Origin of the sequence: Faecalicatena contorta, assembly GCF_021531995.1 — a bacterium.
GTDB classification, from domain to species: domain Bacteria; phylum Bacillota; class Clostridia; order Lachnospirales; family Lachnospiraceae; genus Dorea_A; species Dorea_A contorta_A.
This window is the reverse complement of sequence record NZ_JAFBIZ010000001.1, coordinates 1-57,671: the sequence shown is the minus strand read 5'-3', so window position 1 is coordinate 57,671 and position 57,671 is coordinate 1. Positions and strand designations below refer to the sequence as shown.

The following is a 57,671-nucleotide window of genomic DNA, read 5'->3' as shown; positions in this document are numbered from 1 at the left end:
CCATACCGGTAGCGGCAGAAGACTTTATATTTTCTGCGATTTCGGAAGAGATGGGGTTGATATTTGCTCTGTGTCTGATATTGATCTGTGTCAGCTGCTATGTAATGTTCCTGAATATTGCCATGCAGCTTCATAATATGTTCTATAAAATGGTTGCACTTGGGCTTGGAACCTGCTATATATTCCAGGTTTTTTTGACCATTGGCGGTGCCGTGAAGTTCATTCCTTCTACAGGTGTGACGCTGCCGCTTGTAAGTTATGGAGGAAGTTCTCTGATCAGTACACTGATCATGTTTGCGATTATACAGGGATTGTATATATTAAGGGAAGACGAGGAAGACGATATTGAAAGAAAGAAAAAAGAAAGGTTACGAGCAAAGAGAAGCGGACAAGAGGAAAAAGCGCAAAGAAGAAGTGGAAGCAATGCCGCGAAGAGAGCGAAAGGAAGCCAGACGTCAGGACAAGAAAAAAGCCAGAGCAAAGCGGGAAAGAAACAAAGAGTTCGCTAGGGTGACATATATCTTTGTAGCGTTATTCCTGGTGCTGATGGGGTATATTACTTATTTTCAGGTGGAGAAAAGTGCCGACATAATCCGAAGTCCATATAATGCAAGACAGGATTCGAATGCAGACCGGGTAGCACGGGGAAAAATCGTTGATAAAAACGGGAACATACTGGCTCAGACCAGTGTGGCTGAAGATGGTTCGGAGATCAGAGAATATCCATTTGGCAATATGTTTGCTCATGTTGTAGGATACAGCACGCATGGAAAATCCGGGATTGAATCTGTTGCAAATTATGATCTTCTGACATCCAATGCATTTTTTCTGGAAAAATTAAAGAATGAATTTCAGGATCAGAAAAATACGGGAGATACGGTAGTGACAACACTGGATCTGACACTTCAGCAGGCAGCGTATAATGCACTTGGCAGCTATAAGGGTGCAGTTGTTGTTATGGATCCGAAAACCGGTAAGATTCTGGCTATGGTATCAAAGCCTGATTATGATCCCAATACGGTCGATGTGAACTGGGACAGCCTGAATACGGATGAAAACAGTGCGCTTCTGAATCGTGCGACGCAGGGGCAATATGCACCGGGATCGACTTTCAAAGTGGTTACAGCACTTGAATATATGAGAGAATATTCGGATTATTCTTCTTACACCTATAATTGTACAGGGGCGATCGAACAGGATGGGATTACGATTCACTGTTATAACGGAAATGTGCATGGACAGCTGAACCTTCAGGATAGTCTTGCATATTCCTGTAATGCTTCATTCTCTAATATCGGACTGTTGCTGGATTCGGATTCCTTCAAAAAAACGGCGAAGGAAGTTCTGTTTGATTCAAAGCTTCCATGTGATCTGCCTTATAGTAAGAGCAGTTTTACGCTGGATTCATCCGCAGGAAACGGGACAAAGATGATGACTGCCATGGGACAGGGAGAGACACAGGTGAGTCCGTATCATATGGCGTTGATTACGTCTGCAATCGCCAATGGCGGAACATTGATGAAACCATATCTGATCGATAAAGTAACCAATTATTCTGGAACGACCGTAAAAGAAACGGAACCGGAAGAGTACAGACAGTTAATGACGACAGAAGAAGCAGCGCAGCTGAAGGAGTATATGAAGAGTGTTGTGGATTATGGAACTGCATCCGTGCTTGCGGGTCAGAGCTATACAGCTGCAGGTAAGACGGGAACTGCTGAGTACAGTTCTGACAAGGAAAAAGACCATTCATGGTTCATCGGAATGAGCAATGTAGATAATCCGGAGCTTGTAGTCAGCATCATCATTGAATCTTCCGATGGAACTGCAAAGGCTGTGAATATTGCAAAACAGATTTTTGATGCATATTATTATTAATCTGATACCGACTGAAAATCTGAAAAACGGGTATGCTATAAGAGACACAAAAAGGAGCAGAAAAGATGAGATATTACAGACATCTGTATCTGATGGAAGGACTGAAAAAAAAGGAAGAGAAGATCATTCGCAAGCTGGAGGAAGATAAATTTCAGCCCAATATCCATATTATTACACTGGCGCAAAATGAGGCGAATCATCTGGAGATTTATAATTCCATCGTATTATTACAGCCCGGTTTTCCTAAAGATGATTTTCTGGTGGTCGGAATAGCAAAAGGATATGATGACGCTGTAGAATTAGTGGAACTTATTACGCAGGAAGTGTATAATGAGACCAGAGGAACGGATATCCGGGCTTATATATTAAAAAAAGAACAGGAAGAATAAGATGCTACATATTCTATTATTAATCTTAAAAATCATAGGGATTATCATTGCGGTAGTGCTGGGAATACTGGTATTACTGGTTTGTATTGTTCTTTTTGTACCGGTCCGATATCGTGCTGATGCCTCATGTGAAGGCAATCCGGATACAATCAGGGCTGTCGGAAAGGTGACATGGCTTTTGCATCTGATAAGAGCGGATGTTTCTTATAGTGAGAAAAAGCTGAGCTGGCGGATCAGGATCGCCTGGAAGGTGTTGAAAAATGAACAGGAGGATTCCGTGACCGTTGAAGAAGAGGTGGAAGAGGATGAAGAAGAACTGGCAAAAGAACTTGCAGAAAAAATTGAAAAAGAAATGGAAGAAGAATCTGAAGAAATATTGGAAACAGATCAAAAGAGTCTGGAAGAAAAAAAAGAAGAGCCTGCGGAAGAAAAACGGCTGGAAAAAAGTGATGGGTGTGACAAAAGCATTCCGCAAAAAGCTGAAGAAAAATCCGGATTATCTGAAAGAACTGAAAGAAAAGGCCGCACTTCTGATCCGAAAAAGAAAACGTTGATTCAGAAGTTGGGAGATAAGATCCGAGGAATATTCCAGAAGATCAAATGTACAATTCAAAAGATCTGTGATAAAATGAAGCTATTATCAGAGAAAAAGAACAAGATTACAGAGGCCCTGACGGATGAAGTACATCAGAAGGCATTTTGCAAAGTGAAAAAGGAAGTTTTTAAACTTTTGAGAAGATGGAAACCGAAACGGGTACATGCGGATATTCATTATGGATTTGAGGATCCATGCATGACCGGGCAGGTGTTGGCTGCTTTGAGTGTCATCTATCCTTTTATCGGTGATCATCTGCATGTGCAGCCGGATTTTGAACAGAAGATTCTGGAAGGCTCTGCGGAGGTGAGCAGTGGTATCAGACTGATTTCGGCAGTATGCCTGCTCTGGAATCTGTTATGGTGTAAGGAAGTCCGGAAAACCTATCATGATATCAGGAGTTTTGAATTATAAGATAAAACAGGAGGAAAGAATATGGCAGATAATAATTTTAAGGGAACAGTAGAAGCCCTGTTTCATGGAATGGATGGGGTCGTATCTACGAAAACGGTAGTCGGAGATGCAATTCATATTGAGGATACGATCATCCTTCCGCTGGTAGATGTGTCGTTTGCAGTCGGAGCCGGAGCATTCAGTGACGACAAAAAGGAGAAAGGAGCCGGTGGAATAGGAGGAAAGATGACACCTAGCGCAGTTCTTGTGATTCAGAACGGTCATACCAGGCTTGTCAATATCAAGAATCAGGATACCATGACCAAGATCCTTGATATGATACCGGATGTTATGGATCGCTTTACTTCCAAAAAGGAAGATAAGATGACAGAAGAGGATGTGAACAGTATCCTGGATGAGGCTTCCGGGGAATAATAGTGTACTGCAGTGCATAAGATAGAGAAAAAGGCAGGGGTGGCATGCGTGAAACGAGTTGTCGGGTTTGCCCTGTTCTGGGTGGCAGTCGGTATCGTACTGACATTTGTTCTGCCCAATACATTTTTAGAAGTTTTATGTATTGTGTTTTGCGTAGCCGCAGGGTATTGTCTGTTCTGTGGTTAAAAAAGTTGTCAGGTTTCTATAAAAATATGAAATAATACTTGCAATTCGTGAATTGTTCTGTTAAAATAACTATTGTTGCGAGTTTGTATTAAGAACTTATTATGAGCGTTAGGAGGTGCAGTCATGGCAAAATGTGCTATTTGTGAAAAGGGTGCTCACTTTGGAAATAATGTAAGCCACTCTAATAGAAAAACACCAAAGATGTGGAAGTCTAATGTAAAGTCTGTTCGTGTTAAAACAGAAAACGGAGCTACAAAGAAGATGTATGTTTGTACTTCTTGTTTAAAATCAGGAAAAGTTGAGCGTGCATAGGAGAAATTAAAACTCAGATTTCGCTTTGGAATCTGGGTTTTTTATTGCCCTTGTTGAACGGATCCATGGTTTTCGTGTTGTAATATAAAGAAAAGCAGAGTATAATATTCTTAATATTATGTCTGTATGAGATAGATTAGAATCGGAGGTTGTAGATATGAAAGGATGTATGAGTACAGATCTGGGAATCGTAACGATTGATCCGGAAGTGATTGCAAAATACGCAGGAACGGTAGCTGTTGAATGCTTTGGTATTGTTGGTATGGCTGCTGTGAATATGAAAGACGGGCTTGTTCATCTGCTTAAGAAGGAAAGCCTTACAAGAGGAATTCAGGTAAACATTGATGAGGAAAATCATATCAGTATTAACTTCCATATTATTGTGGCGTATGGCGTAAGTATTTCTGCTGTTACTGAAAATCTGATCAGTGATGTAAAATACAGAGTTGAAGAATTCTCCGGAATGCCGGTTGATAAGATTAATGTCTATATTGAAGGCGTCAGAGTCATCGATTAGTATTTAGGTTAAGGAGGAACAAAGGAAGTGGCTACGAAAACAATAAATGTGGACATGCTTGCAAAGATGTTTTTAGCAGGTGCCCAGAATATTGAAGCTAAGAAAGAATATATTAACGAATTAAACGTATTTCCGGTACCGGACGGGGATACCGGAACCAATATGTCTCTTACGATTATGGCTGCTGCAAAAGAGGTAACAGCTCTTGAATGTCCGGATATGAAAGATCTTGCCAAAGCGATTTCATCAGGATCTTTGCGCGGAGCAAGAGGTAATTCCGGTGTTATATTGTCACAACTTTTGAGAGGATTTACAAAATCCATCCGTGAAGAAAAAGAAATCGATGTACTGGGGCTTGCTGCGGCATGTTCCAGAGCAAGAGATACTGCATACAAAGCAGTTATGAAGCCCAAAGAGGGAACGATTCTTACCGTTGCAAGCGGAATTGCAGAAAAGGCTGCTGAGATGGCAAATGAGACGGATGATCTGGAAGTCTTTTTGCCAAAAGTGTTGGAATATGCAGAGGAAGTACTCGCAAAGACTCCGGAGATGCTGCCGGTTTTGAAGGAGGCAGGAGTGGTAGATTCCGGTGGACGGGGGCTTCTTGAAGTCCTTAAGGGGGCATATGATGCATTCCAGGGAAAAGAAGTTGATTACAGTGCAATAAAACCGAGTGCGGGTGTGACCGTCACAAAAGTAAATGCAGAGGATACTGCAGATATTAAGTTTGGTTACTGTACAGAATTTATCATTTTGACAGAAAAAGAATTTACCGAAGAGGACGAACGTGATTTTAAAGGATATTTAAGTTCTATCGGTGATTCTATTGTATGTGTGGCAGATGATGATGTTGTAAAGATTCACGTTCATACGAATGATCCGGGACTTGCAATCCAGAGAGCGCTGACTTATGGACAGCTGTCACGTATGAAGATTGATAATATGCGTGAAGAGCATCAGGAGAAGCTGATTCGTGATGCGGAAAAGCTGTCAGCTCAGCAGGCTCAGGAGGATGCAAAAAAGAAAGAAGCAGAGCCAAGAAAACCAATGGGATTCATTGCTGTATCCATAGGGGAAGGATTGAATGATATTTTCAGAGAACTGGGTGCAGACTATATCATTGAAGGCGGACAGACGATGAATCCAAGTACTGAGGACATGCTCAATGCGATTGATCAGGTGAATGCTGACACGATCTTTATCCTTCCGAATAACAAGAATATCGTTCTTGCTGCTAACCAGGCAAAAGCGCTGGTAGAAGACAAAGAGATCGTAGTGATTCCTACAAAAACTGTACCGCAGGGAATTACTGCAATTATCAATTATATGCCGGACGAAGATGCTTCAGCAAATGAAGAGACGATGCTGGAAGAGATTCAGAATGTAAAGACCGGACAGGTGACGTACGCAGTCAGAGACACGCATATCGATGATAAAGAGATCCATGAAGGTGATATCATGGGTATTGGAGATCACGGAATCCTGTCTGTAGGCAAAGATATTGAGGCAACAACAAAGGATATGCTTGCTCAGCTGGTTGATGAGGATTCAGAACTGATTAGCCTGTATTACGGAGAGGATGTAACAGAAGAGGATGCTGAGAGGTTTTCCGGCGAGATTGAAGCATTATATCCGGATGTTGATATTGATGTGCATTCCGGTGGACAGCCGATCTATTATTATGTTCTTGCTGTAGAATAATTTTAAAATGATGTAATATAACAGAAGATGACCAGCTCTGAAAGAGTTCCGGGATATCCCGGGAGAATCGGAGTCTGGTTTTCTGTATTTTTTGGATATATCGGAGATAATATGATTGAAAAAACGGATATTGGGGAATTAAAAGGAATCGGAGAAAAGACAAAAAAGCTTTTCCAGAAGATTCACATAGAGACGGTTGGGGATCTGATTCATTATTATCCAAGAGGTTATGACATATACGAGAAGGCTGTTCCAATTAACGAACTGGAAGAAGAGAAGACACAGACAGTAGCCGGTGCCATATATGGAAGGGTACAGGTGTCTGGAAACCGTAATATGCAGATCACGACGATCCATGTAAAAGACCTTACCGGTACATTGAAAGTCGTCTGGTTTCGCATGCCATTTCTCAGAAACACACTCTCGAACGGAGGATCGATTACTCTGCGGGGGAGAATTGTGAATAAAAAAGGAACTCTGGTGATGGAACATCCTGAGATATTTTATCCGGCTGATAAATATGCAGAAAAGCTTGATGCCATGCAGCCAATCTACAGTCTTACGGCGGGGCTGACGAATCATATGGTGATGAAGGCTATGAAACAGGCTCTGGACGGTCTGGATTTGACCAGAGATATCTTTCCGAAAGAGTTGCGGATAAAGTATGGTCTTGCGGAATATAATTATGCGATACGCGGGATTCATTTTCCGGAAGACAAGGAAGTATTTTACCATGCCAGAGAGCGATTGGTGTTCGAGGAATTTCTGGGATTTATCCTGTCTCTTCGAAAACTGAAAGAAAAAAATGAAAAGCTTGCCAATGAATATGTGATCGAGCCGAAGCCTGAAGTTGATCTGCTGATTCAGAATCTTCCGTATGAGTTGACGGGGGCTCAGAAGAAGGTCTGGAAAGAAATATCCTCTGACATGGCATCGGATACGGTCATGTCCAGGCTTATACAGGGAGATGTGGGATCGGGTAAGACGATCGTGGCAGTACTGGCGCTCCTTGCGGTTGCGTTGAACGGATATCAGGGAGCGATGATGGCACCGACAGAAGTGCTTGCAAGGCAACATTATGAATCGATTACCAGAATGTTTGAAACCTATCACATCCCTGTTAAAATTGTATTATTAACAGGTTCTATGACAGCCAGAGAAAAGAGAAAAGCATATGACAGGATTGAATGTGGACTTGCCAGAATTATAATCGGAACGCATGCGCTGATTCAGGGGGCAGTCAGTTACGATAACCTTGCACTTGTAGTCACCGATGAGCAACACAGGTTTGGAGTCAAGCAGAGAGAAACGTTTGCCAGAAAAGGCGGGGAGCCACATGTCCTGGTTATGAGTGCGACTCCGATACCGCGTACACTGGCAATCATCCTGTATGGTGATCTTGATATCTCGGTGATGGACGAACTGCCGGCAAACCGCCTTCCAATCAAGAATTGTGTGGTTGATACGGGATACCGGAAGACAGCATATGCATTTATGAAAAAGCAGATTGCAGAGGGCAGACAATGTTATATTATCTGTCCGATGGTGGAAGAAAGCGAAAATCTTGAAGCTGAAAATGTAATCGATTATACACAGAGACTGCAGCAGGAGATGGGAGATGCAGTCAGAGTTTCATATCTGCATGGGAAGATGAAGCAGCCGGAAAAAGATGATATTATGGATCGTTTTGGGAAAAATGAAATACAGATTCTGGTATCTACAACGGTAATTGAGGTTGGAATTGATGTTCCGAATGCGACCGTCATGATGATTGAAAATGCAGAAAGATTCGGTCTGGCACAGCTCCATCAACTGCGGGGACGTGTTGGAAGAGGAAAATACCAGTCTTATTGCATCTTCATGAGTGCGTCTAAATCAAAAGAGACAAAAGAAAGACTGGATATTCTGAATCATTCCAATGATGGATTTAAAATTGCAAGTGAAGATCTGCGCCTTCGGGGACCGGGCGATTTGTTCGGAATCCGTCAGAGCGGACTTATGAACTTCAGGATCGGCGATGTGTATCAGGATGCAGGAATTCTTCAGATGGCCAGTGAAGCTGCAGAAGAGATTGAAAGAACGGATCAGCAATGGCTGAAAAATCTGCCAGATTATGAAAACACTTCTAGTGTAATAATCTGATTCCTCCATATACTATGGATGTAACAACAAAGAAAAAGTTACAAGAAGGAGGAGTATAACAATGGCAAATCGTTCATCAAACAGAGCAGCCGTACCTGAAGCAAAGGGCGCATTAGACAAATTTAAATATGAGGTTGCAAGTGAACTGGGAGTACCGTTATCTGATGGATATAACGGAGACCTGACATCCAGACAGAATGGTTCTGTTGGCGGTTATATGGTGAAGAAAATGATCGAACAGCAGGAAAAACAGATGGCTGGTAAATAATCAGAAAGAATAATGAAATGGGACTATTGCAGAGGCGCTGCAACGGTCCCATTTTCAGTGTGTATCAAATCTATTCGTCCCACCCTTCGTAGAAACGGATATTTACAGATATGTTTCTGACGATTTCTCCCTCTTTCAGGTTCATATCACTGATATCAGAAACATATGGCATCAGAGGTTCCTCTTCTGAGAGCTCCAGTGTAATCCAGTCGCGCATGGCATCATTGGCACTGTCAATCGCATCGTCCAGGGTCTCGCCTTCTCCGTAACAACATTCCAGGTCAGGAAAGTAACCTTCATATCTGCCATTTTCTGTTTTGTGAAATACTGCGGGATATATAAATTTCATAAATGCCTCCTGAATATATTGGTGTCCAGTACCATATTATAAGTGCTTTCGTGACAGAAAACAATAGAAAAATGTGAGAGATCTGAAAATAATGCTTGCCAAGGTGGATAAAATAAGATAGCATAAAAGATAGTTAAAACTTTAACGCGAGAAAAGGAGAACAGATAATATGCTGGATATCAGTCATCTCGGAGACAGAATACGATCTCACAGGAAGAAGAAACTAATGACTATAAAAACATTGTCTCAGTATACAGGACTTTCGGTCGGATATCTGAGTACACTGGAACAGAATAAAACAACACCGAATATGGATAGTAATGACTAGATGAAAAGGCTGCTGTAAAATGAAAAATCGTTTTGCAGCAGCTTTTTACGGTTCCGGTCTTAGCGTTTCAGGAATATTCTTCTGATCATGTTATTAAAATGATAATAACAGACGTAAAACAGCGAGGAGAGGAATATGGCAAGGATTCTGGCGGTATTCATAAGCCTGATGCTGTGTATACAGCCTGTATATGCGACGTCAGCAAGAGAGGACGAAAATGACGGCCAGACAGCGGAGGAACAACAGAAAACAGAACAGCAGGAATCAGGGCTGCAGATCACTGCTCCTTCTGCAATCCTGATGGAGGCTTCGACCGGCCAGATAATCTATGAAAAGAATCCGGATGAACAGCTTCCGCCAGCAAGTGTGACGAAGGTGATGACGCTCCTTTTAATCTTTGATGCACTCGAGTCAGGTCAGATAGGGATCGAGGATGAGGTGACTACCTCGGAATATGCTGCGTCTATGGGAGGTTCACAGGTGTTTCTGGAGCCGGGAGAGACGCAGACGGTTGAAACCATGATCAAATGTATCTCGGTTGCAAGTGCTAATGACGCCTGTGTGGCGATGGCGGAATACATCTGCGGAAATGAAGAAGAATTCGTTGCGCAGATGAATCGGCGTGCCGGAGAGCTTGGAATGGAGAATACACATTTTGTGAACTGTAACGGACTGGATACGGATGGACATCTTACCACGGCGAGAGATATTGCACGGATGTCCAGGGAGCTTATCACTACATATCCTCAGATCTATGATTATTGTAAGATATGGATGGAGAATATTACGCATACTACAAAAAAAGGAACTTCGGAATTTGGGCTTACTAACACAAATAAGCTGATTCGCCAGTATGAATATGCCACCGGACTGAAGACTGGCTCTACCAGCAAAGCGAAATTCTGTGTTTCTGCAACGGCCAGAAAGGATGGAACAGATCTGATTGCAGTGATTATGGCGGCTCCGGACAGCAAAACGAGGGTAAAAGATGCCATTACACTTTTGAATCATGGGTTTGGAAAATGTCAATGTTATGAAGAAAAAGAAGTATTGTCCATAGAACCGGTCAAAGTGTCAAAGGGAGTGGAAAAGATCGTGAATGTCAGGCAGGAGAAAATGTTTTCCTATGTAGATACAACGGGAGCGAACCTGAGTCAGATCGAGCGAAAAGTAGAAGTGAAGGAACCGGTGAGAGCGCCGGTAAAAAAAGGACAGAAGGTGGGTGAAGTCGGATACTATCTTGAAGAACAGAAGATTGGAAGTGTGGATATTGTTGCGAAAGAGACTGTGGAAAAAATGAATTATCAAAGCGCGGTGAGTGATACACTGGAAGAATTCCTTCTGTAACAGAAAGCGCATAATAAAACAGGAATTGTTTCCCTGTACGACTGACAGGGAAACAATTCCTGTTTTCCTTTCTCTGATTGCAAATTCTTACGAATAATTATATAATGATGCAAGACGAAAGGGAGAGAAGCATTTGAAGATTATACTTGGCATTTTAATTATAATGATTGTACTTGTTCTGCTGGAAAATCTCAGAGAACTTCGGAATTTTAAAACTACATTTTATCAGATCACATCATCAAAGTTTGCTCAGTTAAAAGAAGTTAAACGTGTATTATTCCTGAGTGATCTGCATAATCGAAGCTATGGAAAAGATAATGAGAAACTGCTGGAGGAGATTGGAAGGATTCACCCGGACGGTATTCTGATCGGGGGTGATATGCTGGTCAGAAAGGATGGAAATTCGTATGAGGGGACGATGGCTTTTCTTGCAAAGCTTCCGGATATCTGCCCGGTCTATTATGCCAATGGCAATCATGAGCAGAAGTTAAAAGAACTTCCGGAACACTATGAGCAGTCATACGAGACATATAAGGAACAGCTTGTGAAAGCAGGGATTCATATTCTGGAAAATGAATCGTCTGTATGGGAGCTGGGGGGTGTCAGGTTTGTGATTACAGGGCTTGAGATTCCTCTTTCGGGATACAGACATTTTGGGTCAGAGAAACTTCCGGTATCTGTCATCACTGAGCTGATAGGGAGACCGGGAGCAGGATATCAGATTCTTCTTGCGCATAATCCGGATTATGTAAAAGAATATCAGGCCTGGGGTGCGGACCTGATTCTCTGTGGTCACTATCATGGAGGTGTGGCCAGAATTCCGGGAATTGGCGGAGTCATTGCACCAAATTTCAGATTGTTTCCGCAATATTCCGGAGGTATCTACCGTGAGAAAGATACGGTTACGGTTGTGAGCAGAGGACTTGGGACGCATTCTGTGCCGATCCGGATCCTGAATCCGCCGGAATTGATCGTGCTGGAGTTTTCCGGCGATAATGCTTGAGTAATGAAGAAAAATCCTGTATAATAGTAAAGTTATTATGACCGGGTATCATGTCCGTGTCTGACAGGGCCATGAATAGAAGATAGATGAAAAATGAGGAAAAGCAATGGGAATTCCGGTAAAACTTCAGGTGTTTGAAGGTCCTCTGGATCTGCTCCTGCATCTGATTGATAAAAATAAAATTGATATATACGATATCCCGATTGTGGAAATCACAAATCAATATATGGAATATATTAAGGCCATGGAGGAAGAGGATCTGAATGTCATGAGTGAGTTCCTTGTCATGGCAGCTACACTTCTGGATATTAAGTGCCGGATGCTTCTTCCGAAGGAAGTAAATGAAGAAGGGGAGGAAGAAGATCCAAGACAGGAACTGGTGGAACAGCTTCTGGAGTATAAGATGTATAAGTACATGTCTTACGAACTGAAAGACAGGGAGCTGGATGCAGAACAGGTGATGTATAAGGATCCGACGATTCCGGAAGAGGTGCGGGAATATGAAGAACCGGTGAATATGGATGCACTTCTTGGGGATCTTACACTGGCGAAGCTGAACCGGATATTTCAGGATGTGATGAAGCGTCAGGTCGATAAGGTGGATCCGGTCCGCAGTAAGTTTGGAAAGATTGAAAAGGAAGAAGTGACACTTCCGGATAAGCTTTCTTATGTAACTGCGTATGCAAGAGAGCACAAAAAGTTTGATTTTCGGGAACTTTTATCCAGTCAGAGTTCAAGAACGCAGGTGGTGGTTACATTTCTGGCGATTCTACAGCTGATGAAGGAAGGCGTAATCTATATTGAGCAGAATCAGCCATTTGATGAGATTACCATAACATCCAGAGTGGATGACGATAATGGGGAAAGGTAGAATGGAAGAATTGGAGATTAGTAAGTTGGAAGGTGTAATTGAAGCAATTTTATTTACCATGGGAGAATCCGTGGAGTTAAGTAAAATTGCATCTGCAATAGAACATGATGAAGCTACAACACGCAAGATCATACATCAGCTGATGGACAAATATGACGCGCAGGACAGAGGTGTGAGGATCATTGAACTGGATAATTCCTTTCAGATGTGTACCAAAAAAGAAATGTATGAGTATCTGATCCGGGTGGCAAAGCAGCCGAAGCGATATGCGCTTACAGATGTTCTGCTTGAGACGCTTGCGATCATTGCATACAAGCAGCCTGTAACGAAGCTGGAGATTGAGAAGATCCGTGGAGTGAAGTCTGATCATGCGGTTAATAAACTGGTAGAATACAACCTTGTGTGTGAGCGTGGAAGAATGGATGCACCGGGAAAGCCGATTCTTTTTGGGACAACAGAAGAGTTCCTGCGAAGATTCAGTGTGCAGTCACTGGAAGAACTTCCAAGTCTGAATCCGGAACAGGTGGAAAGTTTTAAAGAAGAAGCAGAGGAGGAAGTGCAGCTTCGGCTGGATATCTGAGAATACCGGCATAGAAGTGTTGGAAGACACATATATTACATTAACATGGTGATGTATGGTGTATGGAATGAAAAAGATACGTATATGGCAGAGTCTGATCCTGATGATTGTACTTTTCTGGTTGTCTGTGCTGCCTCTTTGCGCAGAAGAAAACGGAGGACAGAAGACAGAGGACATGCCGGAAAACCTGTACGCCCGGTCGGCGGTATTGATGGACGCTGACAGTGGGCGTGTTTTGTTTGGAAAAGAAGAAGATGTCATAAGACCGATGGCGAGTACGACAAAGATTATGACGTGCATTCTCGCGCTGGAGCAGATGGAAGATGGACAGACGGTGACGGTATCAGAATATGCGGCCGGACAGCCCAAAGTGAAGCTTGGGGTGCAGGTTGGAGAAGAATTTTATCTCAGAGATCTGCTGTATTCTTTGATGCTGGAGTCTCATAATGACACTGCGGTGATCATTGCAGAGGGAATGGCTGGAACATCAGAGGCTTTTGCTGACATGATGAATCAGAAGGCGAAAAAGATCGGGTGTGACCATACTTATTTTGTAACACCAAATGGTCTGGATGGAGAAGATGATGGAGGAATTCATTCGACGACTGCCACTGATCTTGCGAGGATCATGAGATACTGTATCATGGAATCTCCATCAAAAGAGGAGTTTCTGGAGATTACCGCGACCAGATCCTATCAGTTTCAGAATGTGGACCAGAGCCGTTCATTTTCCTGTAATAACCACAACGCATTTCTGGATATGATGGAGGGGGCTTTGACCGGGAAAACCGGATTTACCGGAGAAGCGGGGTATTGTTATGTGGGTGCCTTAAGAAGAGATGACCGTACATTTATTGTTGCACTTCTGGCGTGCGGATGGCCGGATCATAAAGGGTATAAATGGGCAGATACCAGAAAGCTTATGGAATATGGAATTGAACACTATCATTATCAAAATGTATGGAAGGAACTGTCGCTCCCAAAGTTGTCTGTGTCTGGTGCCGTATCGGATCAGAATCCATATGCAGATCGTGTCGGGGTGTCGCTGGAGTTTGAAGAAAAGGGCGGAAGTCTCAGAATACTACTCGGCGAGGGAGAAAGCATCCGGACAGAAAAACAGATCACTCAGGAACTGAAAGCGCCTGTAAAAGCAGGGAAGAAAGTGGGAAGCATAAGCTATTACCTCGAAGAACAGGAAATAGGTGTGTTTTCGGTTGTAACGTCAGAAACGGTGGAAAAACGGGATCTGAAGTGGTGCCTGTTATGGCTTGTGAAAAAGCTGTGCCTCTGATGGAAAGAGGGACGGCGGTTGATTTTCAGGGGTGATGCTTTTATAATAAAGAAAATGTGTCAATATACAAAAGGAGACGAAAGTAAATGTCTATCGAAAAAGTAAGAGAATATTTCAGACAATATGGAATGGAAGAAAGGGTAAGAGAAGAAGAGCATTCCAGTGCTACGGTTGAGGAAGCGGCAGAGGCGCTGGGATGCGAACCGCAGCGTATAGCAAAGACATTGTCTTTCTATATGGGAGAATCAGCAATTCTGATCGTGACGGCTGGGGATCGAAAGATTGATAATAAAAAGTATCGAAAGTATTTTGGATGTAAAGCACATATGCTGAAGTTTGAAGATGTCGAACCGATGATCGGACATGCTGTAGGCGGCGTGTGCCCGTTTGGAATTCATGAAGGCATAGATGTATATCTGGATGAATCACTGAAACGATTTGAAACGGTATTTCCGGCGGCAGGAAGCGGCAACAGTATGATTGAGCTTACGATACCGGAGCTGGAACAGTACAGCCGTTCTAAAGCCTGGATCGATGTGTGCAGAGAATGATAAGAGGGTTAGGCATGGAGATCAGTAAGTTAAAGGAAGATGCTGTTCACGGGACGGCGGAATTTCCGATGGCGGTCTATCAGTGGGAGGGAACATACCGGTTTCCGGTGCCTCTTCACTGGCATGATGAAGCTGAGATGATCTGTCTGGAAAAGGGCAGGTTTCATATGTCTGTTAATATGAAAGAAATGACGGTAGATGCACCGGCTCTGGTGTTTATTGAACCACAGGAGATTCATTCTGTTCTGCTGGAAGAAAAACAAAAAGAAAGTGCACTGGTCTTTCGCAGGCATATGTTGAGTTTTGAATATTATGATCTGACTCAGTATCAGATTATCCGTCCTCTTCTGGAAGGGAGGATCCGTTTTCCGAGAGTGATTGATCCGCGTCAGGAAGCGTGGGATGAAATCAGCCATATCTACCGGAATATGTACAGTCAGATTCTGAGAAAGGATCTTGGATCAAAGCTGAGGATAAAGGCAGGACTTTATCAGATGCTGGCATGTCTGTATGAACAGGGAATGCTGGAAAATGTTCCGGTCAGAGAAGTTTCAGATTCAGACCGGATCAATGTAATGAAAAGGGTACTGAGTTTCATACATGAAGCATACGGACGAAAATTGTCCGTGGATGAGATTGCGGGCGTTGCAGGAATGAATCCACAGTATTTCTGCCGTTATTTTAAAAAGATTACAGGGAAAACGGTCACAGAATATGTGAATGATATTCGGATTAATCATGCGGCTGAAGCATTGTCACAGACGGAGGATAAGATTACGGATATCGCGTTTCGCTGCGGTTATGATAATGTGGGATATTTTATCCGGAGATTTCAGAAGACAAAGAATATGACTCCGTCAGCATATCGGCAATTCGGTCAGAAAAAGTCAAAATAGTATAATATGTTCTCAAGATAGGAGAAGAATTCTTTTCCTTAGGAAGGTATAATTCGAATAAAGAATGAAGAAGCTTTGATGGAGGATATTATTTATGAAGACAAAATGGTGGCATGATAAAGTTGCATATCAGATCTATCCCAAGAGTTTTAAAGACAGCAATGGTGATGGAATCGGAGACCTGCGGGGGATTATTGAAAAACTGGATTACCTGGAAAGTCTGGGAATTGACCTGCTGTGGCTGTCTCCTGTCTATCAGTCTCCTTTTGTAGATCAGGGATATGATATATCTGATTATTATAAGATTGCAGAAGAATTCGGGACCATGGAAGAATTCGATGAACTGTTGGAAAAGGCGAAAGAGCATCATATTCAGATCGTGATGGATCTGGTAATCAATCACTGTTCGGACAGACATGAATGGTTTCAGAAGGCGCTTAAGGATCCGGAAGGGGAATATGCAGATTACTTTTATTTTGTGAAAGGGAAAAACGGGAATCCGCCGAACAATTACCGGTCTTATTTCGGAGGAAGTGCATGGGAACAGGTGCCGGGAACGGACAAGTATTACCTGCATATGTTTGCAAAAGAGCAGCCGGATCTGAACTGGGAAAATCCCAGAGTCCGGCAGGAACTTTTTGAGATGGTAAACTGGTGGCTGGATAAAGGGATTGCCGGATTTCGTATTGACGCGATCATTAATATTAAGAAAAATCTTACATTTCCGGATTGTGAACCAGATGGACCGGACGGATTGAGATCCTGTGTGCATATGGTAGAAGAGGCAGAGGGGATTGGGGAGTTTCTGGGCGAGTTAAAGCAAGAGACATTTGCAAAGTACGATGCATTTACGGTAGGAGAAGTCTTTAATATGAAAGAATCCGAGCTTGAGCAGTTTGTGGGAGATGATGGGTATTTTTCTACGATGTTTGATTTTGCGCCGCATATTCTGACAGAAGGTGAAAAAGGGTGGTATGATGCGAAAGAGGCTGAATTCACGGAGTGGAAAAAGACGATCATAGATTCTCAGCTGAGGTGTCAGGGAAAGGCGTTCCTGGCCAACATCATTGAAAATCATGATGAACCAAGAGGGGCTAGCCGTTATCTTCCAGAACATGCAAAGACACCGGACGGAGCAAAGATGCTTGGAACCATAAGTCTGCTCCTTCGAGGAATTCCATTTATCTACCAGGGACAGGAGATTGGAATGGTTAACTGCCGGATGAGTGATGTGAACGAATATGATGATATTGATACTTACCATCAGTATCAGGCAGCACTGGATGCCGGCTGCAGCAAGGAGGAGGCATTGGAGGCGTGTTGCCGCCACAGCCGTGATAATGCGAGAACTCCAATGCAGTGGGATGACAGTGCATCTGCAGGGTTCACGGATGGAATCCCCTGGATTAAAGTAAATGAAAATTATCGGGAGATCAATGTGGCATCTCAGGAAAAGAATCCGAATTCTGTGCTGAATTATTATCGAAAACTGATTCGCCTGAAAAAAGATCCGAAGTGGCGGGAGGTATTTGCACAGGGAGAATTTATTCCATTTCTGGAAAAGGATGAACAGATATTTGCATTTGCCAGGCGAGCAGAGACAGCGCAGGTTGTGGTTCTTGCAAATTTCGGAATTCGCGAGCAGACGGTGGATCTTATGCGGGAACTTGGGACTGTGTCAGAGCAGATGCTTCTTGGTAATACAGAACGGAAGCTGGAAATTGGAGAGACGAAGGTTACGCTATATCCATGTGATGTGGTTGTGCTCAGTGTGAAGTAATTACAGAATAGAAATATCATTTAAAATATACACAGAAAATACGGACAGGGATCGATGTGAAAAATATGGAATGCTTCTATATTTTTTGTATCGATCCTTGTTGACGGCAATGGGAAAATTGTGGTATTTTAATGATATCTTATAAGAAGTCATGCAGTATTCCTGCTTACAGATCTGTAAAAGAATTTCCAAAGGTAGAAACATTTTTTGATTGACATTTAGAGAGAAGTATAATACTATATTAATCAGAAAACGAACACTCGTTCGATGCACGGAGAAGGAGAAGTAAATATGGTAAATGAGAATAAAAAACGCGCACTTGATGCTGCGATTGCAAAATTAGAGAAGGACTATGGAAAGGGAACCGTCATGCGTCTGGGTGACCCGTCTGCACAGGTTGCAGTTGAGACGATTCCAACCGGTTCTCTGAGTCTGGATCTGGCCCTTGGACTTGGGGGAGTTCCCAAGGGACGTATTGTTGAGATATACGGACCGGAATCCAGTGGTAAGACAACGGTTGCACTGCATATGATTGCTGAAGTACAGAAAAGAGGCGGGATCGCCGGATTTATTGATGCAGAGCATGCGCTGGATCCAGTCTATGCGAAGAATATTGGTGTAGATATTGATGAATTATATATATCTCAGCCGGACAGTGGTGATCAGGCTCTGGAGATTACCGAGACGATGGTAAGATCTGGCGCCATGGATATCATTGTTATTGACTCGGTTGCCGCACTTGTGCCAAAGCAGGAGATTGAAGGCGACATGGGAGACAGTCATGTGGGTCTTCAGGCAAGATTGATGTCTCAGGCGCTTCGTAAGCTTACCCCGGTGATCAGCAAGTCCAATTGCGTGGTTATATTTATCAATCAGCTGCGTGAAAAAGTCGGAGTAATGTTTGGTAATCCGGAGACAACGACCGGCGGACGTGCGCTGAAGTTCTATGCTTCTGTTCGTATGGATGTCAGAAGGATTGAGACACTGAAACAGAACGGAGAGATGATTGGAAACAGAACTCGCGTGAAAGTTGTCAAGAATAAGATCGCACCTCCGTTTAAAGAAGCGGAATTTGATATTATGTTTGGAAAGGGAATTTCTCAGGAAGGAGACATTCTGGATCTTGCAGTAAACTGTAATCTGGTAAGCAAGAGTGGATCCTGGTTTGCCTATAACGGGGATAAGATCGGTCAGGGACGTGAGAATGCAAAGATTTATCTCTCCGAACATCCGGAGATCATGGAGGAACTGGAAAAAAAGATCCGGATCCATTACCATATCGGAGAAGAATCGGAAGAGACAACAGAAGAAAAGCCGGCTCCGGCAAAGACCTCCGGAAGAAAGGCTTCGGCTGCAAAAGAGGAAGAATAGATATGACGGTTACCAGTATTGAACCGGCATCAAAGACAAGATATAAAGTGTATGTAGACGGACAGTTCGCTTTTACATTGTATAAAGGCGAACTGTCTCGCTATCATATCGCAGTTGATGCCATTTTGGAAGAAGAAACATATCATGCACTTCGAAAAGAATCAGCGAAGAGAGCGAAGCTCAGAGCGATGCACTTGCTGACAGATATGGGCAGAACAGAGATGCAGCTGAGAACAAAGCTTAATCAGAACGGATACCCGGAAGATATTGTGGATGAAGCTATAGAATATGTAAAGTCTTTCGGGTATATCAATGACAGAGAGTATGCGAGAAATTTTGTGGAGTATCGTAAAGATAAAAAGAGCAGAAAAGAAATATACGCATTGCTTTGCGGAAAAGGTCTGGCTGCAGAACTGATTGAAGAAGCACTGGATGAGTGCTATCACAAAGAGGATTCCAGATGTGCGATAGAGACACTTTTGAGAAAAAAAGGTTATGATCCAAAGACTGCCGGATGGGAAAAAAGGCAGAAAATGATGGTATATCTGGTGCGAAAAGGCTTTTCCTACGAGGAGGTACACAATATAGTGTAAGTTTCTGACGGAGTGCTTGACATATTTGTGAAAAAAGTATAAAATTTAAGTGTTGTATTTGTACAATGAAAACTAAATAAGGAGGTGCTCCTGTGCCGATGGGAATATGGATTGCTGTGGCAATCGTGCTTATCATCGCAGCGGCAGTTATCAGCCATTTTGTGACAGTCTCTAATCTGAAGAAAAATGCGGAGTCAAAGATTGGCAACGCAGAAAGCAAAGCAAGACAGATCATAGATGATGCAGTAAAGACGGCTGAGGCCAAAAAGAAGGAGTCTCTTTTGGAAATTAAAGAAGAGTCTATCAAAAACAAGAATGAACTTGAAAAGGAGACGAAAGAACGCAGATCGGAATTGCAGCGTTACGAAAAGCGTGTACTTTCCAAAGAAGAGGCTTTAGACAAAAAGGCAGATGCTATCGAGAAGCGGGAAGCAGGATTTGCAGCGAAAGAAGAACAGCTGAGACAGCGCGAAGCGAAAGTGGAAGAGCTGGGCAAGCAAAGAGTACAGGAACTAGAAAGAATCTCAGGACTTACCTCCGAACAAGCAAAAGAATATTTGTTAAAAACTGTTGAAGAAGATGTTAAGCATGATACTGCGAAGATGATTAAAGAATTGGAAGCGCAGGCAAAGGAAGAAGCAGATAAAAAGGCAAAGGAATATGTCGTTACTGCTATCCAGAGATGTGCGGCAGATCATGTTGCGGAAACTACAATTTCGGTTGTGCAGCTTCCGAGTGATGAAATGAAAGGAAGAATTATTGGACGTGAAGGACGTAACATTCGTACATTAGAGACATTAACAGGTGTTGAGCTGATTATCGATGATACTCCGGAAGCCGTCGTATTGTCAGGCTTTGATCCAATAAGAAGAGAAGTCGCCAGAATTGCGCTTGAAAAACTGATCGTTGACGGACGAATTCATCCGGCAAGGATTGAAGAGATGGTTGAAAAGGCGCAAAAAGAAGTAGATGCCATGATCAGGGAAGAAGGAGAAGCAGCAGCTCTGGAAGTGGGAGTTCACGGTATTCATCCGGAACTTATCAGACTTCTTGGACGTATGAAGTTCAGAACCAGCTACGGACAGAATGCTCTCAGACATTCTGTTGAGGTTGCTCAACTTTCAGGTCTTTTAGCGGGCGAGATCGGACTGGATGTCAGAATCGCCAAACGTGCAGGTCTCCTGCATGATATAGGAAAATCTATTGATCATGATGTCGAAGGTTCTCACATTCAGATCGGTGTGGACCTTTGTAGAAAATATAAGGAGTCAGCAACTGTTATCAATGCAGTTGAGGCTCATCACGGCGACGTCGAACCAGAAACTTTGATTGCGTGTGTGGTTCAAGCAGCGGATACGATATCTGCAGCAAGACCAGGCGCAAGAAGAGAAACATTAGAAACATATACAAACAGGTTAAAACAATTAGAAGATATCACCAACCAGTTTAAGGGTGTTGATAAATCTTTTGCAATTCAGGCAGGTAGAGAGATTCGCGTTATGGTAGTTCCAGAACAGGTATCTGACGCAGACATGGTATTAATGGCCAGAGATATCGCTAAACAGATTGAGTATGAGTTAGAATATCCAGGACAGATTAAGGTCAATGTAATTCGTGAGTCACGAGTTACGGACTATGCCAAGTAGAAGATAAATGAAGGGGAAGTTTCGTATAATAACGGAAAGTTATGAGCGGGGCTTCCTTGTTTTTATTCTATGAGGAACAATGTCCCCAAAAGACCATAATGGTTTGTTGCTGCGAGGAGATATGAAAAAGCAGGAGGTGAAAAATATGGATAACGAGGTAAAGAGAATAGGCAGAGAACTGGCATATAAGGGGGTTATCCTGAATGTATACAAAGATCATATGAGCTTTGCCAATGGTAATACAGCAGAATGGGATTTTATTCATCATGATGGTGCGGCAGCCGTTGTACCGGTGCTGGATGACGGAAGAATCCTGATGGTAAGACAATATCGTAATGCATTAGAGAGAATGACACTTGAGATTCCGGCAGGAAAACTGGATGATCCGAAAGAAGCAGGGATTGTATGTGCAGCGAGAGAACTGGAAGAAGAGACCGGTTATCGCTCGGATGATCTGGAGTGGCTGGTAACAATACGTACAACAGTAGCTTTCTGTGACGAAAAGATTGATATCTATGTTGCAAAAAATCTGATTCCTTCCAGACAGCATCTGGATGAAGACGAATATGTGGATGCAAAAGCATATACACTGCAGGAATTAAAAGATATGATCTTTGCAGGCAGGATTGAAGATTCCAAAACTATGGCTGCGATACTGGCATATGAATCAAAATATCTGATGCAAAAATAGAATATATAAAAATGCCCGGCATATAATGAAGTATCTTGGCAAAGGGAGGAATATTTGTGAAGATACCGGAAAGCAAAAAGTATTGTGTTATGTTTTCTATGCTGGGCTTTTTTTCTGGGATTCTGTATGGAAACCTTGTTTCGAAGAATTATATCATGAGCATGGGAATCTTTAATGTGTTTTTTTTGGAACAATATCGTCAGACGGATATCAGGACAACAGAGTATGTCTGGTATATTATCAGAATCAGACTGATGCCGCTTTCTGTATTGATCATTGGCGGGACAACAAAGATCCGTAAATTGGTTGTGTACGCTTTTCTGCTCTGGACATGCTTTCTTGGCGGTATATTACTTACATCGGCTGTCATGAAGATGGGAGTAAAAGGATTAATATTATGTCTGATCGGAATGATTCCTCAGGCAGTATTTTACGCGGGTGGCTATCTGATTCTTCTCTGGTATATTCTTGCATATCCGATCAACAGATGGAATATATCGAAAACTATATGTCTGGCACTGTGTATGATGCTTGGAATTCTGACTGAATGTTACGTGAATCCTGTAATCATGCAGTTATTTCTGCAGGCACTCTGACAGGTGGTCTTGAATATAGAGAATAAAAAGATGTTGCCACATCAGTACTCCCTATTTAAGTAATATCTCAGGTAGATGAGGGAAGTACAGAATACAAAAAGCTGACTTGCCAGAAGTCCCCACAGGTATCCGGATATCCCAAATGCCGGAATCAGAAAGAAGACACCTGAGATTCGTATTCCCAGACTAAGAGTTTGAATAAGGAAGGATAGGGTTGTTTTACCGATTCCGTTAATAATGCTGGTCAGGGAAGTGTTAGTATACAGAAACGGGCACATCCAGGCAAGTGTAAGAATAAAGTCTCCTGCCATCGTACTGTGGAATAAAAAACGACCTATCCATTTCCCGGATAATAAAAGGAGAGCGCAACATATACTTCCAAGAAAAATACAGGAGCAGACCACTTTTCTTGTCAGAAAGCGCATCTCGCCTCTGGTATTCTGTGTCTGAACCTCAGCAACGGTCGGAAGAAGCATTGTGGAGACAGAGTTTGTGATCGCAGAGGGAAATAAGATGCAGGGAAGCGCCATGCCTGTTAACACACCATAGATGCTTAATGCTTTACCGACAGACATGCCATAGTTCTGCAGATACAGTGGAATGGATACGGCTTCAATGCTCTGAAGGATATTGAGAAGAACCCGGCTTCCGGTAAGAGGCAGTGACAGTTTCAGCAATTCATGGCAATGTTTCAAAAAAGAAAACGGATCAGGAAGAAGGGAACTCCTGAAGTGTTGTTTCCTGGAGATGTGCTGCAGACAATAAAGAGAAGAAAAGACTTCTCCGGCAATCAGGCCGGCTACTGCGATGGATATGCCGGGAGTCAGTCCCTGACGTGTACTGTACAGATAGATCAGCCAGACACTGCCTATGCGTACTGTCTGCTCAACTAATTGAGAGACTGCCGGTATATAAGTCCGCTTCAGTCCAAGATAGTATCCACAGATGCAGCTGTGAACAGATGCAAAAGGAAACGCGTAGGAAAGCATGACAAGAAGATCGAAGCATCGTATATCATGCAGAAAAATGGTAGAGATATCAGCGGCATATCTCTGGATCAAGAATGTAATCGCACAGGATGTACTTATTGTTAGGATCAGACTGGTACCAAGAAGCTCACAGGCTTCTTTTTTTTTGTTTTCTGCAACATATTTTGCAGTGCATCTGGAGAGCGCAAGTTCAATACCGGCACAGGTGAGGGAAAAGCAGAGTGCATAGACAGGAAATACAAGCTGATACAGCCCGATGTTTTCTTCGCCGAATGTATGACTTAAAAACATACGATAAAAAAAACCCATGAAACGGGTAATAAAACCAGTCATCGTTAAAATGAAAGTTCCTTTTAAAATGGTTCGTGTACGGGACATGACTGCCTCCTGTAAAATTACCTGTTATTATATCATATTGCAGATTGGTGCTTGACAGAACACAAAAGCAGTGATATTCTACATAAAGAAATCCTAGCAAAACACTGGGGATTAAAAGAAGGTGATACGATGAAGCTTTCCACAAAAGGAAGGTATGGGCTCAGAGCAATGATCGATCTTGCCAGATACAGCGAAGAGGAACCGGTCTCAATTGGAAGTGTTGCTCTACGGCAGAATATTTCGGAAAGATATCTGGAACAATTGTTTGCGCTGTTAAAAAAGGCGGATCTGGTGAAGAGCATCCGTGGAGCATCGGGAGGATATGTTCTTGCAAAAAAGGCAGAAGAGATATCGGTCGGTGATATATTACGGGCGCTGGAAGGGAGTCTGGAACCGGTAAAATGTGCGGCGTTTTATTCGGAAGAAGGATGTATGGCTTCCGATGGATGTGTAACGAAGTATGTGTGGCAGAAGATCAATGACAGTATCAACCAGACGGTCAATGAGATCATGCTGGACGAACTGGTACGGGAGAGCAGGGATCTGAATCCGGAAGGCGAATGTACCAGCCATAGATGTAATCAATAATGAATGCTAAGAGAAAACGGAGGAAAAAAGAATGAGCAGATTATTATATTTGGACAATGCAGCAACAACGAAAACAGCACCGGAAGTAGTAGAGGCAATGCTTCCATATTTTACAGAAAAATTCGGTAATCCATCTACTGTATACAGTTTTGCTGCCGGGAATAAAGAGGCGATCAGCCAGCAGAGAGATATTATTGCACAGACACTGGGAGCAAAGGCGAATGAGATCTATTTTACAGCCGGCGGCTCAGAGTCGGATAACTGGGCGTTAAAGGCAACTGCAGAAGCTTACGGGCAGAAGGGAAATCATATTATTACTACAAAGATTGAACATCATGCCATCCTTCATTCTGCAGAGTATCTGGAAAAAAGAGGATTTGAAGTGACTTATCTTGATGTGGATGAGGACGGAAAAGTGAAACTGGATGATCTGAAAGCGGCGATTCGTCCAACAACGATTCTGATCTCAGTGATGTTTGCAAATAATGAGATCGGAACGATACAGCCGATTAAGGAGATCGGAGAGATCGCACATGAGCATGGAATTCTGTTCCATACCGATGCGGTTCAGGCATACGGACAGCTTCCGATCAATGTAGATGAGTATCATATAGATATGCTGAGTGCCAGCGGACATAAGTTCAATGGCCCGAAGGGAATTGGATTTTTATATATCCGTACCGGTGTTAAGATCCGTTCCTTTGTACATGGCGGTGCGCAGGAAAGAAAACGTCGTGCCGGAACGGAAAATGTTCCCGGAATTATCGGAATCGGAACTGCGGCAAAACGTGCAGCTGAGTCAATGACAGAAAGAACCACAAAAGAGAGAGAAGTCAGAGATTATCTGATCGATCGTGTGTTGAATGAGATCCCTTACAGCCGCCTGAATGGACACAGAACAGACCGACTTCCAAACAATGCAAACTTCAGTTTCCAGTTTGTGGAAGGAGAATCACTGCTGATCAAACTGGATATGAAGGGAATCTGTGCATCCAGTGGTTCTGCATGTACTTCAGGCTCTCTTGATCCGTCCCATGTACTCCTGGCAATCGGTCTTCCTCATGAGATCGCACATGGATCACTGCGTTTGACTCTGAATGAAGAGATCAGCAGAGAAGATATTGATTATGTAGTGGATAATCTGAAAGAGATTGTTACACACTTAAGAGAGATGTCTCCTCTTTATGAGGATTTTATCAAAAAATAATCAGAAATAAATAATAAAAATAAGACAGATATGAAAAGGAGATAATATATGTATTCAGAAAAAGTAATGGACCATTTTGAACATCCGAGAAATGTTGGCGAGATAGAGAATCCGAGTGGTGTTGGAACTGTAGGAAATGCCAAATGTGGAGATATCATGAGAATATATCTGGATATTGATGAGAACCAGATTATACAGGATGTAAAGTTTAAAACATTTGGCTGTGGAGCTGCCGTTGCGACCAGCAGCATGGCAACGGAGATGGTGAAAGGAAAGACTGTTCAGGAGGCTATGCAGGTAACCAATAAAGCGGTTATGGAAGCGCTGGACGGACTCCCGCCGGTGAAGGTACATTGTTCTCTGCTTGCGGAAGAAGCAATTCACGCTGCACTGTGGGACTATGCACAGAAACATGATATCAAAATTGAAGGATTGGAAAAGCCGAAATCAGATATTCATGAAGGCGAAGAAGCGGAAGAAGAAGAGTATTAAAGCCGGGGAACGATGATGGAAAAAAAGAAAGTTGTAGTCGGCATGTCAGGAGGCGTGGACTCTTCCGTTGCTGCATATTTACTGAAGAAACAGGGATATGATGTGATCGGAGTGACGATGCAGATCTGGCAGGACGAAGAAGAGATTGTGCAGGAAGAACAGGGAGGATGCTGTGGAATCTCAGCGGTTGAAGATGCAAGAAGAGTGGCTGCGTCTCTGAATATTCCATATTATGTCATGAATTTCAAGCAGGAATTTAAAAAACATGTCATCGACTACTTTATGGATGATTATCTTAACGGAAGAACTCCGAATCCATGTATTGCATGCAACCGCTATGTAAAATGGGAAGCGCTTTTAAAACGCAGCATGGATATTGGAGCGGATTATATTGCAACCGGACATTATGCGAGGATTGAACGGCTTGCGAACGGTCGGTATGCGATTGGCACATCGGCGTCAAACGGAAAGGACCAGACTTATGCATTGTACAATCTGACGCAGGATCAGCTGGCACATACACTTATGCCGGTGGGAGAATATGAGAAAGATCAGATTCGTGCCATTGCGCAGGAGATTGGGCTTCGTGTGGCAAACAAGCCGGACAGCCAGGATATCTGTTTCGTACCGGATGGAGATTATGCTTCTTATATTGAAGAACATGTAGATGCGGATACAGGAAAGCGTCTGTGTCCGGGCAACTTTGTTCTGGCAGACGGAACTGTTGTGGGAAAGCATAGAGGAATCATTCACTATACAGTTGGTCAGAGAAAAGGACTGGGACTTTCCCTTGGACATCCGGTGTTTGTATTGGAGATTCGTCCGGATACGAATGAGGTTGTTGTTGGAACAAATGAGGAATCGATGTCATATTATGTGAGAGCAAACCGGGTAAATTTCATGTCGGAAGAGGATCTGACAGAAAGAAAACGTGTGTGGGCAAAAATCCGCTATAATCACAGAGGTGCATGGTGTACAGTTGAGAAAACAGATGAAGATGAGATATTATGTACATTTGATGAACCGCAGAGAGCAATCACACCCGGCCAGGCTGTTGTACTGTATGATGGTGAGTATGTTCTGGGTGGAGGAACAATTATAGGAGACAAGTAATATTATGAGAGCAGACGTGCATATGCATACAAATTTTTCACATGACTCTTCGTCTACGCCGGAAGAGATGATTCGGGGGGCGATAGAAAAGGGGCTGGAAGTGATCTGTTTTACCGATCATTATGACAAAGACAATATGGACTGGGGACCGGAAGATATATTTGATCCGAAAGAGTATTTCCGGGTGCTTCCGCCGCTGAAGGAAAAATACAGAGATCAGATTGATGTAAGAATCGGAGTGGAACTTGGGATTCAACCATATCTGGAATCATATTACCGGGAATTTGTCAAGAAGTATCCGTTTGATTTTGTGATTGGATCCGTGCACTGTATATGGAAGATGGATATTGCCTACGGAGAGATTTTTAACGGACACACGGATGAAGAGATCTATCGAGCTGTACTGGAAGAGACGCTGGAAGATGTAAGACTGTATGAAGATTATGATGTTCTGGGACATCTGGATTATATGGTCCGATATGGAGAGAATAAGGAAAAAGCGTATTCTTACCATAAGTATAAGGATCTGATTGATGAGATATTGAAAACGGTAATCGAAAAAGGCAGAGGAATTGAACTGAATACAGCCGGTTTAAAATATGGGCTTCCGTTTGCACATCCACATCCGGATGTGCTGAAAAGATACCGGGAACTTGGCGGTGAGATTATTACGGTAGGTGCAGATGGACATAAACCAGAGCATATTGCGTATGATTTTTATAAGGTGTCCGATATTTTAAGGGGCTGCGGGTTTAAATATTATACAGAATTTTGCGGGCGAAAGCCGGTTTTTAAGCAACTTCAATAAAAAAAGGAAAACCCAAAGAAAGCACTTGAATTTTTGTATCAGATTTAGTACAATTGTTTCAGTTGATGAATCTTTAACAATTTTGGGTAAAGTGTTAAGGAGTTCACCATAGAAGACTGCGAAACCAGTTAATAAACAAACTTTAGGAGGAATTAATCATGGCAGTAAAAGTAGCGATTAATGGATTTGGACGTATCGGACGTCTTGCATTCAGACAGATGTTTGGAGCAGAAGGATATGAAGTTGTTGCAATCAACGACTTAACATCTCCAAAGATGCTCGCACACTTATTAAAGTATGATTCTTCACAGGGAAAATATGCTTTGGCTGATAAAGTAGAAGCAACAGAAGATTCTATCATTGTTGATGGAAAAGAAATCAAAATCTACGCAAAAGCTAACGCAGAAGAGCTTCCTTGGGGAGAAATTGGTGTAGACGTTGTTCTTGAATGTACAGGTTTCTATACCTCTAAAGAAAAAGCATCTGCTCATATCAAAGCAGGCGCTAGAAAAGTTGTTATTTCCGCACCAGCTGGAAAAGACCTGCCAACTATCGTATATAATGTTAACCACAACACACTTACAGCTGAAGATACAGTTATTTCTGCAGCTTCCTGTACAACAAACTGCTTAGCTCCTATGGCAAAAGCATTAAATGACCTTGCTCCGATCAAATCCGGTATCATGTGCACAATTCACGCTTATACAGGTGATCAGATGACACTTGATGGACCACAGAGAAAAGGTGATTTGAGAAGATCTCGTGCAGCTGCAGTTAACATTGTTCCAAACAGCACAGGTGCTGCAAAAGCAATCGGACTTGTTATTCCTGAACTGAACGGAAAATTAATCGGATCTGCTCAGCGTGTACCAACCCCAACAGGTTCTACAACAATCCTGACAGCTGTAGTTGAAGGAGAAGTTACTGTAGATCAGATCAATGAGGCTATGAAGGCTGCATCTAACGAATCTTTCGGATACAATACAGATGAGATCGTTTCTAGCGATATCGTAGGTATGAGATTTGGTTCTTTATTTGATGCAACACAGACAATGGTTCTGCCATTAGATAACGGAACAACAGAAGTTCAGGTTGTATCATGGTATGACAATGAGAACTCTTACACAAGCCAGATGGTTAGAACAATCAAATACTTTGCTGAATTAGCTTAATATTCGCGAATTGTGCTGATTGCATATCGCAAAGGGCTATTGTATAAGACTCACAAAGGGTCCGGTCTTATTGGACCGGATCCCTTTTTAATGCAGTAGAAAAGGAGGCAGTCATATGCTTAATAAAAAATCAGTAGATGATATTAATGTAAAAGGAAAAAGAGTGCTGGTAAGATGCGATTTTAATGTTCCGCTTATTGACGGAAAAATCACAGATGAGAACCGTCTTGTTGCGGCACTTCCGACAATTAAGAAATTAATTGCTGACGGTGGAAAGATTATTCTTTGTTCTCACCTTGGTAAACCGAAGGGAGAGCCAAAACCGGAATTGTCTCTGGCACCGGTAGCTGTTCGCCTGTCTGAACTGCTTGGACAGGAAGTAAAATTTGCTGCTGATCCTGAAGTGGTTGGTCCGAATGCAAAAGCTGCAGTAGAAGCAATGAAAGACGGAGAGGTAATCCTTCTTGAAAATACACGTTACAGAATCGAAGAGACAAAGAACGGAGAAGCGTTCAGCAAGGAACTGGCATCTCTGTGTGATGTGTTTGTAAATGATGCATTTGGTACTGCACATCGTGCTCACTGCTCAAATGTTGGTGTGACCCAGTTTGTAGATACTGCAGTTGTTGGATATCTGATGCAGAAGGAGATCGATTTCCTTGGAAATGCAGTAAATAACCCGGAGAGACCATTCGTGGCAATTCTCGGCGGAGCAAAAGTATCCAGCAAGATCTCTGTAATTGAGAATCTGCTTGATAAAGTAGATACGCTGATCATCGGTGGAGGAATGGCATATACATTTTCAAAAGCACAGGGTGGAAGTGTTGGAAAATCTCTGTTAGAGGAAGATTACTGCCAGTATGCACTTGATATGATTGAAAAGGCAAAGACAAAAGGTGTTAAATTATTACTTCCTGTAGATAACATTATTGCGGATGATTTTTCAAATGATGCTAATTCCAAGATTGTAAAGGCAGGAGAGATTCCAGAAGGATGGGAAGGTCTGGATATCGGACCTGAGACAGAGAAGATCTTCTGTGAGGCGGTTCAGGATGCAAAGACGGTTGTATGGAACGGACCAATGGGATGCTTTGAGATGCCGAAATTTGCTCACGGAACAGAGGCGGTTGCGGGAGCACTTGCTGATACTGATGCAACAACCATCATCGGTGGTGGTGACTCTGCAGCAGCAGTGAACCAGCTGGGATTCGGTGACAAGATGACACATATCTCCACAGGTGGCGGAGCATCACTGGAATTCCTTGAAGGAAAGGAACTGCCGGGTGTAGCAGCAGCGAATGATAAGTAAGCACCTGATGAGGCGTTTTCGAATTTGGTTTGAACATACCACAGCGTGCATACGGAATATAAGTAGTAAGGAGAATTTTTATTATGGCAAGAAAGAAAATTGTTGCAGGTAACTGGAAAATGAACAAGACTCCAAGCGAGGCAGTTGCCTTAGTTGAAGAATTAAAACCACTGGTAGCAAGCGAAGACGTTGATGTTGTATTCTGCGTTCCGGCAATCGACATCGTTCCGGTTGTTGAAGCTGTAAAAGGAAGCAACATTCAGGTTGGTGCTGAAAATATGTACTTTGAAGAAAAGGGTGCATATACTGGAGAGATCGCTCCGAATATGCTGACAGATGCCGGTGTAAAATATGTTATTCTCGGACATTCTGAGAGAAGAGAGTATTTTGGAGAGACCAATGAAGATATCAACAAGAAGATGCTGAAAGCGTTTGAGCATGGTCTTACACCGATCATGTGCTGTGGTGAGACTCTGGAACAGAGAGAACAGGGCGTAACTATGGACTTTATCCGTCAGCAGGTGAAGGTTGGATTCCAGAATGTGACCGCAGATCAGGCAAAAGAAGCAGTGATCGCTTATGAGCCAATCTGGGCAATCGGCACCGGAAAGACAGCTACAACAGAGCAGGCAGAAGAAGTGTGTGCAGGTATCCGTGCATGCATCGCTGAGGTATATGATGAGGCGACAGCAGAAGCAATTCGTATTCAGTATGGTGGATCTGTAAATGCAGGAAACGCAGCTGAATTATTTGCACAGGCTGACATTGACGGCGGTCTTGTAGGCGGTGCTTCTCTGAAAGCTGATTTTGGAAAGATCGTAAACTACAAATAAGCAGATAGTATTTGCCGTAGGAGGCAGGAATATTGCTTCCTGCGGCTTTTGTGCTGTTTTAGCGGCAACACATACATGGATGATTTTTCAGAGAATAATCTGATGTGCGATATAATTGGAGGAGAAATGAAAATGAGTAAAAAACCAACAGTACTTATGATCTTAGACGGTTATGGATTAAATGAGAAAATTACCGGAAATGCCGTGGCAGAGGGCAAGACTCCGGTTATGGATAAATTAATGGCAGAGTATCCGTTTGTAAAGGGAAATGCAAGTGGAATGGCAGTTGGACTTCCGGATGGACAGATGGGTAATTCTGAGGTTGGTCATCTGAATATGGGAGCAGGTCGTATCGTATATCAGGACCTGACCAAGATTACAAAAGCAATTCAGGATGGAGACTTTTTTGAAAATAAGGCACTCCTTGCAGCATGTGAAAATGTAAAGAAAAACAATTCTTCCCTTCATCTGATGGGACTGGTTTCTGACGGAGGCGTACACAGCCACAATGAGCATATCTATGGACTTCTGGAACTGGCAAAAAAGCAGGGAATTGAAAAGGTATATGTACACTGCTTCCTGGACGGACGTGATACACCACCGGCTTCCGGAAAAGGGTATGTAGAACAGCTGGAAACAAAGATGCAGGAGATCGGTGTCGGTGAAGTAGCTACGGTTATGGGGCGTTACTATGCAATGGACCGTGATAATCGTTGGGATCGTGTGGAGAAGGCTTATCGTGCTCTGGTATTCGGTGAAGGAGAAAAAGCGGTTGGAGGACCGGCTGGTATTCAGGCTTCTTATGACAAAGACGAGACGGATGAATTCGTTCTTCCTACAGTTGTTGTAAAAGATGGCGTTCCGACTGCAACGATCAAGAATGATGATTCGATTATATTCTTCAATTTCCGTCCGGACCGTGCAAGAGAGATCACAAGAACATTCTGTGATGAAGAATTTGCAGGATTCGATCGTGGAGAGCGAGTAAAAACTACATTTGTATGCTTTACGGAATATGATGTGACAATTGCAAATAAACAGGTGGCATTCGTAAAGGAAGAGATTACGAATACATTTGGTGAGTTCCTTGCAAAGAATGGAAAGAAGCAGGCACGTATTGCTGAGACGGAAAAATACGCACATGTTACCTTCTTCTTTAATGGCGGTGTAGAAGAACCAAATGAAGGCGAAGACAGAATTCTGGTAAAATCTCCAAAGGTAGCAACCTATGATCTGAAACCGGAAATGAGCGCTTATGAAGTATGTGATAAGCTGGTGGAAGCGATCAAATCTGGAAAATATGACGTGATCATTATTAATTTTGCCAACCCGGATATGGTAGGACATACCGGTGTGGAAGATGCTGCGATCAAGGCAATCGAAGCAGTAGATGAGTGTGTAGGCAAAGCTGTTGACGCAATCAAAGAAGTAGATGGGCAGATGTTCATCTGTGCGGATCACGGAAATGCAGAACAGCTGATCGATGATGAAACCGGTGAGCCATTCACAGCACATACGACTAATCCGGTGCCGTTTATTCTGGTTAATGCAGACCCTTCTCTGCGATTAAGAGAAGGTGGATGTCTTGCAGATATTGCTCCTACGCTGATTGAACTTATGGGTATGGAACAGCCGCAGGAAATGACAGGAAAATCCTTACTGGTAAGAGAATAAAGTATATTGTGAAAAGAATATAGTATCAAAGAGATAACAGGACGCAGTCTTAGACAGACTGCGTCCTCAGTTGCATTGACAGACCAGGATCCGCAAGCGTGTTCTGACCAGGAGGAGTTGATATATGAATCGAGATGTGATTAAGCTGATTGCGATGATTACCATGTTCTGTAACCATTTTGCACATGTGTTTCTGATTCCGGGAAGTCTTATGCATGAATGCTTGATTGATACCGGATATTTTACGGCGATTACCATGTGTTTTTTTCTCGTAGAGGGATATGGGTATACTAGATCGAAAGTGAAGTACGCACAGCGACTGTTTTTGTTCGGCTGTCTTTCGCAGATTCCATATTCTCTGGCACTAAAGACAGGGAATCTGAATATGATGTTCACGTTGTTTATTTGCTTTCTGTTGATCTGCGTGCTGGAAAATGTCAATGATCCTGCAGAGAGAAGAATCCTGGCTCTGCTTCTGGTTTTTTGTACTTCCTTTGCAGACTGGGCATGGCTTGCGGCGATTTTTACATGGCTGTTTGTATGGAGTAAAGATGACAGAAAAAAGACAATGATGTCTTATGCAGTGTCAGTGGTATTGTTTGGAACTACGAATCTGATATCGTGCGTTCCCTATTATTCGGTGCCGGAATCCCTGATGCACACGGTCATGAGCTGCGTGGGATTGATTGCTTCGGGAATCGTGATTCTGTATTTCTACAATGGAAAATGCGCTGTGGAAAAAGGAAGATATAAGAAATGGTTTTTTTACATTTTCTACCCGGGGCATCTTATGCTGTTATGGTTGATAAATCTATTATGGGTTTAAGGAGTAGAGTCATAATGAAGACGTATAAAACTTGTTTTTTGGATCTGGATGGGACGATCGTGGATTCTTCCATGGGAATTACAAATGCAGTGATCTATTCACTGAAGAAATTCGGTATCGAACCGCCGGAACGAAAAGAACTGTATTCTTTTATCGGTCCTCCATTGAGAGATTCCTATGCAAAATATTACGGATTTGATGAAGAAACGTGTCGAAAGGCAATTCTGTATTACCGAGAGTATTATCAGGATCAAGGAATTTATGAAAATCAGGTGTATGAAGGACTGGAGCCAACATTGAAAGCTCTGAAAGAGAAGCAAAAGAAGCTTGTTGTGGCAACTTCAAAACCAGAAGTTTTCGCAAAAAGGATCCTGGATTATTTTCATCTGACCGATTATTTTGATTATGTAGCAGGGATGGAGATTGGCGGAGGCAGGGCAACAAAAGTGGAAGTGATCGAATACGCGCTGCAGGCATGTAAGATTGAGAATCGGTCTTCTGTAATTATGGTGGGAGACCGTATGCATGATGTGACGGGTGCAAAGCTGGCAGGGATTGATTGTATCGGGGTGTTGTATGGATTCGGGAGCCGGGAGGAACTGGAACATGCAGGGGCTTCGTATATCGTAGAAACACCAAAGGATATTCTGAAAATCGTCTAAATATAAAAAAAGTAATGTGATTCACTTGACAAAGAGAAGCGATATTGTTATGATTAAAAAACAGAACGCACTCTGTTTTTGAAAAATGTTGAAGAGAGGTGCAATATGCAAAGAGTTTATTCATTATTGGTAGATAACAATTCTGGTGTATTAAGCCGTATATCAGGTCTGTTCAGCAGACGGGGATACAGCATCGACAGTATCTCTGCAGGCGTTACCGCAGATCCAAGATTTACCAGAATTACAATTGTGGCAAGCGGAGATGAGTTGATCTTATCGCAGATTGAAAAGCAGGTTAGAAAGCTGGAGGATATCATTGAGATCAAGGTTCTGGATCCGGATAATTCTGTGTATCGTGAATTGATTATGGTAAAGGTTCGTGCGAATAAAGCAGAACGGGCAGAGATCATATCGGTTGCAGATATTTTCCGTGCGAAAATCGTTGACGTTGAGAAGGAGTCTCTTATGGTAGAGCTTACCGGTACAAAGTCCAAGCTGGAGGCTTTCCTGAACCTGTTGGAGGGATATGAGATCCTTGAACTTGCAAGAACAGGTATTACAGGTCTGACTCGTGGAATGAAAAATGTTACATTGATCGATCAGGAAGGTAATATTGAAAAGATTTAATTCAGCTATTAAACAGGGTATTGCTCTGTTTAACAATATAAAGCAAATTATTTTAATACAAATTTAGGAGGAATGCTAAAATGGCAGCAAGAATTTTTTATCAGGAAGATTGCAATTTATCTGTATTAGAGGGAAAGAAAATTGCGATTATCGGTTACGGAAGCCAGGGACATGCACATGCCCTTAACTTAAAAGAATCTGGATGTGATGTTATCATTGGTCTTTATGAGGGAAGCAAATCCTGGGCAAAGGCTGAAGCACAGGGATTTGAAGTATTTACAGCAGCAGAGGCAGCTAAGCAGGCTGATATCATCATGATCCTGATCAACGATGAGTTACAGGCTGATATGTACAAGAACGATATCGAACCAAATCTGGAAGAAGGTAACATGCTGATGTTTGCACATGGTTTCAACATTCACTTCGGATGCATCAAACCGCCGAAGAATGTAGATGTTGCAATGATCGCTCCTAAGGCACCTGGACACACTGTAAGAAGCGAGTATCAGGCTGGAAAAGGAACTCCTTGTCTGATCGCTGTTGAGCAGGATTACACAGGAAAAGCATGGGATAAAGCAATGGCTTATGGTCTTGGAATCGGTGGAGCAAGAGCCGGACTTCTTGAGACAAACTTCCGTACAGAGACTGAGACAGACCTTTTTGGTGAGCAGGCAGTTCTCTGCGGTGGTGTATGTGCATTGATGCAGGCTGGTTTTGAAACACTTACAGAAGCAGGATATGATCCGAGAAATGCATACTTCGAATGTATTCATGAGATGAAGCTGATCGTTGACCTGATCTATCAGAGTGGTTTCGAAGGAATGAGATATTCTATCTCTAATACAGCTGAGTATGGTGATTATATCACAGGACCGAAGATCATTACAGAAGATACAAAGAAAGCTATGAAACAGATCCTGACAGATATCCAGGATGGTACATTTGCGAAAGAATTCCTGCTTGATATGTCACCGGCAGGACGTCAGGTACACTTCAAGGCTATGAGAAAACTTGCATCTGAGCATCCGGCAGAGAAGATCGGTAAAGAGATCAGACAGCTGTACAGCTGGAACGGAGAAGATAAGCTGATCAATAACTAATTATCGGCTGAATTGAATATTATAGAAAGATGAAAACAGGACGCAGCCTACGCCGCGTCCTGTTTAGATTATGAAAAAAATCAAGAATGCAAAAAAAACAGCCACTGACGGGATGGCTGTTTCTCATGCAACTCTTTTTTTATTATTAAGCAATTCCGTTAACAGCTTTCGTTAAACGGGAAATCTTTCTTGAGCATGTATTCTTGTGATATACACCCTTGCTTCCTGCCTTGTTGATTTCAACGATTGCAACTTTTAATGCCTCTGCAGCAGCAGCGGCATCCTTGTTAGCTACAGCTGTTTCAACTTTCTTTACGCAAGTTTTTACTTTAGATTTGATTGCTTTGTTTCTAGCAGCTTTTGTTTCGTTTACTAAAATTCTTTTCTTTGCAGATTTAATGTTAGCCAATTTGTCCACCTCCGATATCATATATTTCGATCTTCATCGATTTTCCAGTTCGTTAGAGCCGGACACGGACGTTCTAACGAAATATACGAATCTATTTTAGACCAAGTATTGTGTTCTGTCAATACATATTTCCCAAAATATTGGAAAAAATATAAACCATCAGTTCAGCCATGATAGAGATTAAGTGCGAGCCATGCTTGCATGAGTGAGCATATAATCTCTATTATGGGGTGAGCGCCCGTATATGAGCAAAAAGAGCTGCGAAGCAGCGGAAAAACGTGGAGCGCGTTTTGCGAATGGGCGCGTCTGAACAGATGAGAAGCGGAGGGTAGCTGCGGAGCGGAGAACAATAATGACATCAAGAAAGGAAAACATCATGATTGAAAAATATAGTATTCGAACTGATCTGGCATTAGAACAGAAGGAACGATTTGAATCTGATCACGTGGAAGTCCAGGGAGTTATACTGGAGGAGTCATATAATGAAGAAAAGGAGATCAAGGTCACTACAGTAAAAATCGAAACGGAAAAAGGCGCCAGAATCATGCAGAAGCCGGTTGGTACTTACATTACGATGGAAGTTCCGAACATGGTCGTTCCGGATGAAGATTATCACCGGGAGGTTTCGAAAGAGCTTGCCGGATACCTGGAGACATTTGTGAAAAAGCTTGTCGGGAAAAGAGAAAAGGACTGTTCAGTACTCATAGCAGGCCTGGGAAATCGGAAAGTGACTCCGGATGCACTTGGCCCGTATGTTGTTGATCATCTGAATATTACCAGGCATATTGTACGTGAATATGGAAAATATGCAATCGGAGAGGATGATATCCGTCTGGCAAGTGCTATTGTGCCGGGCGTGATGGCACAGACCGGTATGGAGACGGTTGAGATTATGAAAGGGATTGTGTCAGAGACGAAACCGGATCTGATTATTGCGATAGATGCGCTTGCTGCGCGAAGTTCCAGACGACTGAACCGTACGATTCAGATTGCTGATACAGGGATCCATCCAGGCTCAGGAGTTGGAAACCATAGAAATGCGATTACCAGAGAGTCAGTTGGAGTTCCAGTGATCGCAATAGGTGTTCCCACGGTTGTGGATGCAGTAACGATTGTCAATGATACGATGGAGAATCTGATCGCCGCACTGGAAAGTTCAGAGACGCTGAAAGGAGTGGGTGTAGTAATGCAGGGATATAATGCGGCAGAAAAATATGACCTGATCAGAGAATTGATATCACCGCATCTGAACGGATTATTTGTGACACCAAAGGATATCGATGAGACCGTAAAAAGGATCAGTTATACCATATCAGAATCGTTAAACATTCTTCTTTCCGGAGGGACATGCTCATAATATGCAAAAGTTGCTCATATAGTGATAGAAGAAGGAAAGGCAGAGTGATGATGTGGGTGCAAAGCAAAAACAGAAGTTTGCCAGAATGGCTGTGATCGCTGCTGCCGGTATCGGTGCAGTATACCTGATAGAAAAGAGCCCGAAACCGGCAGAAGAAGAGATTATGGATCATATGAATTATCTTGTGATGGATGTTGCAAAACAGACCTATCTTGCATCATTTGTATATGTTGAGGAAGAAAAAAAGATGTCGTTTCATCAGTGGATTGCCGGAAAATCCATGCAGCTGGTCCCATTGGGGATGTATATAGAGGATAAAAAAGAGATTCTGACGGATATTGAGGATCAGGAAACTTATGAGATGATACTTGCAAAACAGGCAAATGATGAAAATGCCATTGATGAAAACGGAAATCTGATCGGTGAAGACATACAGTCTCAGGAAACCGTTACTTCTTCTGGAACGGCGATCGATACTTCTATGGAGAGATTGTCCGACTATGAATATCTGCTTGGTAATTTTTATACAGTTGACAGCAGTACCATGGCAGATCCGGAACTGATGAATGCAAAGAAGCTTATGGCAAAAGACCTGAAGATCGATTCCTCGTCTGATAGTCCAAAGGTGTTAATCTATCATACACATTCGCAGGAGGCATTTGCTGATTCTGTCGCTGGAGATGTAAATACAACAATCGTTGGAATCGGGAGCTATCTGGCAGAAATACTGAATCAGAAATATGGGATCGAAACCATGCACCATACAGGTGTTTATGATTATGTTGACGGGAAACTGGACAGAAGTAAGGCGTATCAGCTTGCGGAACCAAATATCCAGGCTATTCTCTCAGAAAATCCGAGTATTGAAGTTGTCATTGATCTGCATCGTGATGGAGTTGCAGATACCACACATCTGGTGACACAGATTAACGGAAAACCAACGGCGCAGATCATGTTTTTTAATGGGCTTAGCAGGACGAGAGCAAATGGAGACATCAGTTATCTGGCGAACCCATACATAGAAGATAATCTGGCATTTTCTCTTCAGATGCAGATTGCGGCAACAGATAAGTATCCGGGCTTTACCAGACGTATATTTCTTCGGGCATATCGGTACAATATGCATTTAAAACCGAAGACACTGCTGATTGAGGCCGGAGCTCAGACGAATACAGTGGAAGAGATGAAGAATGCAATGGAGGTTCTTGCTGATACGCTGAGTATTGTGTTGACAAAGTGAATATATCACCTTTTTATCATGATCTGTTTTGCATGGCTTCGGAAGAAAAAAAGAGTTAGTGTAGACGAATACATTTTTTTTGTGCTAATATAATCGCAGCATGGAAAAGTCTGTGAAACAGACGGAAAGCATAGAAAGGATATAGTAGGAATGGCGAAAAAGAATACATATGATGCAGAGAGTATTGCCATCTTGGAGGGACTGGAGGCGGTCAGAAAAAGACCGGGAATGTATATAGGAAGTGTGTCAACAAAGGGATTGAATCATCTGATCTATGAAATTGTTGATAATTCTGTGGACGAACATCTGGCCGGATACTGCAGTGAGATCCGGGTGACGCTTGAAAAAGACGGGTCTGCAACGGTAGCGGACAATGGGCGTGGAGTTCCGGTTGATCTTCATGCAACGGGTGTTTCTGCAGAACGAGTTGTATACACGACACTTCATGCGGGCGGTAAGTTTGATGATTCTGCATATAAGACCAGTGGAGGACTCCATGGAGTGGGATCCTCTGTTGTCAATGCACTTTCTGTGTACATGGATGTGGAGATCAGCAGAGATGGCTACGTACATCATGACAGATATGAGAGAGGAAAGCCGGTCATCGAACTGGAAGACGGACTGCTTCCAAAGATTGCAAAAACGAGAAAAACCGGTACGAAGGTAAACTTTCTGCCGGATGATACCATATTTGAAAAGACAAGATTCAAAGCTGAAGAAGTAAAAAGCCGTATGCATGAGACGGCATATCTGAATCCATCTCTTACGATTATATTTGAAGACAGGCGCGGAAGTGAAGTAGAACATATTGTGTACCACGAGCCGGACGGGATTCTGGGATTTATCCGTGAACTGAACAGTAAGAATGAGTCGGTTCATGAGCCGGTATACTTTAAAGGAACAGCAGAAGGTATTGAGGTAGAAGTGGCCTTTCAGTATGTGAATGAATTTCATGAGAATGTTCTTGGATTTTGCAACAATATTTATAACGCGGAAGGCGGAACACATCTGACCGGATTTAAGACTACTTTTACGACGGTCATCAATCAGTATGCCAGAGAATTGGGGATCCTGAAGGAAAAGGATTCTAATTTTACGGGTGCAGATATTCGAAATGGAATGACGGCGATCGTTTCGATCAAGCATCCGGATCCGAGATTTGAAGGGCAGACCAAGACAAAGCTTGACAATCCTGATGCGGCGAAGGCCTGCAGTAAAGTGACAAATGATGAGATTATCCGGTATTTTGACCGTAATCTGGAGACGCTGAAAAAAGTCATCGGATGTGCCGAGAAGGCAGCAAAGATCCGAAAAACAGAAGAACGTGCCAAGACGAATCTCCTGACAAAACAGAAGTATTCTTTTGACAGCAATGGAAAGCTTGCCAACTGTGAGAGCAGAGATGCCAGCAAGTGTGAGATCTTTATTGTTGAGGGAGATTCTGCAGGAGGATCGGCCAAGACTGCACGTGACAGGATGTATCAGGCGATTCTGCCGATTCGGGGAAAGATTCTGAATGTGGAAAAAGCGAGCATTGATAAGGTTCTTGCAAATGCAGAGATCAAGACAATGATCAATGCGTTTGGCTGTGGATTCTCGGAAGGATACGGCAATGATTTTGATATAAAAAAGCTTCGTTATGACAAGATTATTATCATGGCGGATGCCGACGTGGACGGAGCACATATTTCAACGCTGCTTCTTACTCTGTTTTATCGATTTATGCCGGAACTGATCTATGAGGGTCACGTATATATTGCGATGCCTCCTCTATATAAAGCTATGCCCAAAAAAGGGGAAGAAGAATATCTGTACGACGATAAGGCACTGGAACGATATCGCAAGACACATGAGGGGCCATTTACACTTCAGAGGTACAAAGGTCTTGGAGAAATGGATGCTGAACAGCTGTGGGAGACTACTCTGAATCCGGAGAGTCGAATGCTGAAGCTGGTTGAGATCGAGGATGCAAGAATGGCATCCAGTGTGACAGAGATGCTGATGGGTTCTGAGGTGCCGCCAAGAAGAACATTCATCTTTGAAAATGCTACAGAAGCGGAGCTTGATATTTAAAAAGGAAAATATGTATAGAAAAGTGTTGGAGAAGTGTAGGAGATAAAAAATGCAGGATTCACAGATAATCAGAACGGAATATTCTGATGTAATGAAAAAATCATATATAGATTATGCGATGAGTGTCATCGTTTCCCGTGCTCTGCCGGATGTCAGAGACGGATTAAAGCCGGTGCAGAGGCGTACGCTTTATGATATGTACGAGCTTGGAATCCGGTATGATAAGCCGTACCGGAAATGTGCCCGTATCGTCGGAGACACCATGGGTAAATACCATCCGCATGGGGACAGTTCTATCTATGAAGCGCTGGTTGTCATGGCGCAGGATTTTAAAAAGGGCAGAGTACTGGTCGACGGTCATGGCAACTTTGGATCCATCGAGGGAGACGGAGCCGCAGCTATGCGTTATACAGAAGCGCGTCTTGCAAAGATCACACAGGAAGCGTATCTGGCAGATCTGGATAAAGATATCGTTGATTTTGTTCCGAACTTTGATGAGACCGAAAAAGAACCACAGGTGCTTCCGGTTCGTATTCCGAACCTGCTGATAAACGGAGCGGAGGGAATTGCGGTTGGTATGGCGACCAGTATTCCGACGCACAATCTGGGAGAAGTGATCGATGGCGTTAAGGCATATATGAAAAATGACGAGATCAGCACCAGGCAGTTGATGAAGTACATCAAGGGACCAGATTTTCCGACCGGCGGGATCGTTGTGAACAAGGATGATCTTTTGCAGATCTATGAGACAGGAACCGGAAAGATCAAGATTCGTGGAAAAGTAGAGGTTGAAGAGGTGAAAGGCGGTAAAAAGCGCCTGATCATTACAGAGATCCCATACACGATGATCGGAGCCGGGATCGGCAAGTTCCTGAATGATGTCTGCGCTCTGGTAGAAACTAAGAAAACGACAGACATTGTAGATATCTCCAATCAGTCTTCCAAAGAAGGAATCCGAATTGTCATTGAACTGAAAAAAGGAGCAGATGTAGAGAATCTGAAGAATATGCTTTATAAAAAGACGCGTCTGGAAGATACATTCGGAGTAAATATGCTTGCAGTAGCAGATGGAAGACCTGAAACAATGGGGCTTAAGCGGATCATTGAACATCACGTGGATTTTCAGTTCGAGATGACAACCAGAAAGTATCAGACACTTCTGAAAAAAGAGCAGGATAAAAAAGAGATCCAGGAGGGTCTGATCAAAGCATGTGATGTCATAGATCTGATTATTGAAATACTGCGCGGAAGTCAGAACATCAAAGATGCAAAAGCATGTCTGACCAAAGGGCTTACAGAGAATATCAAGTTTAAATCCAGCATTTCCAAAAAGATGGCTTCCATGCTCCGATTTACAGAGAGACAGGCAACTGCGATTCTTGAAATGCGTCTGTATAAGCTGATCGGTCTGGAGATCGAGGCTCTGATGAAGGAACATGAAGAGACTCTGAAAAACATTGTAAAATTCGAGGACATCCTGAATCACTATGACTCCATGGCGAATGTGATCATAGAAGATCTGGATAAAATAAAGAAGGAATATGCGACAAAGCGCCGGACAGTCGTTGAAAATGTCGAAGAAGCGGTGTATGAGGAAAAGAAGGTCGAGGAACAGGAAGTGATCTTCCTGATGGATCGATTCGGATATGCAAAAACGGTGGATATCAGTACCTATGAGAGAAACAAAGATGCGGCTGATCAGGAAAATAAATATATATTCAGCTGTATGAATACCGGGAAGATCTGTCTTTTTACCAATACCGGAAAGATGCATCAGATCAAGGTTATGGATCTCCCGTATGGGAAGTTCCGTGATAAAGGACTTCCGATTGACAATGTGAGCAATTATGACAGCACCCAGGAGGAGATTGTATATTTGTGTGACGCGGAACAGATGCGTTATGCGAAGATCTTTTTTGCTACAAAGCAGGGAATGATCAAAAAAGTCGAGGGAACAGAGTTCCAGGTTGCAAAGCGAACAATAGCAGCAACGAAACTTCAGCCGGAGGATGAACTTGTCAGTGTTCAGGTCATTACGGATAATCAGCAGATCGTATTACAGACCAAAGATGGATATTTTCTTCGCTTTTCGGCAGAAGAGGTGACGGATAAGAAAAAAGGAGCTGTCGGAGTACGCGGAATCCGTCTGAAAAAGAATGATGAACTGGAACAGGCATATCTGTTTGAGGAAGGAACAGAGTGCAGAATCACATATAATGAAAAAGAAGTAACCCTGAATCGGTTGAAGCTTGCAAAGCGGGATGGAAATGGGACGAAATACAGAGGATAAACAATATGATACAGAATATCGAACCACATGAATATAGAAATGAATACCGGCCACAGCCGCCGGAAGATGACAGTATACTGTTATATTATGAAGGAAGAAGAATACTGATCAGAACAGAAGATGATGAGATTGCCTTTCTGACGTTTGGTGAGGCCAAAAAATACAGTAGTGAGATCTGGAAGAATTATACGTATCTGTTTTCCATCGACGGTCAGAGATACTATCTGGCGAATGGAATTGATCCGGATAATTTTCCGGAATATCACCTGGAAGATAAGCAGTATTTTCGAAGTGCCAGACCCAAATATCGGCAGTTTGCAGCTTTAACAGGATGGCAGCTCTATCGCTGGTATCAGTCACGGCGCTACTGTGGCCGATGTGGAGAGCTTATGATTCAGGATGAAAAGGAGCGTATGATGCGTTGTCCGCAGTGTGGACTGATGGAATTTCCGAAGATCTGTCCGGCAGTCATTATCGGGCTGACACATGGCAATAAGATTCTGATGTCAAAATATGCCGGAAGAGAATATAAAAAGTATGCACTTCTTGCAGGATTTAATGAAATCGGGGAGTCGATTGAGGAGACCGTTCGCAGAGAAGTTATGGAGGAAGTTGGTCTGAAAGTAAAAAATATCCGATACTATAAAAGTCAGCCGTGGTCATTTACAGATACACTGCTGCTTGGATTTTTCTGCGAATTAGACGGAGATGATTCTATTACGCTGGATCAGGATGAGCTTGCTCTGGCGGAATGGTTTGAACGGGAGAAGATGCCGGTAAAGGAAGAAGACTTAAGCCTTACAAATGAAATGATGATGGCATTTAAAAACGGAGACGTATAGGAGATAAGATAGATTTTGCAAAAAAAGAGATTTCTTGAAGAAACGCTTGATTTTCAGGATATGAAGTGCTATACTTATTTCTAGTAACATAAGTCAATCGGCAGAAGAGTGAACGCAAAGTTCACTCTTCTTTGTTTGATAAGGAGGAATTTTACATTGTCAAAAAGAGAAGTTTACGAACAGAAAACAGAAGAGATTTTGCAGCCGATCGTGGAAGAACATGGATTTGAACTGGTGGATGTGGAATATGTAAAAGAAGGAAGCAACTGGTATCTGCGTGCATATATCGATAAGCCGGGCGGAATTACGGTAAATGACTGTGAGACGGTGAGCAGAAAACTTTCAGATATTCTGGATGAAAAGGATTATATTGATGATGCATATATTCTGGAAGTCAGTTCCCCGGGGCTTGGAAGACCACTGAAAAAGGAGAAAGACTTTAAGCGGAGTCTTGGCGAAGAGGTTGAGATCCGCACTTATCGAATGATTGAAAAACAGAAAGAATTTACCGGTATTCTCAGAGCTTATGATGAAACGACAGTAACGATAGAGATGGAAAACGGAACAGAAAAGACATTTGAAAAAGGCAATATTGCTTTAATTCGACTGGCTTTTGATTTTTAAGGATCAGATAAAGGAGGAAATATCATGAATACAGAATTATTAGAAGCATTGAATATCCTGGAGAAAGAGAAAGACATCAGCAAAGAGACTCTGCTGGATGCAATTGAAAATTCTCTTATGAATGCATGTAAGAATCATTTTGGAAAGACGGACAATATCAAACTGATCATGGACAGAGAAACCTGTGATTATCAGCTGTATGCAGAAAAAACGGTCGTAGAAGAAGTGGAAGATAAGCTGGAACAGATCAGCCTGGAAGCTGCAAAGCAGATTGACAGTAAATATGAGGTTGGTGATGTGGTTCATGTTCCGATCGAATCCAAAGCGTTCGGACGTATCGCAACACAGAATGCGAAAAACCTGATTCTTCAGAAAATTCGTGAAGAAGAACGAAAAGTCGTATATGATCAGTATTTTGAAAAAGAGAAAGATATTGTTACAGGTGTTGTACAGCGTTATGTTGGGAAAAATATCAGCGTTAACCTTGGCAAGGCAGATGCAATGCTGACAGAGAATGAGCAGGTGAAAGGCGAGGTGTTCAAACCGACAGACCGTATCAAACTGTATATTGTAGAAGTAAAGAACACAACAAAAGGACCGAAGATCCTGGTATCACGTACACATCCGGAACTGGTAAAACGTCTGTTTGAATCAGAGGTAACGGAAGTGAAGGATGGTATCGTAGAGATCAAGAGTATTGCCAGAGAAGCAGGAAGCAGAACCAAGATTGCAGTGTGGTCCAATGATCCGGATGTAGATCCGGTGGGTGCATGCGTAGGTATGAACGGAGCCAGAGTGAATGCTATCGTCAATGAACTTCATGAAGAAAAGATTGATATCATTAACTGGAGCGATAATCCGGCAATCTTTATTGAAAATGCTCTGAGTCCGGCAAAAGTCATCTCTGTAATGGCAGATCCGGATGAAAAGACTGCAAGTGTAATCGTTCCGGATTATCAGTTGTCACTGGCAATTGGCAAAGAAGGACAGAATGCAAGACTGGCAGCAAGACTTACCGGATATAAGATCGATATTAAGAGTGAGACACAGGCGATTGAATCTGGTGAACTTCCGGAAAACTATATGGAACTGAGTGAAGGTGTTTATGAAGAGGAATATGAAGAGCCTTACGAGGAAGAATATACAGAAGAAGATCCGGAGATCGAATTTGAAGAAGTAGATGATATAGAGGAATAGGTGAAGTGCGTGGGTGCAAATAAGAAACTGCCTATGCGTAAATGCGTAGGCTGCCAGGAAATGAAGAGTAAAAAAGAGATGATTCGTGTCATTCATACTTCACAGGGAGAATTCCTTCTGGATGCAACCGGAAGAAAGAATGGAAGAGGAGCTTACCTTTGCCCGTCAAAAGAATGCCTGGAAAAAGCAGTGAAAAACAAAGGTCTGGAGCGTTCTTTTAAGCAGGCAATTCCGAAAGAAGTGTATGAAGCATTGGAAAAGGAGTTGGAGTCACTTGAGTCAGAATAGAGTTTTGTCACTCATCAGTCTGGCAACGAAAGCGGGTAAAACCGTAAGCGGCGAGTTCTGTACGGAAAAAGAAGTTAAGACAGGAAGGGCAGTACTTGTGATTGTTGCAGATGATGCTTCTGATAATACAAAGAAAAAATTTAAAAATATGTGTGACTTTTACCGGGTGCCGATTTATTTTTATAAAGATAAAGATACCCTGGGGCATGCAATGGGAAAAGAATTTCGTGCTTCTCTCGCCATTTTGGATGAGGGATTTGCAAAAGGGATCAGGAAGTATATGGACACAGAAGATAATACAATTGCATAGAGGAGGCAGACAATATGTCAAAAATCAAAGTATATGAATTAGCGAAGGAATTGGGGGTTTCCAATAAGGAAATCGTTGATTTCCTGAAAAGTAAAAACATAGAAGTACGAACACATATGAGTGCAGTAGAGGAAGCAGATGCAGAAGCAGTCAGAAAGGCTTTTCCGAAGGGTGAAAAGAGTGTAGAGAAGACAGAGGCGGAAGCTCCGAAGAAGAAGAATATTGTACATGTGTTCCGTCCGCAGAACACACAAAACGGTGGTAAGCAGGGAAGAAGACCTGGTGGAAACAGACAGAATCCGTCACAGGGCAGACCATTACAGGTGAATAACGGACGTCCGGCAAAGAAACCGGCAGCCGGGGCATCTGCAGAGAAGCCTCAGACTGAGAAACGTTTGGAAAAACCACAGCAGAAGCCGGCTGAAAAGCCACAGGAGCAGGTAAAACGTCCGGTGGTACAGCCACAGGAGAAGCCGGAGGCAGAAAAGCGTCCGGAAAAACCGGTAGAAAAAGTGCAGGAGAAGCAGACGGTTTCCAATGAAAAAAATCAGGCTCCGAGACGTCAGGAAAAAAGTGAAAGAACTTTTGACAGACGATCAGACAGCCGTGATACAAGACCGGTACGTGACGGAAGAGACGGCCGTGACAGCCGTGATAGCAGAGAAACTCGCGAAAACAGAGAAAATCGTGATAACAGAGACGCCCGTGACAACAGAGGCGGACAGAGATTTCAGCGTGGAGATCGTCCACAGAACGGACGTCAGGAGCGATTTGGTACAGATCGTGACGGAAGAGACGGCCGTGACAGCCGTGACGGAAGAGACGGCCGTGACGGAAGAGACAGAAATCAGGGACGTAAGCAGGGAGAAAGATCAGACAGACGCGGCAGTGACAGAAGAAATAATTCCAGTATTCCGGCACCTGCAATCGAAGGTCAGAAGCCACAGAGGAGCAAGGGAAAGGGTAAGGACGATTATAAGAAAAGAGACTATCGTCATGGAGATGACGAGGACGGCATGATGAAGGGCAAAAAGAAAAATGAGCCGAAACAGCAGCTTCAGAAGCCGCAGCAGAAAGCTCAGAAGGTGGAAGAAGAAGTAAAATCCATCGTAATTCCGGAAGTTCTTACAATTAAAGATCTGGCTGATAAAATGAAGATCGTTCCTTCTGTCATTGTAAAGAAATTGTTTATGCAGGGTAAGATTGTAACCGTTAACCAGGAAATTGATTACGAAACTGCAGAAGAGATCGCACTGGAGTTCGATGTTCTCTGTGAGAAGGAAGAGGTTGTAGATGTAATCGAGGAACTTCTCAGGGAAGATGAAGAGGACGAAAAGAAGATGAAAAAACGTCCGCCGGTTGTATGTGTTATGGGTCACGTTGACCATGGTAAGACATCTCTTCTGGATGCAATCCGTCATACCAATGTGATTGACAAAGAAGCGGGAGGAATCACACAGCACATCGGTGCATATGTTGTAGAGATCAACGGGGAGAAGATCACATTCCTCGACACACCGGGACATGAGGCATTTACGGCAATGCGTATGCGTGGAGCAAGTTCTACGGATATTGCGATCTTGGTCGTTGCTGCAGACGATGGTGTGATGCCGCAGACCGTAGAAGCAATCAACCATGCAAAAGCCGCAGGTGTTGAGATTATTGTTGCGGTAAATAAGATTGATAAGCCAAGTGCAAATATCGAACGTGTGAAACAGGAACTGACAGAATATGAACTGATTCCGGAAGACTGGGGTGGAAGCACCATCTTTGTACCGGTATCTGCCAAGACTGGAGAAGGACTGGAAGATCTGATGGAGATGATCGTTCTGACGGCTGAAGTGATGGAACTTAAGGCAAATCCGAATCGTCGTGCAAGAGGTCTGGTTCTGGAAGCAAAACTGGATAAAGGAAGAGGTTCCGTGGCAAATATTCTGGTGCAGAAGGGAACTTTGAGAGTTGGGGATTCTATTGCTGCCGGCTCTGCACATGGTAAAGTAAGAGCCATGATGGATGATAAGGGTAAGCGTGTAAAAGAGGCAGGTCCTTCTACTCCGGTAGAAATTCTGGGACTCAATGACGTTCCGAATGCAGGAGAAGTATTTGTCGGATGTGCTAACGATAAAGAAGCAAGAAGCTTTGCAGATACATTTATCTCTCAGAGTAAAGTAAAACTTCTGGAAGATACGAAGTCCAAGTTGTCTCTGGATGATCTCTTTACACAGATTCAGGAAGGTAATCTGAAAGAACTTGGCATTGTAGTCAAAGCGGATGTTCAGGGATCTGTGGAAGCAATTAAGCAGAGTCTTCTGAAGCTTTCCAATGATGAAGTTGTGGTGAAGATTATTCATGGAGGTGTAGGTGCAATCAATGAATCCGATGTCAGCCTGGCATCTGCGTCAAATGCAATCATCATTGGATTTAATGTCCGTCCGGATGTAACTGCAAAGGAGACTGCAGACAGAGAAGGTGTAGATATCCGTCTGTATCGCGTCATTTATAATGCGATCGAGGATGTGGAGGCTGCTATGAAGGGTATGCTGGATCCTGTATTTGAAGAGAAGGTACTGGGTCATGCGGAAGTGCGTCAGACATTCAAGGCTTCCGGTGTCGGAACGATTGCCGGTTCTTATGTGCTTGATGGAACATTTGAAAGAGACTGTTCTGTACGTCTGACTCGTGACGGAATCGTAATCTTTGAAGGACCGCTGGCATCTCTGAGACGTTTTAAAGATGACGTAAAAGAAGTGAGAGCCGGATATGAGTGTGGATTCGTATTTGCCAACTTTAATGATGTGAAGGAAGGCGACCTTGTAGAAGCATTTAAGATGGTCGAGATTCCAAGATAATTCAGGGAGTAATATATGAGAAAAAGAAGTATAAAGAATACCCGGGTAAACACAGAAGTTCAGAGAGAACTCAGCAACATTATCCGTGGCGGGATCAAAGACCCGCGTGTTGCACCATGGACTTCTGTGGTAACCGCTGAGGTTGCCCCGGATCTGAAAACATGTAAGGCATACATCAGTGTGCTGGGAGACGAACATGAGCAGGAACAGACAATCCTGGGACTGCAGAGTGCGGAAGGATATATCCGCCGGGAACTGGCAAGAACATTGAATCTCCGGAATACACCGGAGATCCGGTTCGTGCTGGATCAGTCGATTGAATATGGCGTTAATATGTCGAAAAAGATCGAAGAAGTAACCAGAGGCTTGAAAACGGAAGGTGATGATACCGATGAATATTCTGAATAAGATGTTAATGGATGCCGGTTCTGTTGCAATCGGCGGCCATGCTCGTCCGGATGGTGACTGTGTGGGTTCATGTCTTGGGCTGTATCAGTATATCCGCGAGAACTGTAAAGACAAAAGAGTAGATGTTTATCTGGAAGAGATTCCGGAATCCTTTCAGTTCATAGAAGTTGCAAAAGAGATTCGGCACGAGATACCAGAAGAGCAGACGGTTTATGATCTGTTTATCTGTCTGGATTGCGGTGACAAGGACAGACTGGAATTTTCTGTACCACTGTTTGATGCTGCAAAACATACGCTTTGCGTGGATCATCATATCAGTAACAAAGGATTTGCTGAGGAGAATTATGTAGTTCCGGATGCCAGTTCCACTTCTGAACTTATCTGCAGACTGCTGGAAGAGGATAAAATTTCTCTTGAGACAGCTTCTTCTTTGTATCTGGGAATTGTACATGATACAGGCGTATTTCAGTATTCCTGTACGAGTCCGGATACGATGCGGATAGCTGCAGGGCTTCTGGAAAAAGGGGTGGATGGTCCGAGAATCATACAGGATACATTTTATGAGAAGACATATGCACAAAACCAGATCCTAGGGAGAGCGCTCCTGGAAAGTATTGTGTTTATGGACGGAGCATGTATCGCTTCTTATGTAAAAAATAATGTTATGGAATTCTATGGAGTGACGCCCAAGGATCTGGAGGGGATTGTAAGCCAGCTTCGGGTGACAAAGGGCGTTGAAGTGGCCATTTTCATGTATGAGCAGAAAACGAATATCTATAAAGTGAGTCTCCGGTCAAAAGATAAGATAGATGTAAGCCGTATTGCGCAATATTTTGGCGGAGGAGGTCACCGGAAAGCTGCAGGCTTTACTATGCACGGATCACCTCATGACGTACTGAATAATCTGTCTGAGCAGATTGAACTGCAGATGAGGAAGACAGTAGAGTAACAGGAGTGTTATATGATACATGGGATATTAAATGTGTACAAGGAAAAAGGCTATACATCTCACGATGTGGTAGCAAAGCTTCGGGGAATTACAGGTCAGAAGAAGATCGGACATACGGGTACACTGGATCCGGATGCTGTGGGAGTACTTCCGGTCTGCCTCGGGAAAGCTACCAAGCTGTGTGATCTTTTGACAGATAAAGATAAGACCTATGAGACGGTTCTTCTTCTGGGTCAGTCTACAGATACACAGGATATCAGCGGACAGATTCTTGAAACGAATGATACGAAAGATCTGAGTGAAGAGATGGTATTCGCGGCCATAAATAGTTTTGCCGGAGAATATGAACAGGTTCCGCCGATGTATTCCGCTTTGAAGGTAGGAGGAAAAAAACTGTACGAACTTGCCCGCGAAGGGAAAGTGGTAGAGCGCAAATCCCGAAAAGTGATCATTCATGAGATAGAGATACTCGAGATACAGATCCCGAGAGTGAAAATGCGGGTGTCCTGTTCGAAAGGAACGTATATCCGTACTCTGTGCCATGATATAGGTGAAAAACTGGGATGCGGAGGCTGCATGGAAGAACTGACACGTACACGGGTAAGCCACTTTGAAATCGGAGAAAGTCTGACCCTGGATGAGATTGCCAGGAAGAAGCAGGAAGGCCGGTTAATGGATGTGATTACTCCGATTGACAGTATGTTTCTGCAATATCGTAAGCTTATCGTCAGAAAATCCTGGGATTTTCTGGCAAAGAATGGAAATTCCCTGCCATGCAGTGCGGTATACGGGGAGAATGGGAAGACTCCTCAGCCGGAATGTGACGGCGAATGTATCAGATTATATGATGAGCAGGAACATTTTATAGGGCTTTATAACTGGCAGGAGGAAAAGAAAGAATATCGGATTGTAAAGATGTTCTTTTGTGAGGAATAATTACGATTAGAGGGACAAACATGCAATATATCAGTTGGCTGTCACATTATCATGATGACAGAAAAACGGCGGTTACCTTCGGGAAATTTGATGGTCTGCACAGAGGACATCAGATTCTGGTAGATAAGGTACGCGAATTAAGTGAAAAGGAAGGTATCTGCAGCGTTGTATGCTCCTTTGACATGCATCCTTTGTGGGAGGGAAAAGGGATTTTCCCACAGGTGCTTATGACGGGGGAGGAACGCAAGGTGCATCTGAATGGAAAAGTGGATTATCTGGTAGAGTGTCCCTTTACGCAGAATTTTCGGCAGATGCATGCGGAAGATTTTATTCAGAACATTATAAAACAGCTTTTTCATGCAAAATATGTTGTGGTAGGAACTGATTTTCAGTTTGGATATGAAAAGCATGGAGATGTTCACATGTTGTCAAAGTATGCGAAGATCTTCGGATATGAACTGTTTGTGATGGAAAAAGAACGATATCATGACAGGATCATCAGCAGTACTTATATCAAGGAGGTCCTGAAGCAGGGAGACATGGAACTTGTCCGGAAACTTCTGGGATATCATTATAGTGTAAGCGGAAGAGTGGAGCATGGAAGGAAGCTTGGAAGAACGCTTGGTTTTCCGACATTGAATGTGTCATGGCCGTCGGATAAGATCGTTCCACCTTACGGAGTGTATCTGTGTTATATATGGATGGATGGGCGGAGATATCAGGGCATATCAAATGTAGGCGTGAATCCGACCGTGAGTGATCAGAACAGAGTGCTGACAGAAAGTTTTCTGTTTGATTTTCATGGAGATGCTTATGGAAAAGAAGTCACTGTTGAATTATTGAAGTTTTGCAGGTCGGAACGTAAGTTTGACACTGTGGACGAGCTGAAAAGCTGTATTGACAGAGATATAGAATCTGGGAAACATTTTTTCACATTTGAGAAATAAAGGAGAATACGAATGGGGATCACAACAATTTTTCTGCTGTTTGGAGGACTGGGTTTCTTCCTCTATGGAATGAAAATGATGAGCGAAGGTCTGGAAAAAGCAGCTGGCGCCAAGATGAGGAGTATCCTGGAGTTTTTTACAAAGAACAGATTTATAGGAATGGTAGTAGGAATCGTTTTTACTGCGATTATTCAGTCATCTAATGCGACTACGGTAATGGTGGTCAGTTTTGTTAACTCAGGACTCATGAATCTGATGCAGGCGTCAGGCGTTATTCTGGGTGCCAATATCGGTACGACAATAACCGGACAACTGATTGCTTTCAATCTGTCAGACATTGCACCATTGATAGTTATCATCGGTGTCATTATGGTAATGTTCTGTAAAAAGCAGAGTATCAAAAAAATCGGAGAAGTTATTCTGGGATTTGGTATTCTGTTCATGGGACTCAGTATTATGTCAGACAGCATGACGGCTGTAAAAAATTCACCGGAGATCCTGAATTTTCTCGCATCCCTGACGAATCCGTTTGCAGCGATCCTGGTAGGCTTTCTGATTACGGCAGTGCTGCAGAGCTCTTCTGCAACGGTAGGTATTATCCTGCTGATGGTGTCTCAGGGACTTTTGGAGTTTACGATATGTCCGTTTATGATTCTGGGCTGTAATATCGGTTCCTGTGTGTCAGCCCTGGTAGCGAGTCTCAGCGGAAAGAAGGATGCAAAGCGTGCAGCGCTGATTCATTTCCTGTTTAACCTGATTGGTTCAACAATCTTCTTCTGTATCCTGCTTGTTGCGATCAAACCATTTACAAATATGATTCTATACATATCCGGAGGCAGTCTGGCGCGTTCGGTTGCAAATGTTCATACGCTTATGAAGGTGCTTGAGGTGGCTATGATGTTCCCGTTCATGGGATGGATCGTGAAAGCAACCTATAAGATCGTGCCGGGGAAAGATGCAACGGCAGATGACGAATATGAGCTTCTTTATATCGGAGAGGGTTCCATGATGTCATCCACTACGGCTGTACGTGATGTAATACGCGAGATCGAACATATGGGAAAAGTTGCGATACAGAATCTGAAAACAGGTATGGAAGCGCTTTGTATGCTGGATGAAGAAAAGATGCGGGAAGTATACCAGAGGGAGAAATATGTGGATTTCCTGAACCGGAAGATTACCGATTATCTGGTCCGGGTCAATGAGATGGATCTGCCGATTGCGGATGCAGGACTGATTGGAGCTCTTTTCCATGTGGTAAATGATATCGAACGTATCGGTGATCATGCAGAGAACCTTGCAGATTCTGCAAAAATGAGAGTGGAAGAGGATGTTGAACTGAGCGACAAAGCCAAGAAACAGCTTCAGGATATGATGGATAAGGTTGTGACAATCCTGGAGTATTCACTGGATATGTTTACTAATGACAACCATGAACATATGCGTGAAATCTTAAATTTGGAAGATGAAATCGATGCAGAGGAAAAGAGACTTCAGAAAGCGCATGTGAAGCGTCTGACCAAGAATAAATGTACACCGGAAGCGGGAATGATATTCTCAGATACAGTATCCGGACTCGAACGTGTTGCCGATCATGCAACAAATATCGCATTTGCAATTCTGGAGCCGGACGGAAATGATCCGGAAGAAGAGGAAGAAGAATAATTGTAAATTTTTGCTTTACTTTATGTCTTCTGTATGATATACTTAACAAATGGTAAAAGCCGGTGTTCGGTAACTGGATACTCCAACCATTACTTAATATCAGGCGTTAAAGATTAGATTTTTAGGAGGATGTAACAATGATTTCAAAAGAACAGAAAGAACAGATTGTAGCTCAGTATGGAAGAACAGCCGGAGACACAGGTTCACCGGAAGTACAGATTGCAATTCTGACAGCAAGAATCAATGACCTGACAGAGCACTTCAAGAACAATCCGAAGGATCATCATTCAAGAAGAGGACTTCTGAAGATGGTTGGTCAGAGAAGAGGACTTCTTGCATATCTTAAGAAGACAGATATTGAAAGATATCGTACACTGATCGAAAAACTTGGATTGAGAAAATAATATCAGCTATTTTGGGACGTTCGGAAGGACGTCCCATTTTTTGGACTCAAATCAAATCAGATATTTTAAAATATGGTGGCATATTTCTGAGAACTATGGTATAATAATTAAGATTGTGAATTGATATAGTTTATCCGAGACCACTGAAAAGTGTATTTGCAGAAAAGTATATTTTTCAGTAGTTTCGGGAAAATTCGGTTCACAGAAGATTTCATAAAAGGAGAATAATATGTATAAGAAGTTTGAAATGGAATTAGCCGGAAGAACTCTGAGAGTTGATGTCGACAGAGTAGCGAAACAGGCGAACGGTGCAGTTCTGATGCACTATGGTGATACTACAGTCCTTTGTACGGCAACTGCATCAGAGAAGCCAAGAGAAGGTGTTGATTTCTTCCCACTTAGTGTTGAGTATAATGAAAGATTATATGCTGTTGGAAAGATTCCGGGAGGATTTAATAAGAGAGAAGGAAAAGCAACGGAGAATGCAATCCTTACCTGTCGTGTGATTGATCGCCCGATGAGACCTCTGTTCCCAAAGGATTATCGTAACGATGTAACACTGGAGAATCTGGTTCTGTCTGTAGATCAGGACTGTTCACCGGAACTTACGGCGATGCTTGGAGCGGCAATTGCTACGACAATATCTGATATTCCGTTTGATGGACCGATCTCTACAACTCAGGTAGGACTGGTTGACGGAGAGTTTGTATTTAACCCTACTGCAGCGCAGAAGGAAGTATCCGATCTTGCTCTGACGGTTGCATCAACAAAAGAAAAAGTAATCATGATTGAAGCAGGAGCCAATGAGGTTCCGGAACAGACAATGATAGATGCAATCTTTGCAGCACATGAAGTGAACCAGCAGGTGATCGCATTTATCGATACGATCGTTGCAGAATGTGGAAAGCCGAAGCATGCATATGAGAGCTGTGCAGTTCCGGAAGAGTTATTCGCTGCAATCAGAGAGATTGTAACACCGGCTGAGATGGAAGAAGCTGTGTTCACAGATGATAAACAGACAAGAGAAGAGAATATTCGTGTGATCACTGCAAAACTGGAAGAGGCATTTGCTGAAAATGAAGAATGGCTTGCAGTTCTTCCGGATGCTATATATCAGTATCAGAAAAAGACGGTTCGCAAGATGATCTTAAAGGATCACAAGCGTCCGGATGGCAGAGAGATCGATCAGATCAGACCGCTGGCTGCAGAGATTGATCTGATTCCGAGAGTGCATGGTTCCGCAATGTTTACACGTGGACAGACACAAATCTGTAATATTACAACACTTGCACCTCTTGCTGAGGCACAGAGACTCGATGGTCTGGATGAATCTGAAACCACTAAGAGATACATGCATCATTACAATTTCCCGTCTTACTCTGTAGGTGAGACAAGACCTTCCAGAGGACCGGGACGTCGTGAGATCGGACATGGAGCGCTTGCTGAGCGTGCACTGATTCCGGTACTGCCGGATGAGACAGAGTTCCCATATGCGATCCGTACCGTATCTGAGACATTTGAATCCAATGGATCCACTTCACAGGCAAGTGTATGTGCATCTTCTATGTCATTGATGGCTGCAGGTGTTCCGATCAAATCTGCAGTTGCAGGTATTTCCTGTGGTTTGGTAACGGGAGATACCGATGAGGATTATCTTGTACTGACAGATATTCAGGGCCTGGAAGACTTCTTCGGAGATATGGACTTCAAGGTTGCAGGAACGCATAAGGGTATCACAGCAATTCAGATGGACATCAAAATTCATGGATTGACAAGACCGATCATTGAAGAAGCAATCGCAAAGACTAGAAAAGCAAGACTCTACATCATTGATGAGGTAATGTCCAAAGCAATCGCAGAACCAAGACCGGAAGTAGGACCGTATGCACCGAAGATTATCCAGATGCAGATCGATCCACAGAAGATTGGTGATGTAGTGGGACAGCGAGGAAAGACAATCAATGCAATCATTGACCAGACAGGCGTTAAGATTGATATTACAGATGATGGCTCTGTGTCCATCTGCGGAACAGATGCAGAGAGCATGGATAAGGCACGCAAGCTGATCTATATCATTGTTACAGACTTTGAAGCTGGACAGGTTCTGGAAGGAAAAGTGGTCAGCATCAAAGAATTTGGTGCATTCGTAGAATTTGCACCTGGAAAAGAAGGAATGGTACACATTTCCAAGATTTCAAAAGAAAGAATCAATCGAGTAGAGGATGTGCTGACACTCGGAGATGTAGTAAAGGTGGTCTGCCTTGGAAAAGACAAGATGGGAAGAATGTCCTTCAGCATGAAAGATGTAGCTGAATAAAAGTGTAAAATTAGCACATGGCATTTGATGATGAAAGCATCAGATGTCATGTGCTTTTTTTTGGTATAAGTATACGTAT

Annotated in this window: 58 protein-coding genes (1 of these 58 running past the window's edge); 55 read left to right on the top strand and 3 right to left on the bottom strand. The window is 42.9% G+C overall.

What is annotated here, in order from left to right; genetic code table 11:
- The 11 genes from JQM82_RS00290 to JQM82_RS00240 all read left to right on the top strand — a co-directional run.
- On the top strand, positions 1-509 hold the final stretch of the coding sequence (locus JQM82_RS00290) for an FtsW/RodA/SpoVE family cell cycle protein (RefSeq protein WP_235247810.1). It extends 964 nt beyond the left edge of the window; the window shows 509 of its 1,473 coding nt (coding positions 965-1,473); its start codon lies off the left edge, out of view; the stop codon is at positions 507-509.
- Positions 510-546: 37 nt separating this feature from the next.
- Positions 547-1,878 (top strand): peptidoglycan D,D-transpeptidase FtsI family protein, encoded by a 1,332-nt coding sequence (locus tag JQM82_RS00285; RefSeq protein ID WP_235247851.1) that lies wholly within the window; start codon positions 547-549, stop codon positions 1,876-1,878.
- 65 nt (positions 1,879-1,943) lie between these two features.
- Positions 1,944-2,267, top strand: coding sequence for a hypothetical protein (locus tag JQM82_RS00280; RefSeq protein WP_235247809.1), 324 nt, complete (start codon positions 1,944-1,946; stop codon positions 2,265-2,267).
- A gap of 1 nt (position 2,268) precedes the next feature.
- Entirely contained in the window at positions 2,269-3,276 is a 1,008-nt protein-coding gene (locus JQM82_RS00275) for a DUF2953 domain-containing protein (RefSeq protein WP_235247808.1), read from the top strand.
- 21 nt (positions 3,277-3,297) lie between these two features.
- Positions 3,298-3,690 (top strand): GerW family sporulation protein, encoded by a 393-nt coding sequence (locus JQM82_RS00270; protein WP_235247807.1) that lies wholly within the window; start codon positions 3,298-3,300, stop codon positions 3,688-3,690.
- Positions 3,691-3,738: 48 nt separating this feature from the next.
- On the top strand, positions 3,739-3,876 hold the full coding sequence (locus tag JQM82_RS00265; protein WP_235247806.1) for a hypothetical protein: 138 nt from the start codon (positions 3,739-3,741) through the stop codon (positions 3,874-3,876).
- A gap of 123 nt (positions 3,877-3,999) precedes the next feature.
- Positions 4,000-4,188, top strand: coding sequence for a 50S ribosomal protein L28 (rpmB, locus tag JQM82_RS00260; RefSeq protein WP_235247804.1), 189 nt, complete (start codon positions 4,000-4,002; stop codon positions 4,186-4,188).
- A 157-nt stretch (positions 4,189-4,345) separates the two neighbouring features.
- Entirely contained in the window at positions 4,346-4,705 is a 360-nt protein-coding gene (locus JQM82_RS00255; RefSeq protein ID WP_235247803.1) for an Asp23/Gls24 family envelope stress response protein, read from the top strand.
- A 27-nt stretch (positions 4,706-4,732) separates the two neighbouring features.
- On the top strand, positions 4,733-6,406 hold the full coding sequence (locus JQM82_RS00250; protein ID WP_235247802.1) for a DAK2 domain-containing protein: 1,674 nt from the start codon (positions 4,733-4,735) through the stop codon (positions 6,404-6,406).
- 111 nt (positions 6,407-6,517) lie between these two features.
- Complete coding sequence (gene recG, locus JQM82_RS00245; protein WP_235247801.1) at positions 6,518-8,548, top strand: ATP-dependent DNA helicase RecG; 2,031 nt, start codon at positions 6,518-6,520, stop codon at positions 8,546-8,548.
- Positions 8,549-8,609: 61 nt separating this feature from the next.
- Positions 8,610-8,816 carry an alpha/beta-type small acid-soluble spore protein gene (locus JQM82_RS00240; RefSeq protein WP_158367849.1) on the top strand — a complete coding sequence of 69 codons (207 nt, stop codon included), beginning with the start codon at positions 8,610-8,612 and terminating at the stop codon, positions 8,814-8,816.
- A gap of 70 nt (positions 8,817-8,886) precedes the next feature.
- On the opposite strand, the gene JQM82_RS00235 is transcribed toward JQM82_RS00240, so the two are convergent.
- The gene (locus tag JQM82_RS00235) at positions 8,887-9,165 is read right to left on the bottom strand and encodes a type II toxin-antitoxin system HicB family antitoxin (RefSeq protein WP_235247800.1); all 279 of its coding nucleotides are present in this window, start codon (positions 9,163-9,165) and stop codon (positions 8,887-8,889) included.
- A gap of 169 nt (positions 9,166-9,334) precedes the next feature.
- Here JQM82_RS00235 and JQM82_RS00230 point away from each other — a divergent pair, with 169 nt between their 5' ends.
- From JQM82_RS00230 to JQM82_RS00165, 14 genes are all read left to right on the top strand, one after another.
- A complete protein-coding gene (locus tag JQM82_RS00230) occupies positions 9,335-9,493 on the top strand; it encodes a helix-turn-helix domain-containing protein (protein WP_235247799.1) in 159 nt (52 codons plus the stop codon).
- A 135-nt stretch (positions 9,494-9,628) separates the two neighbouring features.
- Positions 9,629-10,840 (top strand): D-alanyl-D-alanine carboxypeptidase family protein, encoded by a 1,212-nt coding sequence (locus JQM82_RS00225; RefSeq protein WP_235247798.1) that lies wholly within the window; start codon positions 9,629-9,631, stop codon positions 10,838-10,840.
- A gap of 133 nt (positions 10,841-10,973) precedes the next feature.
- Positions 10,974-11,843, top strand: coding sequence for a metallophosphoesterase (locus tag JQM82_RS00220; RefSeq protein WP_235247796.1), 870 nt, complete (start codon positions 10,974-10,976; stop codon positions 11,841-11,843).
- A gap of 106 nt (positions 11,844-11,949) precedes the next feature.
- Positions 11,950-12,714 (top strand): segregation and condensation protein A, encoded by a 765-nt coding sequence (locus tag JQM82_RS00215; protein ID WP_235247794.1) that lies wholly within the window; start codon positions 11,950-11,952, stop codon positions 12,712-12,714.
- Position 12,715: 1 nt separating this feature from the next.
- Complete coding sequence (gene scpB, locus JQM82_RS00210; RefSeq protein ID WP_235247850.1) at positions 12,716-13,294, top strand: SMC-Scp complex subunit ScpB; 579 nt, start codon at positions 12,716-12,718, stop codon at positions 13,292-13,294.
- 67 nt (positions 13,295-13,361) lie between these two features.
- Entirely contained in the window at positions 13,362-14,585 is a 1,224-nt protein-coding gene (locus JQM82_RS00205; protein WP_235247792.1) for a D-alanyl-D-alanine carboxypeptidase family protein, read from the top strand.
- Between the two features lie 86 nt (positions 14,586-14,671).
- Positions 14,672-15,136 (top strand): YbaK/EbsC family protein, encoded by a 465-nt coding sequence (locus JQM82_RS00200; RefSeq protein ID WP_235247791.1) that lies wholly within the window; start codon positions 14,672-14,674, stop codon positions 15,134-15,136.
- Positions 15,137-15,150: 14 nt separating this feature from the next.
- Positions 15,151-16,032, top strand: coding sequence for an AraC family transcriptional regulator (locus JQM82_RS00195; protein WP_235247790.1), 882 nt, complete (start codon positions 15,151-15,153; stop codon positions 16,030-16,032).
- A 94-nt stretch (positions 16,033-16,126) separates the two neighbouring features.
- Positions 16,127-17,812, top strand: coding sequence for an alpha-glucosidase (locus tag JQM82_RS00190; RefSeq protein WP_235247789.1), 1,686 nt, complete (start codon positions 16,127-16,129; stop codon positions 17,810-17,812).
- A 291-nt stretch (positions 17,813-18,103) separates the two neighbouring features.
- Positions 18,104-19,183, top strand: a complete 1,080-nt coding sequence (recA, locus tag JQM82_RS00185; protein ID WP_235247788.1) for a recombinase RecA — start codon at positions 18,104-18,106, stop codon at positions 19,181-19,183.
- Positions 19,184-19,185: 2 nt separating this feature from the next.
- The gene (locus JQM82_RS00180) at positions 19,186-19,776 is read left to right on the top strand and encodes a regulatory protein RecX (protein WP_235247787.1); all 591 of its coding nucleotides are present in this window, start codon (positions 19,186-19,188) and stop codon (positions 19,774-19,776) included.
- Positions 19,777-19,874: 98 nt separating this feature from the next.
- A complete protein-coding gene (rny, locus tag JQM82_RS00175; protein ID WP_268827624.1) occupies positions 19,875-21,422 on the top strand; it encodes a ribonuclease Y in 1,548 nt (515 codons plus the stop codon).
- 145 nt (positions 21,423-21,567) lie between these two features.
- A complete protein-coding gene (locus JQM82_RS00170) occupies positions 21,568-22,113 on the top strand; it encodes an NUDIX hydrolase (RefSeq protein WP_235247784.1) in 546 nt (181 codons plus the stop codon).
- A gap of 56 nt (positions 22,114-22,169) precedes the next feature.
- Entirely contained in the window at positions 22,170-22,709 is a 540-nt protein-coding gene (locus tag JQM82_RS00165) for a stage II sporulation protein M (protein ID WP_235247782.1), read from the top strand.
- 41 nt (positions 22,710-22,750) lie between these two features.
- Here the strand turns inward: JQM82_RS00165 and JQM82_RS00160 are convergent, their stop codons facing one another.
- Positions 22,751-24,076 (bottom strand): polysaccharide biosynthesis protein, encoded by a 1,326-nt coding sequence (locus tag JQM82_RS00160; protein ID WP_235247780.1) that lies wholly within the window; start codon positions 24,074-24,076, stop codon positions 22,751-22,753.
- Between the two features lie 129 nt (positions 24,077-24,205).
- On the opposite strand from JQM82_RS00160, the gene JQM82_RS00155 reads away from it, so the two are divergent.
- The 13 genes from JQM82_RS00155 to ilvC all read left to right on the top strand — a co-directional run bounded on the left by JQM82_RS00155 (position 24,206) and on the right by ilvC (position 36,487).
- On the top strand, positions 24,206-24,664 hold the full coding sequence (locus JQM82_RS00155) for an RrF2 family transcriptional regulator (protein WP_235247849.1): 459 nt from the start codon (positions 24,206-24,208) through the stop codon (positions 24,662-24,664).
- 31 nt (positions 24,665-24,695) lie between these two features.
- Complete coding sequence (nifS, locus tag JQM82_RS00150) at positions 24,696-25,871, top strand: cysteine desulfurase NifS (RefSeq protein WP_235247779.1); 1,176 nt, start codon at positions 24,696-24,698, stop codon at positions 25,869-25,871.
- Between the two features lie 48 nt (positions 25,872-25,919).
- Entirely contained in the window at positions 25,920-26,363 is a 444-nt protein-coding gene (gene nifU, locus JQM82_RS00145) for a Fe-S cluster assembly scaffold protein NifU (protein ID WP_235247778.1), read from the top strand.
- A 15-nt stretch (positions 26,364-26,378) separates the two neighbouring features.
- Positions 26,379-27,476 (top strand): tRNA 2-thiouridine(34) synthase MnmA, encoded by a 1,098-nt coding sequence (gene mnmA / locus JQM82_RS00140; protein ID WP_235247848.1) that lies wholly within the window; start codon positions 26,379-26,381, stop codon positions 27,474-27,476.
- A 4-nt stretch (positions 27,477-27,480) separates the two neighbouring features.
- Positions 27,481-28,284, top strand: a complete 804-nt coding sequence (locus JQM82_RS00135) for a histidinol-phosphatase HisJ family protein (protein ID WP_235247777.1) — start codon at positions 27,481-27,483, stop codon at positions 28,282-28,284.
- A gap of 158 nt (positions 28,285-28,442) precedes the next feature.
- Complete coding sequence (gap, locus tag JQM82_RS00130; protein ID WP_235247776.1) at positions 28,443-29,456, top strand: type I glyceraldehyde-3-phosphate dehydrogenase; 1,014 nt, start codon at positions 28,443-28,445, stop codon at positions 29,454-29,456.
- Between the two features lie 115 nt (positions 29,457-29,571).
- Entirely contained in the window at positions 29,572-30,765 is a 1,194-nt protein-coding gene (locus JQM82_RS00125; RefSeq protein WP_235247775.1) for a phosphoglycerate kinase, read from the top strand.
- 83 nt (positions 30,766-30,848) lie between these two features.
- On the top strand, positions 30,849-31,598 hold the full coding sequence (gene tpiA / locus JQM82_RS00120; protein WP_235247774.1) for a triose-phosphate isomerase: 750 nt from the start codon (positions 30,849-30,851) through the stop codon (positions 31,596-31,598).
- Between the two features lie 132 nt (positions 31,599-31,730).
- The gene (gene gpmI / locus JQM82_RS00115) at positions 31,731-33,272 is read left to right on the top strand and encodes a 2,3-bisphosphoglycerate-independent phosphoglycerate mutase (protein ID WP_235247772.1); all 1,542 of its coding nucleotides are present in this window, start codon (positions 31,731-31,733) and stop codon (positions 33,270-33,272) included.
- Between the two features lie 124 nt (positions 33,273-33,396).
- A complete protein-coding gene (locus JQM82_RS00110; RefSeq protein ID WP_235247771.1) occupies positions 33,397-34,098 on the top strand; it encodes a TraX family protein in 702 nt (233 codons plus the stop codon).
- A gap of 14 nt (positions 34,099-34,112) precedes the next feature.
- Positions 34,113-34,760 carry an HAD family hydrolase gene (locus JQM82_RS00105; RefSeq protein ID WP_235247770.1) on the top strand — a complete coding sequence of 216 codons (648 nt, stop codon included), beginning with the start codon at positions 34,113-34,115 and terminating at the stop codon, positions 34,758-34,760.
- 105 nt (positions 34,761-34,865) lie between these two features.
- Positions 34,866-35,387, top strand: a complete 522-nt coding sequence (ilvN, locus tag JQM82_RS00100; protein ID WP_235247769.1) for an acetolactate synthase small subunit — start codon at positions 34,866-34,868, stop codon at positions 35,385-35,387.
- Between the two features lie 80 nt (positions 35,388-35,467).
- A complete protein-coding gene (ilvC, locus tag JQM82_RS00095; RefSeq protein WP_235247768.1) occupies positions 35,468-36,487 on the top strand; it encodes a ketol-acid reductoisomerase in 1,020 nt (339 codons plus the stop codon).
- 145 nt (positions 36,488-36,632) lie between these two features.
- Here the strand turns inward: ilvC and rpsT are convergent, their stop codons facing one another.
- Positions 36,633-36,896, bottom strand: coding sequence for a 30S ribosomal protein S20 (rpsT, locus tag JQM82_RS00090; protein ID WP_235247767.1), 264 nt, complete (start codon positions 36,894-36,896; stop codon positions 36,633-36,635).
- Positions 36,897-37,272: 376 nt separating this feature from the next.
- Here rpsT and gpr point away from each other — a divergent pair, with 376 nt between their 5' ends.
- The 17 genes from gpr (at position 37,273) to JQM82_RS00005 (ending at position 57,592) form a co-directional block, all read left to right on the top strand.
- Positions 37,273-38,253 (top strand): GPR endopeptidase, encoded by a 981-nt coding sequence (gpr, locus tag JQM82_RS00085; protein ID WP_235247847.1) that lies wholly within the window; start codon positions 37,273-37,275, stop codon positions 38,251-38,253.
- Between the two features lie 52 nt (positions 38,254-38,305).
- A complete protein-coding gene (spoIIP, locus tag JQM82_RS00080) occupies positions 38,306-39,493 on the top strand; it encodes a stage II sporulation protein P (protein ID WP_235247766.1) in 1,188 nt (395 codons plus the stop codon).
- Positions 39,494-39,643: 150 nt separating this feature from the next.
- A complete protein-coding gene (locus JQM82_RS00075) occupies positions 39,644-41,566 on the top strand; it encodes a DNA gyrase/topoisomerase IV subunit B (protein WP_235247765.1) in 1,923 nt (640 codons plus the stop codon).
- A gap of 49 nt (positions 41,567-41,615) precedes the next feature.
- On the top strand, positions 41,616-43,856 hold the full coding sequence (locus JQM82_RS00070) for a DNA gyrase/topoisomerase IV subunit A (RefSeq protein WP_235247763.1): 2,241 nt from the start codon (positions 41,616-41,618) through the stop codon (positions 43,854-43,856).
- A 5-nt stretch (positions 43,857-43,861) separates the two neighbouring features.
- Positions 43,862-44,698: an NAD(+) diphosphatase gene (gene nudC / locus JQM82_RS00065; protein ID WP_235247762.1), complete on the top strand. Its 837-nt coding sequence runs from the start codon at positions 43,862-43,864 to the stop codon at positions 44,696-44,698.
- A gap of 156 nt (positions 44,699-44,854) precedes the next feature.
- Entirely contained in the window at positions 44,855-45,322 is a 468-nt protein-coding gene (gene rimP / locus JQM82_RS00060; protein ID WP_235247761.1) for a ribosome maturation factor RimP, read from the top strand.
- Positions 45,323-45,346: 24 nt separating this feature from the next.
- The gene (gene nusA / locus JQM82_RS00055) at positions 45,347-46,519 is read left to right on the top strand and encodes a transcription termination factor NusA (RefSeq protein WP_235247760.1); all 1,173 of its coding nucleotides are present in this window, start codon (positions 45,347-45,349) and stop codon (positions 46,517-46,519) included.
- Positions 46,520-46,552: 33 nt separating this feature from the next.
- Positions 46,553-46,807 (top strand): RNase P modulator RnpM, encoded by a 255-nt coding sequence (rnpM, locus tag JQM82_RS00050; RefSeq protein WP_235247845.1) that lies wholly within the window; start codon positions 46,553-46,555, stop codon positions 46,805-46,807.
- A complete protein-coding gene (locus JQM82_RS00045; RefSeq protein ID WP_235247759.1) occupies positions 46,794-47,117 on the top strand; it encodes a L7Ae/L30e/S12e/Gadd45 family ribosomal protein in 324 nt (107 codons plus the stop codon). Before rnpM ends, JQM82_RS00045 begins: the two co-directional genes overlap by 14 nt.
- Before the next feature lie 14 nt (positions 47,118-47,131).
- Entirely contained in the window at positions 47,132-49,966 is a 2,835-nt protein-coding gene (infB, locus tag JQM82_RS00040; RefSeq protein ID WP_235247758.1) for a translation initiation factor IF-2, read from the top strand.
- A 15-nt stretch (positions 49,967-49,981) separates the two neighbouring features.
- Complete coding sequence (gene rbfA, locus JQM82_RS00035) at positions 49,982-50,374, top strand: 30S ribosome-binding factor RbfA (protein WP_235247757.1); 393 nt, start codon at positions 49,982-49,984, stop codon at positions 50,372-50,374.
- On the top strand, positions 50,358-51,323 hold the full coding sequence (locus JQM82_RS00030) for a DHH family phosphoesterase (RefSeq protein ID WP_235247756.1): 966 nt from the start codon (positions 50,358-50,360) through the stop codon (positions 51,321-51,323). The genes rbfA and JQM82_RS00030 overlap by 17 nt, the downstream gene beginning before the upstream one ends.
- 12 nt (positions 51,324-51,335) lie before the next feature.
- Positions 51,336-52,259, top strand: a complete 924-nt coding sequence (gene truB / locus JQM82_RS00025; protein ID WP_235247755.1) for a tRNA pseudouridine(55) synthase TruB — start codon at positions 51,336-51,338, stop codon at positions 52,257-52,259.
- 20 nt (positions 52,260-52,279) lie between these two features.
- Positions 52,280-53,206 carry a bifunctional riboflavin kinase/FAD synthetase gene (locus JQM82_RS00020; RefSeq protein ID WP_235247754.1) on the top strand — a complete coding sequence of 309 codons (927 nt, stop codon included), beginning with the start codon at positions 52,280-52,282 and terminating at the stop codon, positions 53,204-53,206.
- Between the two features lie 12 nt (positions 53,207-53,218).
- Positions 53,219-54,871, top strand: a complete 1,653-nt coding sequence (locus tag JQM82_RS00015) for a Na/Pi cotransporter family protein (RefSeq protein WP_235247753.1) — start codon at positions 53,219-53,221, stop codon at positions 54,869-54,871.
- 137 nt (positions 54,872-55,008) lie between these two features.
- The gene (gene rpsO, locus JQM82_RS00010) at positions 55,009-55,275 is read left to right on the top strand and encodes a 30S ribosomal protein S15 (protein WP_235247752.1); all 267 of its coding nucleotides are present in this window, start codon (positions 55,009-55,011) and stop codon (positions 55,273-55,275) included.
- Between the two features lie 229 nt (positions 55,276-55,504).
- Positions 55,505-57,592 carry a polyribonucleotide nucleotidyltransferase gene (locus JQM82_RS00005; RefSeq protein ID WP_235247751.1) on the top strand — a complete coding sequence of 696 codons (2,088 nt, stop codon included), beginning with the start codon at positions 55,505-55,507 and terminating at the stop codon, positions 57,590-57,592.
- The last annotated feature ends 79 nt before the right edge of the window (positions 57,593-57,671 follow it).

Bases quoted from the DNA above. Each gene is read 5' to 3' on its own strand.
- JQM82_RS00285 (WP_235247851.1), top strand. From the start codon at position 547: ATGGGGTATATTACTTATTTTCAGGTGGAGAAAAGTGCCGACATAATC.
- JQM82_RS00280 (WP_235247809.1), top strand. From the start codon at position 1,944: ATGAGATATTACAGACATCTGTATCTGATGGAAGGACTGAAAAAAAAG.
- JQM82_RS00275 (WP_235247808.1), top strand. From the start codon at position 2,269: ATGCTACATATTCTATTATTAATCTTAAAAATCATAGGGATTATCATT.
- JQM82_RS00270 (WP_235247807.1), top strand. From the start codon at position 3,298: ATGGCAGATAATAATTTTAAGGGAACAGTAGAAGCCCTGTTTCATGGA.
- rpmB (WP_235247804.1), top strand. From the start codon at position 4,000: ATGGCAAAATGTGCTATTTGTGAAAAGGGTGCTCACTTTGGAAATAAT.
- JQM82_RS00255 (WP_235247803.1), top strand. From the start codon at position 4,346: ATGAAAGGATGTATGAGTACAGATCTGGGAATCGTAACGATTGATCCG.
- recG (WP_235247801.1), top strand. From the start codon at position 6,518: ATGATTGAAAAAACGGATATTGGGGAATTAAAAGGAATCGGAGAAAAG.
- JQM82_RS00240 (WP_158367849.1), top strand. From the start codon at position 8,610: ATGGCAAATCGTTCATCAAACAGAGCAGCCGTACCTGAAGCAAAGGGC.
- JQM82_RS00235 (WP_235247800.1), bottom strand. From the start codon at position 9,165: ATGAAATTTATATATCCCGCAGTATTTCACAAAACAGAAAATGGCAGA.
- JQM82_RS00230 (WP_235247799.1), top strand. From the start codon at position 9,335: ATGCTGGATATCAGTCATCTCGGAGACAGAATACGATCTCACAGGAAG.
- JQM82_RS00225 (WP_235247798.1), top strand. From the start codon at position 9,629: ATGGCAAGGATTCTGGCGGTATTCATAAGCCTGATGCTGTGTATACAG.
- JQM82_RS00215 (WP_235247794.1), top strand. From the start codon at position 11,950: ATGGGAATTCCGGTAAAACTTCAGGTGTTTGAAGGTCCTCTGGATCTG.
- scpB (WP_235247850.1), top strand. From the start codon at position 12,716: ATGGAAGAATTGGAGATTAGTAAGTTGGAAGGTGTAATTGAAGCAATT.
- JQM82_RS00205 (WP_235247792.1), top strand. From the start codon at position 13,362: ATGAAAAAGATACGTATATGGCAGAGTCTGATCCTGATGATTGTACTT.
- JQM82_RS00200 (WP_235247791.1), top strand. From the start codon at position 14,672: ATGTCTATCGAAAAAGTAAGAGAATATTTCAGACAATATGGAATGGAA.
- JQM82_RS00195 (WP_235247790.1), top strand. From the start codon at position 15,151: ATGGAGATCAGTAAGTTAAAGGAAGATGCTGTTCACGGGACGGCGGAA.
- JQM82_RS00190 (WP_235247789.1), top strand. From the start codon at position 16,127: ATGAAGACAAAATGGTGGCATGATAAAGTTGCATATCAGATCTATCCC.
- recA (WP_235247788.1), top strand. From the start codon at position 18,104: ATGGTAAATGAGAATAAAAAACGCGCACTTGATGCTGCGATTGCAAAA.
- JQM82_RS00180 (WP_235247787.1), top strand. From the start codon at position 19,186: ATGACGGTTACCAGTATTGAACCGGCATCAAAGACAAGATATAAAGTG.
- rny (WP_268827624.1), top strand. From the start codon at position 19,875: ATGGGAATATGGATTGCTGTGGCAATCGTGCTTATCATCGCAGCGGCA.
- JQM82_RS00170 (WP_235247784.1), top strand. From the start codon at position 21,568: ATGGATAACGAGGTAAAGAGAATAGGCAGAGAACTGGCATATAAGGGG.
- JQM82_RS00160 (WP_235247780.1), bottom strand. From the start codon at position 24,076: ATGTCCCGTACACGAACCATTTTAAAAGGAACTTTCATTTTAACGATG.
- JQM82_RS00155 (WP_235247849.1), top strand. From the start codon at position 24,206: ATGAAGCTTTCCACAAAAGGAAGGTATGGGCTCAGAGCAATGATCGAT.
- nifS (WP_235247779.1), top strand. From the start codon at position 24,696: ATGAGCAGATTATTATATTTGGACAATGCAGCAACAACGAAAACAGCA.
- nifU (WP_235247778.1), top strand. From the start codon at position 25,920: ATGTATTCAGAAAAAGTAATGGACCATTTTGAACATCCGAGAAATGTT.
- mnmA (WP_235247848.1), top strand. From the start codon at position 26,379: ATGGAAAAAAAGAAAGTTGTAGTCGGCATGTCAGGAGGCGTGGACTCT.
- JQM82_RS00135 (WP_235247777.1), top strand. From the start codon at position 27,481: ATGAGAGCAGACGTGCATATGCATACAAATTTTTCACATGACTCTTCG.
- gap (WP_235247776.1), top strand. From the start codon at position 28,443: ATGGCAGTAAAAGTAGCGATTAATGGATTTGGACGTATCGGACGTCTT.
- JQM82_RS00125 (WP_235247775.1), top strand. From the start codon at position 29,572: ATGCTTAATAAAAAATCAGTAGATGATATTAATGTAAAAGGAAAAAGA.
- tpiA (WP_235247774.1), top strand. From the start codon at position 30,849: ATGGCAAGAAAGAAAATTGTTGCAGGTAACTGGAAAATGAACAAGACT.
- gpmI (WP_235247772.1), top strand. From the start codon at position 31,731: ATGAGTAAAAAACCAACAGTACTTATGATCTTAGACGGTTATGGATTA.
- JQM82_RS00110 (WP_235247771.1), top strand. From the start codon at position 33,397: ATGAATCGAGATGTGATTAAGCTGATTGCGATGATTACCATGTTCTGT.
- JQM82_RS00105 (WP_235247770.1), top strand. From the start codon at position 34,113: ATGAAGACGTATAAAACTTGTTTTTTGGATCTGGATGGGACGATCGTG.
- ilvN (WP_235247769.1), top strand. From the start codon at position 34,866: ATGCAAAGAGTTTATTCATTATTGGTAGATAACAATTCTGGTGTATTA.
- ilvC (WP_235247768.1), top strand. From the start codon at position 35,468: ATGGCAGCAAGAATTTTTTATCAGGAAGATTGCAATTTATCTGTATTA.
- gpr (WP_235247847.1), top strand. From the start codon at position 37,273: ATGATTGAAAAATATAGTATTCGAACTGATCTGGCATTAGAACAGAAG.
- JQM82_RS00075 (WP_235247765.1), top strand. From the start codon at position 39,644: ATGGCGAAAAAGAATACATATGATGCAGAGAGTATTGCCATCTTGGAG.
- JQM82_RS00070 (WP_235247763.1), top strand. From the start codon at position 41,616: ATGCAGGATTCACAGATAATCAGAACGGAATATTCTGATGTAATGAAA.
- nudC (WP_235247762.1), top strand. From the start codon at position 43,862: ATGATACAGAATATCGAACCACATGAATATAGAAATGAATACCGGCCA.
- nusA (WP_235247760.1), top strand. From the start codon at position 45,347: ATGAATACAGAATTATTAGAAGCATTGAATATCCTGGAGAAAGAGAAA.
- rnpM (WP_235247845.1), top strand. From the start codon at position 46,553: ATGCGTAAATGCGTAGGCTGCCAGGAAATGAAGAGTAAAAAAGAGATG.
- infB (WP_235247758.1), top strand. From the start codon at position 47,132: ATGTCAAAAATCAAAGTATATGAATTAGCGAAGGAATTGGGGGTTTCC.
- rbfA (WP_235247757.1), top strand. From the start codon at position 49,982: ATGAGAAAAAGAAGTATAAAGAATACCCGGGTAAACACAGAAGTTCAG.
- JQM82_RS00030 (WP_235247756.1), top strand. From the start codon at position 50,358: ATGAATATTCTGAATAAGATGTTAATGGATGCCGGTTCTGTTGCAATC.
- truB (WP_235247755.1), top strand. From the start codon at position 51,336: ATGATACATGGGATATTAAATGTGTACAAGGAAAAAGGCTATACATCT.
- JQM82_RS00020 (WP_235247754.1), top strand. From the start codon at position 52,280: ATGCAATATATCAGTTGGCTGTCACATTATCATGATGACAGAAAAACG.
- JQM82_RS00015 (WP_235247753.1), top strand. From the start codon at position 53,219: ATGGGGATCACAACAATTTTTCTGCTGTTTGGAGGACTGGGTTTCTTC.
- rpsO (WP_235247752.1), top strand. From the start codon at position 55,009: ATGATTTCAAAAGAACAGAAAGAACAGATTGTAGCTCAGTATGGAAGA.
- JQM82_RS00005 (WP_235247751.1), top strand. From the start codon at position 55,505: ATGTATAAGAAGTTTGAAATGGAATTAGCCGGAAGAACTCTGAGAGTT.